At 71.6% G+C, this 41,046-nt stretch carries 27 protein-coding genes and 1 pseudogene (1 of these 28 running past the window's edge); 16 read left to right on the top strand and 12 right to left on the bottom strand.

The window, feature by feature from the left end:
• Positions 1–202: 202 nt before the first annotated feature.
• Positions 203–832, bottom strand: coding sequence for a TetR/AcrR family transcriptional regulator (locus ACZ5WC_RS19860; protein WP_468542014.1), 630 nt, complete (start codon positions 830–832; stop codon positions 203–205).
• Between the two features lie 160 nt (positions 833–992).
• Here ACZ5WC_RS19860 and ACZ5WC_RS19855 point away from each other — a divergent pair, with 160 nt between their 5' ends.
• Together ACZ5WC_RS19855 and ACZ5WC_RS19850 are read left to right on the top strand one after the other, a co-directional pair.
• Positions 993–1,997: a phosphatase PAP2 family protein gene (locus ACZ5WC_RS19855; RefSeq protein ID WP_468542013.1), complete on the top strand. Its 1,005-nt coding sequence runs from the start codon at positions 993–995 to the stop codon at positions 1,995–1,997.
• Complete coding sequence (locus ACZ5WC_RS19850) at positions 1,994–2,983, top strand: DMT family protein (protein WP_468542012.1); 990 nt, start codon at positions 1,994–1,996, stop codon at positions 2,981–2,983. Before ACZ5WC_RS19855 ends, ACZ5WC_RS19850 begins: the two co-directional genes overlap by 4 nt.
• A 12-nt stretch (positions 2,984–2,995) precedes the next feature.
• On the opposite strand, the gene ACZ5WC_RS19845 is transcribed toward ACZ5WC_RS19850, so the two are convergent.
• Both ACZ5WC_RS19845 and ACZ5WC_RS19840 read right to left on the bottom strand, forming a co-directional pair.
• Positions 2,996–3,526 (bottom strand): PadR family transcriptional regulator, encoded by a 531-nt coding sequence (locus ACZ5WC_RS19845; protein ID WP_468542011.1) that lies wholly within the window; start codon positions 3,524–3,526, stop codon positions 2,996–2,998.
• A gap of 198 nt (positions 3,527–3,724) precedes the next feature.
• On the bottom strand, positions 3,725–5,740 hold the full coding sequence (locus ACZ5WC_RS19840) for an oxidoreductase (protein WP_468542010.1): 2,016 nt from the start codon (positions 5,738–5,740) through the stop codon (positions 3,725–3,727).
• A 204-nt stretch (positions 5,741–5,944) separates the two neighbouring features.
• Between ACZ5WC_RS19840 and ACZ5WC_RS19835 the strand changes: the two genes are divergently transcribed.
• Together ACZ5WC_RS19835 and ACZ5WC_RS19830 are read left to right on the top strand one after the other, a co-directional pair.
• Positions 5,945–6,472, top strand: a complete 528-nt coding sequence (locus tag ACZ5WC_RS19835; RefSeq protein WP_468542009.1) for a DoxX family protein — start codon at positions 5,945–5,947, stop codon at positions 6,470–6,472.
• 280 nt (positions 6,473–6,752) lie between these two features.
• Positions 6,753–6,818, top strand: a pseudogene (locus tag ACZ5WC_RS19830) (DUF7144 family membrane protein); the annotation flags it as partial.
• Positions 6,819–6,874: 56 nt separating this feature from the next.
• On the opposite strand, the gene ACZ5WC_RS19825 reads toward ACZ5WC_RS19830, so the two are convergent.
• The 4 genes from ACZ5WC_RS19825 to ACZ5WC_RS19810 form a co-directional block, all read right to left on the bottom strand.
• Entirely contained in the window at positions 6,875–9,007 is a 2,133-nt protein-coding gene (locus ACZ5WC_RS19825) for an MMPL family transporter (RefSeq protein ID WP_468542008.1), read from the bottom strand.
• Positions 9,008–9,109: 102 nt separating this feature from the next.
• A complete protein-coding gene (locus tag ACZ5WC_RS19820; RefSeq protein WP_468542007.1) occupies positions 9,110–9,610 on the bottom strand; it encodes a MarR family winged helix-turn-helix transcriptional regulator in 501 nt (166 codons plus the stop codon).
• 122 nt (positions 9,611–9,732) lie between these two features.
• On the bottom strand, positions 9,733–10,314 hold the full coding sequence (locus tag ACZ5WC_RS19815) for a fasciclin domain-containing protein (protein ID WP_468542006.1): 582 nt from the start codon (positions 10,312–10,314) through the stop codon (positions 9,733–9,735).
• Positions 10,315–10,649: 335 nt separating this feature from the next.
• Positions 10,650–11,183 carry a DUF4383 domain-containing protein gene (locus tag ACZ5WC_RS19810; RefSeq protein WP_468542005.1) on the bottom strand — a complete coding sequence of 178 codons (534 nt, stop codon included), beginning with the start codon at positions 11,181–11,183 and terminating at the stop codon, positions 10,650–10,652.
• Between the two features lie 116 nt (positions 11,184–11,299).
• On the opposite strand from ACZ5WC_RS19810, the gene ACZ5WC_RS19805 reads away from it, so the two are divergent.
• Complete coding sequence (locus tag ACZ5WC_RS19805; protein ID WP_468542004.1) at positions 11,300–12,274, top strand: MerR family transcriptional regulator; 975 nt, start codon at positions 11,300–11,302, stop codon at positions 12,272–12,274.
• A gap of 34 nt (positions 12,275–12,308) precedes the next feature.
• Here the strand turns inward: ACZ5WC_RS19805 and ACZ5WC_RS19800 are convergent, their stop codons facing one another.
• Positions 12,309–13,523, bottom strand: a complete 1,215-nt coding sequence (locus ACZ5WC_RS19800; RefSeq protein ID WP_468542003.1) for a cysteine desulfurase-like protein — start codon at positions 13,521–13,523, stop codon at positions 12,309–12,311.
• Positions 13,524–14,108: 585 nt separating this feature from the next.
• Here ACZ5WC_RS19800 and ACZ5WC_RS19795 point away from each other — a divergent pair.
• From ACZ5WC_RS19795 to ACZ5WC_RS19760, 8 genes are all read left to right on the top strand, one after another.
• Positions 14,109–15,053: a sterol desaturase family protein gene (locus ACZ5WC_RS19795; protein ID WP_468542002.1), complete on the top strand. Its 945-nt coding sequence runs from the start codon at positions 14,109–14,111 to the stop codon at positions 15,051–15,053.
• Positions 15,054–15,096: 43 nt separating this feature from the next.
• Positions 15,097–24,492, top strand: a complete 9,396-nt coding sequence (locus tag ACZ5WC_RS19790; protein WP_468542001.1) for a non-ribosomal peptide synthetase/type I polyketide synthase — start codon at positions 15,097–15,099, stop codon at positions 24,490–24,492.
• Positions 24,482–26,161 carry a phytoene desaturase family protein gene (locus ACZ5WC_RS19785; RefSeq protein WP_468542000.1) on the top strand — a complete coding sequence of 560 codons (1,680 nt, stop codon included), beginning with the start codon at positions 24,482–24,484 and terminating at the stop codon, positions 26,159–26,161. The genes ACZ5WC_RS19790 and ACZ5WC_RS19785 overlap by 11 nt, the downstream gene beginning before the upstream one ends.
• Positions 26,161–27,870 (top strand): phytoene desaturase family protein, encoded by a 1,710-nt coding sequence (locus tag ACZ5WC_RS19780; RefSeq protein WP_468541999.1) that lies wholly within the window; start codon positions 26,161–26,163, stop codon positions 27,868–27,870. Before ACZ5WC_RS19785 ends, ACZ5WC_RS19780 begins: the two co-directional genes overlap by 1 nt.
• Entirely contained in the window at positions 27,867–28,922 is a 1,056-nt protein-coding gene (locus tag ACZ5WC_RS19775) for an MDR family NADP-dependent oxidoreductase (RefSeq protein WP_468541998.1), read from the top strand. The genes ACZ5WC_RS19780 and ACZ5WC_RS19775 overlap by 4 nt, the downstream gene beginning before the upstream one ends.
• A 33-nt stretch (positions 28,923–28,955) precedes the next feature.
• The gene (locus tag ACZ5WC_RS19770; RefSeq protein ID WP_468541997.1) at positions 28,956–30,146 is read left to right on the top strand and encodes a cytochrome P450; all 1,191 of its coding nucleotides are present in this window, start codon (positions 28,956–28,958) and stop codon (positions 30,144–30,146) included.
• An 85-nt stretch (positions 30,147–30,231) separates the two neighbouring features.
• Positions 30,232–32,757 (top strand): penicillin acylase family protein, encoded by a 2,526-nt coding sequence (locus ACZ5WC_RS19765; RefSeq protein ID WP_468541996.1) that lies wholly within the window; start codon positions 30,232–30,234, stop codon positions 32,755–32,757.
• A 91-nt stretch (positions 32,758–32,848) separates the two neighbouring features.
• A complete protein-coding gene (locus tag ACZ5WC_RS19760; protein ID WP_468542033.1) occupies positions 32,849–33,901 on the top strand; it encodes an alpha/beta hydrolase in 1,053 nt (350 codons plus the stop codon).
• A 9-nt stretch (positions 33,902–33,910) separates the two neighbouring features.
• Here ACZ5WC_RS19760 and ACZ5WC_RS19755 read toward each other — a convergent pair whose 3' ends face one another.
• Positions 33,911–34,954, bottom strand: coding sequence for an AfsR/SARP family transcriptional regulator (locus tag ACZ5WC_RS19755; RefSeq protein WP_468541995.1), 1,044 nt, complete (start codon positions 34,952–34,954; stop codon positions 33,911–33,913).
• A 263-nt stretch (positions 34,955–35,217) separates the two neighbouring features.
• Between ACZ5WC_RS19755 and ACZ5WC_RS19750 the strand changes: the two genes are divergently transcribed.
• The 3 genes from ACZ5WC_RS19750 to ACZ5WC_RS19740 all read left to right on the top strand — a co-directional run bounded on the left by ACZ5WC_RS19750 (position 35,218) and on the right by ACZ5WC_RS19740 (position 38,607).
• Entirely contained in the window at positions 35,218–36,201 is a 984-nt protein-coding gene (locus tag ACZ5WC_RS19750) for an alpha/beta hydrolase (RefSeq protein ID WP_468541994.1), read from the top strand.
• 112 nt (positions 36,202–36,313) lie between these two features.
• Entirely contained in the window at positions 36,314–37,105 is a 792-nt protein-coding gene (locus ACZ5WC_RS19745) for a serine/threonine protein kinase (RefSeq protein ID WP_468541993.1), read from the top strand.
• A 5-nt stretch (positions 37,106–37,110) separates the two neighbouring features.
• Positions 37,111–38,607 (top strand): serine/threonine-protein kinase, encoded by a 1,497-nt coding sequence (locus ACZ5WC_RS19740; RefSeq protein WP_468541992.1) that lies wholly within the window; start codon positions 37,111–37,113, stop codon positions 38,605–38,607.
• Positions 38,608–38,700: 93 nt separating this feature from the next.
• Here ACZ5WC_RS19740 and ACZ5WC_RS19735 read toward each other — a convergent pair whose 3' ends face one another.
• From ACZ5WC_RS19735 to ACZ5WC_RS19725, 3 genes are all read right to left on the bottom strand, one after another.
• Positions 38,701–39,771, bottom strand: a complete 1,071-nt coding sequence (locus ACZ5WC_RS19735; protein WP_468541991.1) for an endonuclease/exonuclease/phosphatase family protein — start codon at positions 39,769–39,771, stop codon at positions 38,701–38,703.
• Between the two features lie 264 nt (positions 39,772–40,035).
• Complete coding sequence (locus tag ACZ5WC_RS19730; RefSeq protein WP_468541990.1) at positions 40,036–41,037, bottom strand: ATP-grasp domain-containing protein; 1,002 nt, start codon at positions 41,035–41,037, stop codon at positions 40,036–40,038.
• Positions 41,034–41,046: the final stretch of an MFS transporter gene (locus ACZ5WC_RS19725; RefSeq protein WP_468541989.1), read on the bottom strand. Its footprint extends 1,277 nt past the window's final position; the window shows 13 of its 1,290 coding nt (coding positions 1,278–1,290); its start codon lies off the right edge, out of view; its stop codon occupies positions 41,034–41,036. The genes ACZ5WC_RS19730 and ACZ5WC_RS19725 overlap by 4 nt, the downstream gene beginning before the upstream one ends.

The raw sequence follows: 41,046 nt of genomic DNA, 5'->3' as shown, positions 1-41,046 counted from the left end.
GGTCACGGAGCTCCAGGAGCCGGTGGAGCCGGTGAGCAAGGCCTGACCCGGCCCGGGGGGGGGGGGGGGGGGGACCCCCCCCCCCCCCCCGTCCCCCCCCCCCCCCCCCCCCCCCCCCCCCGGGCGGTGCGCCGCCCCCGTCCCCACGGTGCGGCGCAGGGTGGACCGGCCCCCATCCGCTGGGACGGGCGGTCCACGTCTGTCAGGACTCCGGCACCTGTGCCGTGAGTCCGAGGCTCGGGAAGATCGCGCTCTCCACGAACCGGGTCAGATACGCCGCGTCGGCGTAGCGCCCCTCCAGTAGCGGCCGGGCGCGCAGCACGCCGAGCAGCTGGGCCGGTACGAACGCGGCGGCCGGCAGGTCCGCGGGGATCTCGCCGCGATCCTGGCCCCGCCGGACCATCGCGTCGATCGCCGCGACCTCCGGCACGATCAGCGCCTCGCGCAGCGCGGACAGCAGCTCCGGGCTCTGGAGTGCGGCATGGCTGAGGGCGTGCATCAGCGGAGTGTCGCTCTCCGAGGCCTTCCCGATCGCCTGCGCGGCCTCCAGCAGGTCCCCGGCCAGCGTCCCGGTGTCGATGTGCGGCAGCCGCATCCGCCGGGTGCCGTGCAGTGCGGCGACGACCAGTTCCGGCTTGGACCCCCACTGCCGGTACAGCGTCGACTTCCCGCACCGGGTGCGGGCGGCGACCCCCTCCATGGTCAGCGACTCGTAACCGCTCTCCCGCAACAGGTCCAGCACCGCTTCGTACAGCTCCTGCGCCCGCTCCGGTGTGATCTTCGAGCGGCGGGAGGCGAGGGCTGACTCCGGTGCGGAATCGGGCGAGGGCATGGGCTGTACCTCCTGCGGCGGTGCGGCGAGGTTCTCGATACGCCAGTGTACCGATACGCAGGTGTACCGATACGCCAACGTATCGGTACACTGGCGTATCGATTCGGCATGGACTGGACCATGCCGTCCTGACACCGCTTCGCATCCAAGGGGGCACCGGGTGACGCACGCCCGCACCGAGCCCGTGGACCAGGAGCCGGACATACGTGCCCGACCGCCCCTCGTCCGCGAGTTCCTTCTCGTGGCCGGACTCTTCCTGGCCTACAAACTCGGCCGCCGGGCGGCCAACGGCCATGTCGAGGAAGCGTTCCGCAACGCGCGGAACGTCTGGGACCTTGAACGGACCCTGCGCCTGCCCGGCGAGGGCGCCGTCCAGGACCTGCTGCTGCACAGCCAGACCCTGATCCACGCGGCGAACACGTACTACGCCGCCGTGCACTTCCCGGCCACAGCCCTCTTTCTGGTCTGGCTCTACTGGCGTCGCCCCCGCCATTACCTCTGGTCACGCCGGGTCCTCGCCGCGCTCACCGCCGCCGCCCTGGTGCTGCACCTGCTGTTCCCGCTGGCTCCGCCCCGGATGTTCCCGGCCGCCGGAATGGTCGACACCGGGCAGGTCTACGGGCCGACGGTGTACGGGCAGACGCCCGCGACCGACACGATGGCGAACCAGTTCGCCGCGATGCCCTCGCTGCACGTCGGCTGGGCGGTCATGGTCGCCATCGGTCTGATCGCCGCGACCCGCTCCCGGTGGCGCTGGCTGTGGCTGTTGCACCCGGCGCTGACGCTGCTCGTCGTGGTGGGCACGGCGAACCACTACTGGCTCGACGCGATCGTGGCCGTCGCGCTGCTCGCCGTCGCGTTCGCCGTTTTCCGGCTGCCGATGCCGGGTGGGGCTGTGGTGTCTGGTGAGGTCCTGGTGTCGGGTGGGGCTGTGGCGTCTGGTGGGGGCACGGTGTCGGATGGATCGGTGGTTTCCGGTGGGGGCACGGTGCCGGGTGGGTCGGTGATGTCCGGTGGGGGTGCCGACGCGCCGCCGCCCCTCGTGAGCTCCGCCGGGGCGTCCGCCGCGGAGGCTGCCGCGGTGCGCATCCCCGATCCTGAGCCCGTCCCTGAGCCCACCCCTCGGCCCGTCCCTGAGCCTGCTCCGACCGGGGCCGCCCGATGAGCGGCACCCTGATCGCCGTCGCCCTGTCCCTCGTCTCGGCCGGCGCCTACGCGGCCGCCGCCGTGGCGCAGTCCCGGCTCGCCGGACGCACCGAGTCCTCCGCCGGCGTCCTGCGGCTGCTGGGCCGGGGCGCGTGGTGGTCGGCGGTCGGCCTCAACGCGGCGGGCGCGCTGCTGCACGTCGCCGCACTCAACTACGGGCCGCTCACCCTGGTCCAGCCGCTCGGCGCGCTCACCCTCGTCGTCGCCGTCCCGCTCGGCGCGCACGCCGCCGGACGCAGGGTCGGCCGGATCGAGTGGCAGGGCACGGTCCTCACCCTGCTCGGCCTCGGCGCGCTGCTCCTGACCGCGGGCGGCTCCGCCCCGCACGACACCCTCACCCTGCCCGAGGCCCTGGGCGTGGGAGCGGCCACCATGGCGGTCGTCGCCGGGCTCAGCCGCCCGGGAGCCCGCCCGGGCCTGCGGCACGCGGCGGCCTCCGGGATCACCTCGGGTGTCGCCTCCGCCCTCACCCAGACCCTCACGGTCGCCGTCACCGACCACTCCGGCGGCCCGCTGTTCAGCTGGCGGCTGCTGACCGTGGCGCTGCTCGTCTCGGCCTTCGCGATGGGAGGCCTGCTGCTGTCCCAGACCGCCTACCGGGGCGGGCTCGGCGCCCCGTTCGCCGTCGTCACCCTCGCCAACCCGGTCGCCGCCGCCGCGATCGGCCTGGCCCTGCTCGGCGAACGGCTCCAGGGCGGCCCGGTCAGCCTGGTCCTGGCGCTGCTCGGTACGGCCGCCGCCGTACGCGGCGTGATCCTCCTGAGCCGGGCCCAGGCTCGCGCCACGGACGGCGTGGCCGAGGTGCGCGGCACGGAGCCGGAGCGCGTGGCCGACGGGGCTTCCCCGGAAGGGCCGGTCCCCTCGCGGGTGGTCATCGGCAGCCCCCGCCCCGTGGTCGTCGCGGAACCCCTGGCCGTAAAGGCGGGCGGCGGCCCCCACCCGTGACGGGCGCTACGGTCAGCTGTCCAGGTCCGCGATGGCCCGGGTGAGCCAGCCGATCCAGAACGTCTCCAGGTCGATGCCGCCCCGCAGCACCAGATACCGCAGCCGGCTCTCGTCCGTGGTCGGCGCGGGGGTGAAGTCCCGCTCCTCGATCTCCCGGTACTCCGCCAACTGCCGCTCGTGGAGCGCGAGATGGCGGCGCAGCTCCGTGCCCATCCCGTTCGTCCCGACGACTGCCGCCGCCCGCATCCGCAGCAGCAGCGGATCACGGACCGGGCGCGGGTCCTCGGGCAGCGCCACCCAGGCCGCCAACTCCTCGCGGCCCGCGGGCAGTACCTCGTACTCCTTCTTCTGCCCCCGGGCCGGAACCGCAGACGGCAGCGCCCTGATCCGCCCGGCCTGCTCCAGTTTCCCCAGCTCGCGATAGATCTGCTGGTGGGTCGAGGACCAGAAGTAGCCGAACGACCGGTCGAACCTGCGGGTCAGCTCCAGACCCGAGGAAGGCTTCTCCAGCAGAGCGGTGAGAATCGCGTGCGGCAGTGACATGACGTGCATCCTAAGTAGGGGGCTCACAGAGGTGCTGGGCTCCCGGTAGGACGAGGGGGCGCGGAGTCACGCGGCTGTCGGCAATGCGCGGGCTCACAGAAGTACGCGGCTGTCGGCAATGCGCGGGCTCACAGAAGTACGCGGCTGTCGGCAGGACGCGCGTTCACAGAAGTACGCGGCTGCCGGCAGGGAGCTGGCTCACAGTGCCGCGGCCAGCTCCGTGCCCTGGCGGATCGCCCGCTTCGCGTCCAGCTCGGCCGCCACGTCCGCGCCGCCGATCAGATGGACCGGGCCGCCCGCCGCGCGCAGTTCCTCGTACAGCTCCCGGCGCGGTTCCTGGCCCGCGCAGAGGACGACCGTGTCCACGGGCAGCACCCGCCGCTCGCCGTCGACGGTGAGGTGGAGGCCCTCGTCGTCGATCAGGTCGTAAGAGGCGCCCGCGATCATCTCGACACCCCGGTGGCGCAGTTCGGTGCGGTGGATCCAGCCCGTCGTCTTGCCGAGCCCGGCGCCGACCTTGGTGGTCTTGCGCTGGATCAGGTGGACGGTGCGCGGCGGCTTGGGGCGCTCGGGGGCGCGCAGGCCCCCGCGCTCCGCGTAGGCCGTGTCCACGCCCCACTGCCGGAAGAACGTGTCCGCGTCCAGGCTCGCCGCCTCGCCGCCGTCGGTGAGGAACTCCGCGACGTCGAAGCCGATGCCGCCCGCGCCCACGATCGCGACCCGGTCACCTACCGGCGCCCCGTCGCGCAGCACGTCCAGATAGCTGACCACGCTCGGGTGGTCCGTGCCGGGGATCGCGGGGGTACGGGGCTCGACGCCGGTGGCGAGCACGATCTCGTCGAAGCCGTCCAGCGTTCCGGTGTCCGCCCGGGTGGACAGGCGCACCTCGACGTCCAGCTCGGCCAGTCGCGTACGGAAGTAGCGCAGCGTCTCGTCGAACTCCTCCTTGCCCGGCACCCGGCGGGCCACGTTCAGCTGGCCGCCGATCTCGTCGGCGGTGTCGAACAGCGTGACCGCGTGGCCCCGCTCGGCCGCGGTCACCGAGCACGCGAGGCCCGCCGGACCGGCGCCGACGACAGCGACGCGCTTACGGGTCCGGGTCGGGCTCAGGACCAGCTCGGTCTCGTGGCAGGCACGCGGATTGACCAGGCAGGAGGTGATCTGGAGGCTGAAGATGTGGTCCAGGCACGCCTGGTTGCACCCGATGCAGGTGTTGATCGCGTCCGCCCGGCCCGCCGCCGCCTTGGCGACGAACTCCGGGTCCGCGAGGAAGGGCCGGGCCATGGAGACCATGTCCGCCCGGCCGGAGGCGAGGATCTCCTCGGCGACCTCGGGCGTGTTGATGCGGTTGCTCGTCACCAGCGGTACGGAGACCGCGCCGCGCACCTTCTCGGTCACCCAGCTGAACGCGCCGCGCGGGACGGAGGTGGCGATGGTGGGGATGCGCGCCTCGTGCCAGCCGATGCCGGTGTTGATGATCGTCGCGCCCGCCGCCTCGATCTCCTTCGCCAGCGTCACGACCTCTTCCAGCGTCGAGCCGCCCGGCACCAGGTCCAGCATGGAGAGCCGGTAGATCAGGATGAAGTCGTTGCCGACCCGCTCGCGGACCCGGCGGACGATCTCCACGGGGAACCGGATGCGGTTCTCGTACGAGCCGCCCCAGCGGTCGGTGCGGAGGTTGGTCGCGGAGACGATGAACTCGTTGATCAGATAGCCCTCGGAGCCCATGATCTCGACGCCGTCGTACCCCGCGTGCCGCGCCAGCTCCGCCGCCCGGACGAACTCCTCGACGGTCTCCTCGACCTGGTCGTCGGTCAGGGCGTTCGGGGTGAACCCGCTGATGGGGGCCTTGAGCGCGCTCGGCGCCACCAGGTCGGGGTGGTGCGCGTACCGGCCGAAGTGCAGGATCTGCATGGCGATCCGGCCGCCCGCCGCGTGCACCGCCGAGGTGATCTCCCGGTGCTGCTCCGCCTCCGCCTCGGTCGTCATCTTCGCCCCGCCGGGGAAGGAGCAGGCCCGCTCGCTGGGGGCGATGCCGCCGGTGACCATGAGGCCGACGCCGCCCCGGGCGCGCTCGGCGTAGAAGGCCGCCATTCGCTCGAAGCCGCGTTCGGCCTCCTCAAGGCCGACGTGCATCGAGCCCATGAGCACCCGGTTGGGGAGCGTGGTGAACCCGAGGTCCAGCGGGCTCAGCAGGTTCGGGTACAGGCTCATCCGGGGTCTCCTCCGCACGGGGTCGTCGCGTCAGTTGTAGACCACCACGAGACCCTTATGCAACAAGTTGCACAATGATCTGCGTCGCATCGGGGCCTTGGGGCGACCGGCCCGTGTCCCGTACGGCGTAATCGGCCGGGCCCGCCCGCCCCCGTCCGGCGAGAGTGGGAGCCGTACCGCAAGCCCCTCACCCCGGGAGTCCCCATGGTCCGCGTCAACCGGCGTGATCTCGGTCTGCTCGCCCTGCGCGTCGGTACCGGCGCGGTGCTCGCTGCCCACGGCAGCCAGAAACTGGCCGGATGGTTCGGCGGCGGAGGAATCCAGGGCACTGCGGCCGCGATGGAGGCGATGGGTTTCCACCCGCCCAAGCACAGCGCTGTGGCCGCAGGTCTCGGCGAGGCGGGCGGCGGCGCGCTGCTGGCGCTGGGTCTCGCCACCCCGGCGGCGGGCGCCGCGGCCGCCGGGGCCATGGCCGGTGCGGTCGCCGTGCACGCCCCGGCGGGCTTCTTCGCCCAGGGCGGCGGCTACGAATACCCGGCGTTCCTCGGCTTCACCGCCGCGGCCATCGGTCTGACCGGCCCCGGACGCTACTCGGTGGACCACGCCACCTGCCATGTCTTCGACCGTCCCTGGATGGTCGCACTGGCCTTCGCGGGCAGTGCGGCCGCCGCCGCCGCGGTGGTCGGCAAGCGTGCGAAGGGGCAGTCCGGCCGGTCTCAGGAGGAGTCCTGATGCGCACGGACCCCGCCCGGCCTCCCGGCCCCACGACGCCTTCCGGCCCCATGCCCCCGGCTCCATGACGTCTTCCGGCTCCATGCCTTCCGGCCCCTCGGCTCCCGCTCCACGCCTCCTCCCGGCACTTTGCCGTCCGGCCAGGCGGACGCGCCCTGGCAGCGCTCCGACGGCCCGGCCGTCCCGGCCCCCGCGCCCGACCCGGACAGCGCATGGGTCACCGGCGGGGTGCTCTTCGCCGGAGTGCTGATGGGTGCTCAAGGGGGCGGGCTGGGCGCGGATGGCCGGCATCCTCTTCGCCTCCCTGAGCCTGTTCGCGCACTTCCTCTGCCCGCCGTACGCGCCCGTCCGGTCGGGGATCGTCATCGCCCTGGACCTCTTCGTGATCCGCGCCCGGACCGCCTACCGGGACCCGGGCCGGGCTCCGGGGGACGCGCTGCGTCGACCCTGGGACGTCTCGCGGCTCAGTGTGCCCGGCCACCACGCCTTCGGGCCGATGTCCCGCACCAGCGCCGGGACGAGGAGCGAGCGGACGACCAGGGTGTCCAGCAGGACGCCGAAGGCCACGATGAACGCGATCTGGAGCAGGAACGCCAGCGGGATCACACCGAGTGCGGCGAAGGTGGCCGCCAGGACGACGCCCGCCGACGTGATGACCCCGCCGGTCGTGGTCAGCCCGCGCAGGATGCCCTCCCTGGTGCCGTGCCGCAGCGACTCCTCCCGGACCCGGGACATCAGGAAGATGTTGTAGTCGACGCCCAGGGCGACCAGGAACACGAATCCGTACAGCGGCACCGACGAATCCGTGCCGCTGAAGCCGAACACATGGGTGAAGACCAACGAGGAGATACCGAGCGTGGCCAGGAAGTTCAGCGCCACGGTCGCCACGAGCAGCACCGGCATCAGCAGTGACCGCAGCAGGAAGACCAGGATCACCAGGATGATCGCCAGCACCACCGGAACGATCACCTTGCGGTCGTTCTCCGCCGTGCGCTGTGTGTCGTACTGCTGAGCGGTGTAGCCGCCGACCAGGGCGTCCGATCCGGGTACCGCGTGGACCTCGGTGCGCAGCGCGGCCACGGTCTCCTTGGCGTTGTCGCTGTCGGCCGCGTCCTTCAGGGTCGCGTCGATGCGGACCCTGCCGTCGACGACGAGGGGTTCGCCGCCCGGCCGTCCGCTCGCACTCGCCGGCGCGACCGAGGCCACCCCGTCGGTACGGGTGGCGGCCTCGGTCACCTCGGTCAGCCGGTCGGCCGCCGCGACGATCACCACCGGATTGCCCGAGCCGCCGGGAAAGTGCTCGCTCAGCGTCTCCTGAGCGGCCACGGACGGGGCGTCGTTGACGAAGATCTCGTCCAGCGGAACGCCCTTGGAGGTGAGCGTGGGGGCGAACGTGGCACAGGCGATCAGGGCCGCCAGGGTGATCGCCCAGACCTTGCGGGGCGCGCGGTCGACGAGGGCCGCGACCTTGTGCCAGATACCGCGGCCGCCGGACGCCTTGTCGTCCGCGGGCCTGGGCTTCGCCGGCCAGTAGGCGGCCCGGCCCAGCAGCACCAGGACGGCGGGCAGGAAGGTGAGGGCGCTCAGGACCGAGCAGACGATGCCGATCGCTCCCACGGGACCGAGGGCCCGGTTGTTGGTGAGGTCGCTGAGCAGCAGCGCGAGCAGACCGGCCGCCACCGTGGCGGCGCTCGCCGTGATCGGGCCGAAGGACTCGCGCAGCGCGATACGCATCGCGGTGAACCGGTCGTCGTGTACGGCGAGTTCCTCCCGGAACCGGGCGGTGAGCAGCAGCGCGTAGTCCGTCGCCGCGCCGATCACCAGGATCGACAGAATGCCCTGCACCTGACCGTCCACGCGCACGATGTCGTGGTCCGCGAGGACGTAGACGATCGCACAGGACAGGGCGAGGGCGAACACCGCGCCGATGATGATGACGAAGGGCAGCAGCACACTGCGGTAGACCAGCAGCAGGATGACGAGCACCGTGATCAGGGCGACCCCGAGCAGCAGCCCGTCGATGCCCGCGAAGGCGTCGGAAAGGTCGGCCTGGCTCGCGGCCGGACCCGCCAGCCGGACCGTCGTGCCGGACACGGACGCGCCCGCCTCCTCGATCCTCTCCAGTACGGTCGGCAACTCGTCCCCGAGGCCGGGGCTCAGCTGCACGATGCCCTGGAGCGCGCGGCCGTCCTCGGAAGGCAGCGCGGGGGAGGGGGTTCCGACGACGCCCTCGCTTCCGGCGAGCGAGGCGAGGGCGCCGGTGGCGGCCTCCCGCTGCCCGCCGTCCACCGGGGCGTCCTTCTCCGTCGAGGTCCAGACGAGGATGGCCGGCAGCGTCTCGTTCTGCTGGAACGCCTTCTGGGCGTCGATGACTTGGGTGGACTCGGCGTTCTGCGGCAGAAAAGCCGCCTGGTCGTTGGTGGCGACCTCGCCGAGCTTCCCGGCGTACGGGCCGAGCCCGCCGCCGATGCAGAGCCAGGCGATCAGCAGAACGACGGGGATCAGCCGGCGGACCGACCGTGCAGGGGTGGACATGCCTCTCCCGGGGGTGGAGGTATCTCATCGACAAACAATCTCAATCGTTGAAATACATTACGCGAGTGCTCGCGAAGACAACCGCAAGGGGGGGTGAAGATCTCAGCGACGCGCCGGGGGGACCTCGGCCAGCTCCTCGTTCATGGCGGCGAGGAAGCGCAGGACGGTCGTCAGCTCCGCCTCGCTGAAGCGTGCCCTGGCCCGTGCCGTGGCCTCGGCGAGCGGCATGAAGTAGTCGCGCGCGGCCGTCCGGGCGCTCGCCTCGTAGTACACGTGCACCACCCGGCGGTCGGCGCTCTCCCGGGCCCGCCGGATGTGCCCGGCCCGTTCCAGCCGGTCCAGACATGCCGTCACCGCGCCGGAGGTGAGGCCCAGATGCTCGCGCAGCGCCCCCGGCGTCAGGGGCGACGGGGCGTCGAGGATGGCGGCGAGCGCGCTCACGTCCGTGGGGTGCAGCTGCTGGCTCGCCGCGAAACCGTGGGTCATCCGGTTGATCTCACCGTTCATCCGGCGCAGCTCGACCGCGAACGCTTGAAGGTCCGCGAGCGGCGCCTCGGATTCCGAGGCGCCGCTCCGGGTCGGTCGGTCGTCGGCGCTGGTCACGCCCTCAGCGTATAGAACCCCGACCCAGCGGCCGTGCCCGGACCGGCACGCGAACCGTCAGGCGATTCGGGCACGGGGGTCGGCGGGGGATCCGCCGTGGGCGGTCGGCGGCGCCCCGGCCGTCACGACGACGGCGGCATGAGCACCGTGTCGACCAGGTTGACCGTGGCGTTGGCCGTCGGCACATCGCCGCAGACGATCTTCGAGGTGTCGTTCACCGTGAATTCGGTGCCGGAGCCCTTCGTGGTGAGGTCGCTCCCCTCCAGTGTCTCGAAGGTGCCGTCCTCCATCTGCTGGGTCGTGACCTTCTCGCCCACCACGTGGTACGTCAGCACCTTGGTGAGCTCGGCCTTGTCGTTGAGGAGCGCCTCCAGATCCGCCTGCGGGATCTTGTCGAAGGCGGCGTTGGTCGGCGCGAACACCGTGATGTCCTTCGCGTTGTTGAGGGTGTCGACCAGACCCGCCTTCTCCACCGCGCTGACGAGGGTGGAGAGTTCGGGGTTGTTGGACGCGGCGGTTGCGACCGGGTCCTTCGCCATGCCCTCCAGGCTGCCCGCGCCCTCGGCGGGCACGGACGAGCAGGCGGGGCCGTACGGCTCGGCGGGAGTCACGGCCTGGGCCTGCGGAGCGAAGAACGCCAGAGAGGCGGGAAGGGCGAGTGCCGCGGCGGCCGCCGCAGTGCGCTGCAGACGGTTGATCGTCATGATGTCTCCTCCGGCGAGTGGGGATGGTCTTCTCCGTCACCACCACGCTGCCGCGCAACGGTTCGCTTCGCCCGTCGCGTCGTTTCTGCGTCGATCCGCCTCGCCGGGGCCAGCGGAATGACATGCCTGCCCGTTCAGTGGCAGCGTAGGGAGGCGGCCGGGCCGAGCGGGCCGCGAACAGCACAGGGATGGAGGCGGGGACCCGCGCCGGGTTCGGGGCCCGTGGGCTGGTCCGCGTCCTCGGACTGGTCGCCTTCGGCGTGTTCTCCTGGGTGAACGCCCGCTGTCGCAAGGCCTGGACTCGCACGGCCCGGGGCTCGCCCCGCCCGGCACGTTCACCGACCGAGAGGCCCGCGCACCGCCGCACTCCTGCGGGCGGCGGCGGCGGCCTCAGCCTCGCGGTCCGCCTGCTCCGGGTGGCGGTGACGCCAGTACGGGTTGTCGTGCGGCAGGCCGCCGGTCACCCTCCCGTACATCCCGAACGTGAGGATCAGCAGCCCCATAACGAAACTGAAGACCACATTCGGCATGCCGAAGTCCAGGATGTTCGCGGACCGGTCCAGGACGAAGAGGTGCGCGAAGCCGCTCAGCAGGAAGAGCGAGCCGATCGTCATGTTCAGCGTGGACGCGGCGTTGCCCCCCACCGCGGCCCCGCCGATCAGCAGCACGCCGACGACCACCGAGATCATGCTCAGCAGGCCGTTGGTCGACAGTCCGGCGATGCGGTCGCCACTGGTGTCGAAGAAGCTCAGCCGCTGCGCGAAGCCGAGGACGCCGAAGACGAGAAGGATGGTGCCGCAGAGGCCCGCACCGATCCGGTACACGGTCGCCAGCCGGTGATCGACGGGGAGTTCGTCGCTCAGTTTCATGGCCGTCTCCTTTCACTCCTGCTGCTCTCGGCCGGTCGTCCTCAGCGAACAGCGCGGCGCGGCACCGGGCAACACGCGTCGCTTTTGCGTCGTATGGTGGATTTATGGACCCAGTGATGAGCCCCGTGACGGGCCCGGCGCGCGAGTCGGCGCCGGAAGTCCCGGCCGACGGAGGGCTGACCACCGGCGCGGTGGCCCGTCTCCTGGGCGTCGCGCCGACCACACTGCGCTCGTGGGACCGTCGCTACGGCATCGGCCCGGCGGCCCGGGAGGACGGCAGGCACCGGCGCTGGACCGGGGCGGACATCGCCGCTCTGCGGACCATGTGCCGTCTGACGAGCGCGGGCCTGCCACCGGCCGAGGCCGCCCGCACCGTCCTGGCCGGAACCTCCCGCGACGCGCCCGTGCCACCGTCCGGGCGCGCCTCCCGGGCCTCCGGACCGCTTGCGCTCGGCCGGGCCCGCCGGGAGTGCCGCGGGCTGGCCCGGGCGGCGGTCCGACTGGACGCGCCGGCCATGGACGAGCTGCTCATGGCGGTGCTGGACCGCTACGGACTGCCGGCCGCGTGGGACGAGGTGATGATGCCGGTGCTGCACGCGGTGGGCCGCAAGTGGGAGACCGCGGGGGAGCGGTACATCGAAGTCGAGCACCTGCTGTCATGGCATGTCTCCGGCGCGCTGCGCGCGTTCTCGGCCGCGCGGCCCCCCGCACCCGGCGCGGGCGTCTCCCTACTGGCCTGCCTGCCCGGCGAGACCCATACGCTGGCCCTGGAGGCACTCGCCGCCACCCTCGCCCGCCAGGCCGTGCCGGTTCGTATGTTCGGCGCCTCCCTGCCCGCCGGGGCGCTGGAAGAGGCGGTACGGCGCACCGGCCCCGTGGCGGTGGTGCTCTGGGCGCAGTCCCGCGGTACGGCGAACCGCTCGCTCGTGGCACGGGTGGGGGCGATCGAGTGGGGCGTACGGGGAGCGCGCAGGCGGCCCGTCGTCGTGGTGGCCGGACCCGGCTGGACCGGGGAGCCGCCGCCGGGGGTGCGCTGTCCGGCCAGGCTGGCCGACGCGGTGGACGTACTGGCCACGCTCCGCGCGCGGTGACCGGGTCCGTCGTATCTGCCGTATACGCCCGCCGTCACCGCAGGAAGTCCGACAGCCCCGTCAGAAGTCGCTCCACGTCGTCCGTGTCGTTGTACGCGCACAGCCCGACGCGCAGGCCGCCGCTGTCACCGAGCCCCAGGTGGCGGGAGGCCTCCAGGGCGTAGAAGGATCCGGCGGGTGCGTGCACTCCGGAGCGGGCGAGGGTGCGGTAGGCGTCCGCCGCGTCCCGGCCCTCGAAGGTGAGCAGCAGGGTGGGGGTGCGGTCCACGGCCCGGGAGTGCAGCGTCACCCCGTCCAGTTCGCGCACCGCCTTCTCGATGCTCATCCGCAGAGCCGTCTCGTGGGCGTCGATCGCCGCGTACGCCGACCGCAGCCGCTCGCGGCGGCCGACGCCGACACCGGCGTCCGCGTCGGTGCCCAGGCCTGCGAGGAAGTCCACCGCCGCCCGGGTGCCCGCCATCGACTCGTAGGGCAGAGTGCCGAGTTCGAAGCGCTCCGGTACGGCGTCGGTGGACGGTGCAAGCTTGTCCGGGCGCAGGGTGTCGAGCAGTTCGGGCCGGGCGGCGAGCACCCCGTGATGGGGGCCGAAGAACTTGTACGGGGAGCAGACGAAGAAGTCCGCGCCCAGCCGCTCCACATCGACCGTGTGGTGCGCGGCGAGATGGACCCCGTCCACGTACAGCAGCGCGCCGGCCCGGTGGACGAGTCCGGCGATGGCCGGGACGTCGGGCCGGGTGCCGATGAGGTTGGACGCGCCGGTCACCGCGACCAGCCGGGTCCGTTCGGTGATCTGCGCGCCGACGGACTCCGGGGACAGCTCGCCGGTCGCCGGGTCGAAATCGGCCCACCGCACCACGGCCCCCGCCCGTTCGGCCGCCCGCACCCACGGGCGGATGTTGGCATCGTGATCCAGCCGGCTGACCACCACCTCGTCCCCCGGGCGCCAGGACCCGGCCAGGGTGCGCGAGAAGTCGTAGGTGAGCTGGGTGGCGCTGCGGCCGAACACGACCCCGCCCGGGTCCGTGCCCAGCAGATCCGCCATCGCCTGCCGGAACCCGAGGACGATCTCCTCCGCGTTCACCTCCCCGGGCAGGGCCGTGCCCCGGATCGACAGGGGGCGGCTCATGGCCTCGCCGATCGCGGCGATGACGGAGGCGGGAGTCTGGGTGCCGCCCGGTCCGTCGAAGTGCGCCGTACCGGACCGCAGGGCGGGGAACTGCGCGCGCACCGCGCCGACGTCGTACGACAAGGAGACTCCTCGTTTCGCTGAGGTGCTGCCGGTTGTACTGCCGGGCTGCGCTACCGGTTTCGCTGTCGGATTCCGCTGCCGGGTCCGCCGTGATCATCGCAGGAGGTGTCCCCGAGCGGAAGGAGTGGGGTCGCTTGAGGCGCTTTCGGGTGCGGCTTCCGCGCGGGCGCACCGCCCCCCACCCGAACGCACGCCAGAGCGTGGGGCATCGGGTACCGGCGCATCGGAATACGCCGTCTTTCGGTGTGGCGATGATCCTATGAAAAAATTGCTCGCACAAATGCACTCGCCTCGGTTGTGCGATTCTCCCCGCATTCTTGCCGCGGATAAAAGTGCCGCGCAATTTCTGCGAGCCGGTCGTGATTAAAGCCGTGGAAACGGGAAATAGATGATCTGGGCTGATGGGATCGGGGGCATCGGTTCACGCCGCGGCCGAATGTGATCGGGGCCGGGTGTCCGGAAGTCGCCGGCGCGGGGGCCATGGCCGCCACCCGGGTTTCCTGTTCTCGTCAGGCTGCTCTGGCCTGCGCTGATGCGATGCGATGAGTCTCTCTCCCCGGCACTGTCACTTGTGGAGGGTCACGGATGGACGAGCGCGAACGCTCCGCCGATGGCGAAATCTGTTCGGCCGGCTTTTCGGTCGGGCGGAAGGGGAGGGTCGGTAATTCACCTATGCGGTTCCTTCGCGCCGTCGCCTACCCGATTCTCCTCCTCTCGGTCGTGTCCGTGAGTGCAGCCGCATTGTGGCTGAAATGGGACCCCGCGTGGGTCGGTTCGCTTTTCCTGATCGGGGTCATCGCCTATCTGGCCCTCCTGGAGCGGCTGATTCCTTATGACCGGAACTGGCACCCAGGAAAGGACGAATGGCGCTGGTACGGCATCTACTTCCTGCTCACCATGGCCGGAAGCGGTCTGGCGCAACTGCTGGTGGCGCTGGCCGTCGGCCTGATCGCGCCGGAGGAGCCGGCCCGTCACCTCTGGGTCGAGATCCCGGGCGCGCTCCTGGCCGGATCGCTCGTCAGCTACGCGGTGCACCGGCTGGGCCACCGCAGCGCACTGCTCTGGCGGCTGCACGGGGTGCATCACGTGCCGGAGAAGGTCAATGTCGCCAACAACGGCGTCAACCACGTGCTGGACATCGTCCTGGCCCAGAGCCTCGTCCAGCTGACCCTGGCCCTCGTCGGATTCTCCCGCCCCGCGGTGCTGGTGGTCGGTCTCTTCGTCGTCGCACAGGGCTACTTCGTCCACGCCAACATCGAGGTCCGCATCGGACCGCTCAACCATCTGCTGGCCAGCCCCGAGCAGCACCGACTGCACCACAGCACCGATCTGTCCGAAGCCGGCCACTACGGCTCCGACCTGTCGTGCTGGGACCACCTCTTCGGCAGCTTCACCTGGCATGCCGGCCGCGAACCCGCCGCTGTCGGTCTCCACGACCCCACGGCCTTCCCCGGCACCGGCGAGATCCTGGCCGCTCTCCTGCACCCCTGGCGGCACCGCCGACCCGAACCGGGCCCCCGGCCGAAGTGACCGCCAACCCTCGACGTTCCACCGCGACTTGAGGAGTCAACACATGGCCGACGCGAACAACCGGGCGTTACGCGACAAGGTGGCGATCATCGGAATGGGCTGCCGACTGCCCGGCAGCGCCTCGGACCACCGCACGTTCTGGCAGAACCTGACGGCGGGCAAGGACTGCATCACGCCCACCCCGCCCGACCGGTACGACGTCGCCACGCTCGGCAGCCGGTTCCGCGACAAGCCCGGACGCCTCGTCGGCGGCCGCGGCGGATACATCGACGGATTCGACGAGTTCGACCCCGCGTTCTTCGGTATCAGCCCGCGCGAGGCCGACCATATGGACCCCCAGCAGCGCAAGCTGCTCGAAGTGGCCTGGGACGCCCTGGAGGACGGCGGCCAGCGGCCCGCCGACCTCGCGGGCGGCAACGTCGCCGTCTACGTCGGCGCGTTCACCCTGGACTACAAGATCCTCCAGTTCGCCGACCTGGGCTTCACCTCGCTGGCCGCCCACACCGCGACCGGCACCATGATGACGATGGTGTCGAACCGCATCTCGTACTGCTTCGACTTCCGCGGCCCCAGCCTGTCCATCGACACCGCGTGCAGCTCCTCCCTGGTGGCCGTGCACCTGGCGTGCCAGGCGCTGAAGAGTGGTGAGAGCGACCTCGCGCTGGCCGGCGGCGCCCTGCTTCACATGGCCCCGCAGTACACCGTCGCCGAGACCAAGGGGGGCTTCCTGTCGCCCGCAGGCCGCTCTCGTACGTTCGACGCGGCTGCCGACGGCTATGTGCGGGCCGAGGGTGTCGGACTGGTCGCGCTGAAGCGGCTGGAGGACGCCGTACGGGACGGGGACCGGATCCACGCGGTGATCCTCGGCAGCGGCGTCAACCAGGACGGCCACACCAACGGCATCACCGTGCCCAACGCCGACGCCCAGGTGGACCTCATCCGCCGGGTCTGCGCCGAGGCGGGCATCACCCCCGGAGACCTCCAGTACATGGAGGCGCACGGCACCTCGACCCCCGTCGGCGACCCGATCGAGGCGAACGCCCTGGCCCGCGCGCTGGCCATCGGACGGGCCCCGGGCGCCCGCGCCTACGTCGGCTCGGTCAAGACGAACATCGGCCACACCGAATCCGCCGCCGGGATCGCCGGACTGATCAAGACCGCCCTGTGCCTCGAACACCGGCAGATCCCGGCCCACATCAACCTGGAGAACCTCAACCCCGCCATCGACCCGGCCACCCTGCCGTACGAGATCCCCACCCGGCCCGTCCCCTGGCCGGCGCACGAGGGCCCCGCCCGCGCCGGGGTGAACTCCTTCGGGTTCGGCGGCACCAACGCCCATGTGGTGCTGGAGGAGGCCCCGCCGCCCCCGCCGGACACCCGCCGGGCCGATCCCGCCGGACGCGGCTGGAGCATCCTGCCGCTGAGCGCCCGGCAGCCGGACGCCCTCACCGCGATGGCGACCGGCATCCGCGGCGAACTGGCCGGGGAGAACGGCCCGGAGGTGGCCCTCCCCGACCTCGGCCACACCCTCGCCCACCGCCGCCAGCACCTTCCCGAGCGGCTCTGTGTCGTCTACTCCTCCCGCGCCTCCCTCGACGAGGCGCTGGCCGCCCACGAGCGGGGCGAGCCCCACCCCCGGGTCGTCCGGGGGCGGGCACGCGAGTCGGGCGAGCGGCGGACGGTCTGGGTCTTCACCGGAATGGGTCCGCAGTGGTGGGGCATGGGACGCCAACTACTGCGCGAGGAACCGGTCTTCCGTGACGCGCTCCTCCAGTGCGACTGTGCGGTCGCCGAGTTCGCCGACTGGTCACTGATCGGGGAGCTGACCGCCGACGAATCCGCCTCCCGGATGGACGAGACCTGGCTCGCGCAGCCCGCGAACTTCGCCGTGCAGGTCGCGCTGGCCGCCCTGTGGCGGTCCTACGGGGTGCGCCCGGACGCCGTCGTCGGCCACAGCACCGGCGAGATCGCCGCGTTCCACGAAGCGGGTGTCTACTCCCTGCGGGACGCGGCCAGGATCGCCGTGCACCGCAGCAGGCTCCAGCAGACCCTGTCGGGCACGGGCACCATGCTCGCCGTGAGCCTGTCCGAGGACGAGGCGGAGCGCCGGGTGCGCCCGTACAGCGACCGGGTCTCCATCGCCGCCGTCAACAGCCCCACCTCGATCACCCTGGCCGGGGACGAGGCGACGCTCACCCTGCTGGCCGGGGAACTGCGAGCCGAGCAGCAGTTCGCCAAGTTCCTCACCGTGCAAGTGCCCTACCACAGCGTCGGCATGGAGCTCATCAAGGACGAACTGCTCACGGAGCTCGCCGCCCTGGAGCCACGCCCCGCACAGGTGCCGCTCTACCTGACGGGAGTTGAAGGCACGGCCCGCGGCGATGAGCTGGACGCCGCCTACTGGTGGAAGAACGTCCGCGACCGGGTGCGCTTCCGGGCCGCCGTGGACCGCGTCGCCGCCGACGGCCACCAGGTCTTCCTGGAGATCGGACCGCACCCCGTGCTCGGCCACGCGATCCGGGAATGCCTGGACGCCACCGGTGCGACCGGAGTCACCCTGCCTTCGATCCGCCGCCGGGAGAACGAGCCCGAACGCTTCGCCGCCTCCCTCGCCGCGCTCCACAACCTGGGCGCCGCCATCGACTGGGACGCGCTCCAGCCCACCGGACGCCCGGTCACCCTGCCCCGCCACCCCTTCCGGCGCGACCGCCACTGGACCGAGCCCCGGCCGGTCGCCCAGGTCCGCCTCGGCCACCAGGACCACCCGCTCCTCGGCCGCCGTACCGACCGCACCGAACCGACCTGGCAGGCCCGCCTCGACACCGAGGCCCTGCCCTACCTCGCCGACCACCGTATCCAGGACACCGTCGTCTTCCCCGCCGCGGGCTACCTGGAGATGGCGGCCCAGGCCGTCCGACGGCTCACCGGAGGCGCCACCGCCGTCCTCACCGGCATCGACCTCCGCAAGGCGCTCTTCCTGCCCGACGGAGAGGACCGGACCGTGGAGGTCTCCCTCTCCCTGGAGAACGCCGCATTCACCGTCGCCTCGGCCGCCGGTGACGACGGAGAGCGGGCGGTCCACGCGAGCGGCGTCGTCCGCACCGGGCAGCGCCGCAGGACCGGACCGCCCCTCGACGCCGCCGCGGTCCGCTCCCGTACCGTCCGGCGACTCGAAGGCCCCGACTGCTACACCGCACTGGCCGCCCTCGGCTACCACTACGGCCCCGCCTTCCGGGCCGTCGAGGAGGTCTGGATCGGCAGGGGCGAAGTCCTGGCCCGCATCCGTCCGCCCCGGGCCATCGGCGACGCCGCCGCGGACCACCACCTCCATCCCGTGCTGCTCGACGCCTGCTTCCAGACGCTGCTCACCCCGCAGATCCTGGAAGGGCCCGCACCGGGCAAGGGCATCAGGCTGCCGCTCTCCCTCGACGAGGTAGCCATCGACCCCGTCGGCGACCAGCCGTTCTGGGCGCACGCCACCCTGCTGACCGGCGACGCGGACACCACCCTCGGGGACATCGCCCTCTACGCCGACGACGGCACGCCGCTCGGCCGCGTCCACGGCTTCCGCGCCGGTGACGTCGAGAAGGCCGCGACCGCGGTCGCCCGCACCACGATCGACTCCTGGCTCGCGGAACCGGCCTGGACCGACTGCCCGCCGCTGCCCGAGGACGACGACGTACGGAGTGAACCCTCCGGGCCCGCCGCGGCCGCCCGCGACCACGGCTGGCTGGTCCTCGCCGACAACGGGGGAGTGGCGGACGCCTTCGCCGAGCTCGCCGCCGCCCGGGGCGAACGCTGCCTGCTGGTGCGCCGGGGCGCCGCGTACACCGGCTCCGGCGACGGCGACACCTATACCGTCGACCCCGCATCCGACAGCGGCCTGGAGCGCCTCCTCGCCGATGTGGAGCGCGAGGGCCGACCCTTTCGCGGGGCGGTCCTGCACCTGTGGAACCTCGACCGGCCCGCCCTCGCGGACTGCGACCGGAAAGCCCTCGTGGACCACACCGGCGCGGGCGCCTACTCCTTGGTCGCCCTGGCCCGGACCCTGCTCGCCCGGGGCTCCGGCAGCCGCCTGCACATCGTCACCCGGGGCGCCCAGCCCGCCCTGCCCGGCGAGGCCGTCGAACCCCTCGGGGCACCCGCCTGGGGCGTCGGCCGCGTCCTACGGCACCAGGAACTCACCGACCGGCCGGGCAAGTTGATCGACCTCGACCCCCGGCGGGAACCGGGCCCGGACGGCGACCGCGCCGAGGCCGAAGCGCTCCTGAGCGAGGCGCTGGCCGAGGACGAGGAGGAGATCGCCCTGCGCGACGGCCGCCGCCGCACCAGCCGCCTGCGCCCTGCCGACGGCCTGACCCGGCCCCTGCCGCCGCGCCTGCGGGAGTACGGCAGCTACCTGGTGACCGGCGCGTACGGCGCGCTCGGACGGCTGCTGTGCCGCACGCTGGTGCGGCGGGGGGCCCGCAGGCTGATCCTGGTCGGCCGCACCCCCGTACCGCCCCGGGAGAAGTGGGCCGCCACCGACCCCGCCACCGCCGAGGGCCGGGTCGTGGCCCTGCTGCGCGAACTGGAGGCCCTCGGCGCGCAGACCGTCCCGGCCCGCCTCGACATCACCGACGAGGACGCCCTGACCGGCTGGCTCGACGCCCACCGAGCCAGTGGCGCGCCACCCGTGCGCGGGGTGTTCCACCTCGCGGGCCAGGTCCGCGACACCCTCGTCACCGAACTCGACCGGCCCGCCTTCGACGCCGTCCACGACCCCAAGACCGTCGGCGCCTACCTCCTGCACCGGCACCTGCGGCACGAACCCCTCGAACACTTCGTGCTCTTCGCCTCGGTCGCCTCCCTGCTGACCACGGCGGGCCAGACCAACTACGCCGCCGGAAACGCCTTCCTGGACGCCCTGGCTCACCACCGCCGCGCGCTGGGCCTGCCCGCGCTCAGCCTGGACTGGGGCCCCTGGGCCACCGGCATGATCGAGGAACTCGGCCTCGTCGACCATTACTTGCACAGCCGCGGCATGAGCTCGCTCTCCCCGGAAGCGGGCATGGCCGTCCTCGAACGCGTCATCGGCCAGGACCACGCCCAACTGGTCGTCGCCACCGTCGTCGACTGGCCCGCCTTCCTCGCCTGGTACCCTTCCCCGCCCCCGCTCGTCGCCGACCTCGCCGCGGCCGCCGCCCCGCCGCCGGACCCGGCGTCCGGCAACGGATTCCTCGACGCCTTCCGCCAAGCCGACGAGAAGACCCGCCGCACGCTGGTGACCGAGAGGTTCGCCGCGCTCTGCGCCACCGTGCTCCGCACCGGTACGGACCGCGTCGACCCCGCCACCGGCCTCGGTGAACTCGGGCTCGACTCGCTGCTCGCCATGGAGCTACGGGCCCGGATCCACGCCGAACTCGGCGTCTCCCTGCCCGTGGTCGCCCTCCTCAGCGGCACCCCGGCGGGCGAGCTCGCCGCCCGGCTCCACGACGGCCTCACCGCCCTGGCCGCCACCGACACCCCCGACAAAACGGCCCGTGCCGTCGAACTCCACCAGGACGAACGGCAGTACCCGCTGACGCAGAACCAGAAAGCGCTCTGGTTCCTCAAGCACCTCAACCCCGAAGGGTACGCCTACAACATCGGCGGAGCCGTCGAGGTGAACGTGGCCCTCGAACCGGACCTGATGTTCGAGGCCGTCCGCCGCCTCATCGTCCGGCACCCCGCGCTGCGCACCAACTTCCTGCTGGAGGACGGGCACGCCGTGCAGCGGGTCTCCCCGGACGTCGTACCGGACCTCGGTCTCTTCGACGTCCAGGGGCAGGACTGGGAGACCATCCACGCGACGATCGTCGCCGAATACCGCAAGCCCTACGACCTCGCACGCGACCCGCTGGTCCGCTTCCGCCTCTTCAAGCGGGCACCCGACCGCTGGGTCATCATGAAGGCCGTCCACCACATCGTCTCCGACGCCATCTCCACGTTCACCTTCATCGAGGAACTCTTCGCCGTGTACGAGGCGCTGCGCGAGGGCAGGCAGCCCGAACTGCCCCCGGTGCAGGCCCGCTACCTCGACTTCCTCAACCAGCAGAACGCGTTCCTGGCCGGGCCGGAAGCCGCGGGCATGCTCGACTACTGGCGCTCCCACCTGCCGGCCGAGGTCCCGCTCCTGGACCTTCCCGTCGACAAGCCGCGCCCCGCCGTCCAGACCCACAACGGGGCCTCGGAGTTCTTCGTCCTCGACGCCCAGCTCAGCACCCGCGTCCACGCCCTGGCCCGGGCGCACGGCGTCACCCCGTTCATGGTGCTGCTGAGCGCCTACTACCTCCTCCTGCACCGCTACTCCGGGCAGGACCACATCGTCGTCGGCAGCCCCGTGACAGGCCGCACCCGGCAGGACTTCTCCTCCGTCTACGGGTACTTCGTCAACCCGCTGCCACTGCACGCCGACCTGTCGGACGACCCCACCATCGCCGAACTGCTGCAACAGGTCCGCAGGACCGTACTGGGCGGGCTGGACAACCAGGAGTACCCTTTCGTCCTCCTCGTCGAGGAGCTGGGACTCCAGCACGATCCCAGCCGCTCGGCCGTGTTCCAGGCGATGTTCATCCTCCTCACCCACAAGGTGGCCACCGAGCAGTACGGCTACCGCCTGGAGTACATCGAACTTCCGGAGGAAGAGGGGCAGTTCGACATAACGCTGTCCGCCTACGAGGACGAGGCGGAGGGACGCTTCCACTGCGTCTTCAAGTACAACACCGACCTCTTCCTCCCGGCGACGATGCGCCGCATGGCCGCCCACTACACCCGCCTCCTGGACCGGATGACCCGTGCCCCCGGCGAACAGCCCGCATCCCGGCTGGAGATGCTCGGCGAACGCGAGCGGCACCGGCTCGTCACCGAATGGAGCCGCCCGGCCCTGCCGCCCGCCGAGGACCGGGGAGAGCGGTTCACCCCGGTTCACGAGCTGATCGGGCGCGCCGCCGCCGAGCACCCCACCGCCGTCGCCCTGGTCACGCCCTCCCCGTACGGCGACGCCCACCGGCTCAGCTACGCGGAGCTGGAGCGGCGGGCCACCGGGACCGCCGCCCGGCTGCGCACCCTCGGCGTCGGGCACGGCTCCGTCGTCGTGCTGTGCCTGGACAAGTCGCCGGACCTGATCGTCACCCTGCTCGCCGTGCTCAGGACCGGAGCCGCCTACCTCCCGCTCCGGCCCGGTCTGCCCGCCGGTCGGCTCGCGTCCCTCGTCCACGACAGCGGCGCCGCCCTCGTCGTCGTCGCCGACGAGGACGGGCGGGAGGGCACCGCGGCGCTGCCGGTCATCACGGTGACCCTCGACGCCCTGCACGCGACCGAGCCGCACCCGGACGGCCCCCGGCGGACCATCGCCCCGGACTCGACGGCGTACGTCATCACCACCTCCGGGTCCACCGGCCGCCCCAAGGCCGTCCGCGTCAGCCACCGCAACCTCGCCTCCGCCCAAGCCGCCTGGCGCGCGGAGTACCGGCTGGAGAGGGACGTCCGCGTGCACCTCCAGATGGCCGACCCCTCGTTCGACGTCTTCACCGGCGACCTGGTCCGCGCCCTGTGCTCGGGCGGCACTCTCGTACTGGTCGACCGCGACCTGCTCTTCGACACGACACGCCTCTACCGGACGATGCGTCAGGAACGAGTCGACTGCGCGGAGTTCGTGCCCGCCGTGGTGCGCGGGCTGATGGACCACTGCGACCGGGAAGGGCTGCGGCTGGACTTCCTGCGGCTGCTGGTGGTCGGCTCGGACGCCTGGAACGTGGCGGAGTACCGGCGCCTCGGGGAGCTGTGCGGCCCCGGCACCCGCCTCGTCAACTCCTACGGGCTCACCGAAGCCACCATCGACAGCGCGTACTTCGAAGGACCCGTGGACGACCTGGAGCCCGGCGCGATGGTCCCGATCGGCCGGCCCATGCCCCACAGCACCCTCCACGTCCTCGACGCCCACGGCGAACCCGTCCCGCCCGGCGTTCCCGGGGAGCTCTGGATCGGCGGCGAAGGCGTCGCGCTCGGCTACGCCGGAGACCCCGAGCAGACCGAGGAGCGCTTCGTCACCCGCACCCTCGGCCGGGCCGCGGACGCCCGTCCCCAACGGCTCTACCGGACCGGCGACACCGCCCGCTGGGACGCACAGGGCCGGGTGCACCTGCTCGGCCGGACCGACGGGCAGGTCAAGCTGCGCGGCCACCGCGTCGAGATCGGCGAGATCGAGGCCCACCTCGCGCAGTGGCCCCCACTCGCCCGCGCCGTCGTCACCGTCACCACGGACGCCGGGGGAGAGGCAGCCCTCTGCGCCTACTGCGTACCGGCCGCCGGAGCGGCGCTGGACACCCGGGCCCTGCGCCGCCACCTGGCGCGCTCCCTGCCCTCGTACATGATCCCCTCGCACTACGTCGAGCTGCCCGAGCTGCCGCTCACGCCCAGCGGCAAGGTCGACACCGCCGCCCTGCCCGCCCCCCGTCCCCATGGAGGGGAACGGCCCCACGAGGAGCCCGCCACGCTGTACGAGGTCAGCCTCGCCCGGCACTGGAGGAATCTCCTCGGGATCGAACAGATCGGCCTGGAGGACGACTTCTTCGAGCTCGGCGGCAGCTCCGTCAAGCTCATCGAGCTGCTCCACCATCTGCGCACGGAGTTCGGCGTCGGTGTCCCCGTCAGCAGGCTGTACCAGGTCACCACCCTGCACGGCATGGCCGCCACGGTGGCCGACGTCCTGCACAGCACCACCGCCGAGGAACTGCCCAGCCTGACCTTCAACGCCGGAGGGGCCCGCGAGCTCTTCTGCTTCCCGCCCGCCGGCGGCCACGGACTGGTCTACCGGGGCCTGGCGGGACAGCTCCCCGAGTACACCCTCATCGGCTTCAACTACCTTCCGGGCGACGACAAGGTGGCCCGCTACGCCGACCTGATCGAGGCCGCCCGGCCCGACGGCCCCTGCCTGCTCCTCGGCTACTCCCTCGGCGGCAACCTGGCCTTCGAGACGGCCCGGGAACTGGAGCGGCGCGGCCGCGAGGTCGCCCATGTGGTCATCATCGACTCCCGCCGCATCCTGGAGGCCTACGAACCGGACGAGGACGGCATCGCTGTCTTCGAGGCGGAGCTGGCCGGTCATCTGCGCAAGCACACCGGTTCCGACGCCGTCGCCGCCGAGACGCTCGCCCACGCCGCCGACTACCTCGCCTTCTGCGGGCGCACCCCCAACACCGGCACGGTCGACGCCGCCGTCAGTGTCATCACCGACCAGGAGAAGGCCGCCCTCTACGCCGCGGGCGAGCACGGCACCTGGCACGGCAGCTCCACCGGAGTCACCGCCGTACTGCGCGGCTCCGGCGTCCACGCCGACATGCTCGACCCCAAACACCTGCCCCGCAACGCCGCGTTGGTGCGCTCGGTCCTGACGGGGGGCGCCGCGCATGGTGGATGACGACGGCACCGACTGGACCACCCGGGAGCGCGCCCCCGGCACCCCGCCCCGCGTCATCGTGATCGGCGCCGGCGTGGCCGGACTCTCCACCGGCTGCTACGGCCAGATGAGCGGAGCCAGGACCCGCGTGTTCGAGAAGCACGTGCTGCCCGGCGGCTGCTGCACCGCCTGGTCGCGCGAGGGCTATCTCTTCGACTACTGCATCGAATGGCTCATCGGTACCGCCCCGGGCAACGACGCCCACCGGGTGTGGAGCGAACTCGGCGCCCTCGACGGCAAGACCGTCACCAACTTCGACCTGTTCAACAAGGTCGAGGACGAGCACGGCCGGTCGGTGACGTTCTACAACGACCCCGACCGCCTGGAGGCCCACCTCCTGGAGATCTCGCCCGCCGACGCCCCCCTGATCCGGGCCTTCACCCGCGATCTGCGGCGGTTCATCGGCATCGAGCTGTACCCGTTCCTCACCGCGCCCGCCCTGCGGACCGTACGGGAGCGGGCGCAGACCCTGCGGACCGTCCTCCCCGCCTTCCGGCTGTTCTGGCGGACCGCCGCCACCCCGATGCACGTCTTCGCCGACCGGTTTCAGGACCCGCTGCTGCGACGGGCCTTCCGCAACATCTTCTTCCAGGACCCGGAGGGCTTCCCGCTGCTGCCCTACCTCTTCAACATGGCCGCCGCCCACCACGGCAACGCGGGCTTCCCGCAAGGAGGTTCGCTCGGCCTCGCCCGCTCCATCGAGGAGCGCTACCGAAGCCTGGGCGGGAACATCGCCTACCGGGCCCGCACGGAACGCGTCCTGGTCGAGAACGACCGCGCGATCGGCATCGAACTCCGGGGCGGCAGAAGGTATTTCGCCGAGCACGTGGTCTCCGCCTGCGACGGCCACACCACCGTCTACGGGCTGCTCGGCGGGCGCTACACCGGCCCCCGCATCGACCGGCTCTACACCGACCTCCTGCACCGCCCCGGCACGCTCTTCCCCGCCGTCGTCTCCGCCTTCGTCGGTCTGCGCGGCGATCTGGCGCCCGACGAGGCCCACAGCACCACGCACCTCCTCACCGACGAGGACGCGGACCGCCTCCCCGGCGCCCTCCAGAGCAGCCTGGTCCTCCAGGCCCGCTCCCGCTACTCCGGCGGATTCGCGCCCCCCGGCCACTCCGTCCTGCACTGCACCTACTTCAGCGACTTCGCCCACTGGAAGGACCTGCGTACGAGGAACCGCAAGGAGTACCGGCGGCGGAAACGCGAAGTCGCCGACTTCGTCGGGGACTTCCTGGAGCGCCGCACCCCCGGCATCGCGGACCGGATCGACGTCGTCGAGGTGGCGACCCCCGCCACGACCCACCGCTACACCGGCAATCTCAAAGGCTCCATCCTCGCCTGGAAGGCGTTCTCCGAGGCCGACGACGTCTCGTCCCGGCTGGTCGGCAAGGACCGCATGCGGCTGCCCGGCCTCAGCGGCTTCTCCATGGCCGGACAGTGGGCGGGCATGGGCGGACTGATCCGCGCGGCAGCCACCGGCCGCTTCGCCGTCCAGTACCTGTGTCGCGAACTGGGCCTGGAATTCAGGGCCTGGGAGAGCAAGGGAGCCGAACCCTGGCACCCGGCGAAGCTGGGCCACCTGCCCCAGCTCGACCGCTGGTCCGCACGGGAGGACCGCACCTGATGACCACCGAGCACAGCGGCCCCCGACGCCCACGGGAGACGATGATCATCATCGGTGCGGGCCTCGGCGGTCTGTCCACCGGCGTCTACGCGCAGCTGAACGGCTACCGCAGCCACATCCTGGAGATGCACGAGATCCCCGGCGGCTGCTGCACCGCCTGGGAACGCGGCGGCTTCACCCTGGACGCCTGCGTCAGCTGGCTCCTCGGCAGCGGCCCCGGCAACGAGATGCACCAGATCTGGCTGGAGCTGGGAGCCCTCCAGGGCAAGGAGATCCGCCACTTCGACGTGTTCAACATCGTGCGCGGGCGGGACGGCAGGGCCGTCCACTTCTACTCCGACCCGGACCGCCTCGAAGCCCACCTCATCGCACTGTCACCCGCCGACGCCCGGCTCGTACGGAAGTTCTGCGCCCGACTGCGCAGCTTCCGCCGAGCCCTGGCGGTCTACCCGTTCCTCAAACCCGTCGGTCTCATGGGCCGTGCGGAGCGCTGGCGGATGCTCGCCTCGTTCGCCCCTTACTTCAACGCCGTCCGCACCACGATCACCGTCCTGATGAGCGACTTCTCGGCGAGGTTCAAGGACCCGCTCCTGCGCGAGGCGTTCAACTTCATCCTGTACGAGCAGCACCCGGCCTTCCCCGTCCTGCCGTTCCACTTCCAGCTCGCCTCGCACGCCAACCTCTCCGCGGGCGTACCCGAAGGCGGCTCCCTCGGCCTGGCCCGGTCGATCGAGGCCCGCTACCGCCGGCTCGGCGGCGAGGTCTCGTACAACGCGAAAGTCGACACGGTCATCGTGGAGGACGACCGCGCGGTGGGCGTCCGGCTCAGCGACGGCAGCGAACTGCGCGCAGACATCGTCGTATCGGCCTGCGACGGCTACACCACGACGATGAAGTTCCTGAAGGGCGCATACCTCGGAGAGGACTACCGCAAGCTCTACACGCGCACCATCCACGAACCCGGCATGATCTTCCCCGGCTACTTCACCCTCTTCCTCGGCCTCTCCCGGCCCTTCCCCGAAGGGGACCCCTGCACCACCTACCTCCTCGACGAGGAGACCGCCGCCGAGCTCACCGGAATCCGCCACCCCAGCATCAACGTCCAGTTCCGCAGCCGCCATTACCCCGAGCTGTCCCCGGACGGCACCACCGTCGTCTACGCCACCTACTTCTGCGACATCGCCCCCTGGCGGGCCCTGGACGAGGGCCCGGAGCAGGTCACCCGCAGCCGCGGCGGCCAGGAGCTGCACACCCTTCCCGTACGGCACGGGCGCGGCTACTACGCGGCGAAACGACAGGCCCGCGAAGCCCTCGTCGGCTTCCTGGAAGAGCGTTTCCCCGGCCTGCGGGACGCCATCGTCGTCCGCGACGTCTCCAGCCCCCTCACCCAGGTCCGCTACACCGGCAACCACGACGGGACCGTCCTCGGCTGGCAGCCGTTCGTCGAGAGCGGCGAGACCCTCGAAGAGCTGGTCAAGAAGCACGGCCCCGGCCTCCCCGGCCTGCGCGACTTCTACCAGTCCGGCGTCTGGGCCACCACCGGCGGGCTCATCCGGGCCGCGGCCGCCGGACGCCACGTCATGCAGTTCGTCTGCCGCGACGACGGAAAACCCTTCACCGCGTCGGTCGACCGCACCGCTCCGCCGCCGACCCACCGCGTCATCCCCGTGCCCGTACGCTCCGCCGCGCAGCCGGAAAGGACGCCATGAAGATCGCGAAATGGGTGGTCCGCGAGCACGTCGAGGGCGTGCCCGACGTGGACCGCGTCTACGAGAAGGTCGTCGAGGACGTCGAAGTGACCCTGGCCCCCGAGGAGATGCTCCTGCGCACGCTGTACGTCTCGGTCGACCCCTACCTCCAGGGCATCGCCCTCGACACCCCGATCGGCCACCACATGGGCGCCGACTCGATCATGGAGGTGGTGGCGGCCGGGCCGCGCGCCGCCCACCGCGTCGGCGACCTCGTCCAGGGCTTCGGCGGCTGGCGCACCCACGTGGTCGGCACCGGAGCGCCCGAGCCCTGGCAGACCGGGACGTTCCCCATGGTCTTCCCGGCGTACCGCAGGCTCGACCCCGGGTGGTACGACGACGCCCTGCCGCTGCCGACCGCCCTCGGCGCGATGGGCGGGCCCGGCATGACCGCCTGGGGGACCCTCTCCAAGTACATGACGGTCAACCCCGGCGACACGTTCGTCGTCAGCGGCGCCTCCGGGGCGGTCGGGGCCCTCGCGGGCCAGCTGGCGGTGCTCGCGGGCGCCCGGGTCATCGGCACCACCTCGTCCCCGCGGAAGGCGGACTACCTCACCGGGCTCGGATTCGACGCGGTCGTCGTCTACCGCCACGGAGACCGGGCCGGCACCGTCCGCGAAGCGCTCGCCAGGGCCGCCCCCGACGGTGTCGACCGCTACTTCGACAACCTCGGCGGCACGGTCACCGACGCGGTGTTCCCCATGCTCAACGTCGGCGCCCAGGTGGCGGTCTGCTGGCAGTGGGCCACCCAGGTCGGTCAGGACGACACCGGCCCCCGGCTGCTGCCGTACCTGATGTTCCCGCGCGCCACCGTCCGCGGGATCTTCTCCCCGGAGTGGTTCACCGAACAGAACTGGAAGGACCTCCACGCCGAGCTGGGCGGCCGGGTCCGACGCGGCGAGGTCGTCTGCGACCACACCCTGCACCACGGATTCGACAACATCCCCGCCGCCTACGGAAGCCTCTACGGCGACCGGGAGGCCAACCGCGGCAAGGTCCTCGTCGCACTCTGACCGCACGCCCTTCCGTCTTCCGCAGGAGGCACGTTGACCACCCCCGAACACCCGCAGCCCTCCCCTGTACCGCTGCACCGCCTGCCCTTCGACGCACCCGGGCCGCCCCGCCCCGCCGAGCTGCCGGGCGGCGCCCCCGCCTGGCTGGTCAGCCGGTACGCCGACGTCCGCCAGGTGCTCTGTGACCCGCGCTTCGGCCGGGCCCGGCTCTACGCCCTCGACGCACCCGCCCTCTCCGGCGTACCCGACCTGGTGAACGACCCCGACCTGATGTTCAACCAGGACGGCCCCGACCACCTGCGGCTGCGCCGGACACTGCGCCGCGCCTTCACACCGCGGGCCGTCGCCCGCTGGCGGCCCTGGATCGCCGCCATCGTCGACGAACTCCTCGACCGGCTGGCGGAGCAGCGCCAACCGGCCGACCTGGTCGCGGAGTTCACACTTCCGCTGCCGGTCGCGGTCATCAGCAGGCTGATGGGCCTCGACGCCTCCGCCCGGAGCCGGATGCGGCACTGGAGCGAACACGCCTTCTCCGACGGCACGCACGCCGGTGAACAAGTGGAGAGCGTCCTCAAGGAGTTCGCCGCGTTCGGTGCGGACCTTCTCGCCGAACGCCGCGGGACGCCCGGAGACGACCTGATCAGCAGCGTCGTCCGCGCCGCCGACGAGGAAGGGGGCGTCCCCGAGGGGCAGTTGACCAGCCTGGTGTGCGGCCTGGTCGTCGGGGGACACGACAGCACGATGACCATGCTCGGCAACGCGCTGCTCTGCCTCCTGGGCGAACACCCGGATGCCTGGCCCCGCCTGGCCGCCGACGAGGAGGCCGCCGGACACGCGGCCGACCGCATCGTCCACCTGATCCCGCTGGGCGACGACCGGGGCAGCGCCCGCCACGCCTCGGCCGACGTGGAGGTCGGCGGGGTGACCATCCCGGCGGGCGCGATCGTCCTCGCCGACTGCGGCATGGCCAACCGCGACCCGGCCGTCTTCCCGCGCACCACCCTCCACGATCTGTTCGCCCCGCTGGAGGCCCCCACCCTTTCCTTCGGCGCGGGCCCCCACTACTGCCTCGGCGCCTGGCTGGCCCGTACGGAGCTCCAGCTCGCCCTGCACCGCCTGGCCGTCCGCTTCCCGGCGCTGCGCCTGGCGGAACCCCCGGACGCGGTCACCTGGCGGACCGGGACGACGTCCCGCAGCCCGCAGCTGCTCCGGGTGGAGTGGTAGAGGCGGCTTCACCGGTATTTCATCGCCCCTCCCTAACGTGGCCCCGTTCGGACGAGGCCCCGCATCACCCGGGAGGAACAGCTCGATGGCGCGCAGGAGTTGGAGAGCGAGGCTGCCGATCGCGGTCATGGCCGCACTGGCGGTGATGAGCACATCGGCGGCCGCCGGGGCGCCGGGCACCGGAGCACCCGCCGGCGCACAGGATCCGGACACGGCGACGATCCGCTACACCGAGTACGGAATCCCGCACATCACCGCCTCCGACTGGGAGGGGCTGGGCACGGGCTACGGATACGCCTCGGCCAAGGACAACGTCTGCACCCTGGCCGACACCTATCTGATGGTGAACGCCCAGAGGTCCCGCTATCTGGGGCCCGACGGGAAGACCAGCCCCGGGGAGCGCCAGAACACCACGACCAACCTCAACAGCGACCTGTACTTCCAGCGGATCAAGGACGACCGGGTGGTCGAGCGGCTGCTCGACAAGCCCGCCCCCGACGGGCCGGAGCCGGAGGTCAAGGAGGCCATCCGCGGCTATGTCCAGGGCTACAACCGGTACCTGTCCGAGACCGGCGTGGACAACATCTCCGACCCCGCCTGCCGCGGGGCGGACTGGGTCCGGCCGATCACTGAACTGGACGTCTACCGGCACGCCCACGCCGAGATCATCATGGGCAGCGCCGACCCCCTGCTGGACGGCCAGGTCAACGCAGCACCTCCGGGAGCATCCGCCGCCGCGTCGGCCACGTCCTCGGCCGAGAAGGCAGCTAAGGCCGCCAAGGCAGTGAAGCCCGAGGAGACCGCGCGGAAGATCCGGGAGGCGATGGCGGAGAGCCGTCAGCACAGCATGGGCAGCAACGCGCTGGCGGTCGGCTCGCAGGGCGTGTCCGGCGGCACCAGCATGCTCCTGGCCAACCCGCACTTCCCGTGGCAGGGCAAGAACCGGATGTGGCAGAGCCAGCTGACGATCCCGGGGAAGATCAACGTCTCCGGGGCCAGCCTGCTCGGCTTCCCCGCCGTGAACATCGGCCACAACAACGACGTGGCCTGGAGCCACACGGTCGCCACCGTCGCTCCCTTCGGTCTCTTCGACGTGCAGGTCGATCCGCTGAACCCGACCAAGTACCTGGTGGACGGCGCCTGGGAGCAGATGGCCTCGCAGCAGGTCGCCGTCGACGTACGGAAACCGGACGGCTCCCTCACCAAGGTCACCCGCACGCTGTGGTCCACCCGCTACGGCCCGATCACCACGTCGATACAGACCATCCCGCTGCCCTGGGTGGTCAGCGCGCACGCGGTACGCGATGTGAACATGCACAACCTGCGGGCGCTGAACACCTGGTTCCGCCTCGACCAGGCCAAGGACGTCCACGACGTGGTGTCGATCCTGGAGACCACGCAAGGGGTCCCCTTCTTCAACACCGTGGCCTCCGACCGCGAGGGCAACGCCCTGTACGCGGACATCCAGGCCACCCCGAACATCACCGACGCCCACGCCGAGTCGTGTCTCACCCTGACCGGCCGACTGCTCTTCCACCAGCAGGTCCCGCAGTCGAACGCGCCGCCGATCTCCATCCTCGACGGCAAACGCAGCGCGTGCGACTGGCCCGACGACCCGAACGCGGCCGCGCCCGGGCTGCTGGACCCGAAGGCGCAGCCCCGCCTGATCCGCTCGGACTACGTGGGCAACGCCAACGACAGCCCCTGGCTGGCCAACCCCGAACAACCGCTGACCTTCCCCCGGATCATGGGTGACTCCGCGGCTCCCCGCTCGCTGCGCACCCAGGAGCTGATCCTCACCGCCCGGCACCGGATCGACGGCACCGACGGCCTGCCGGGCAAGGGCTTCACCCCGCAGACCATGGGGCAGTTGCTGTTCGCCGACAACAGTCGCGCCGCCGACCTGGCCCTCAATGCCACGGTGAAGGCCTGCCGGGACGTCCCCTTCGGGCTGGTCCTGGTGGACGGCAACCTGGTCGACGTCAGAGAGGCGTGCCCGGTCCTGGCCGCCTGGAAGGACCACGCCTACACGAACGACAGCCGGGGATCGTGGCTGTTCGCGAACTACTGGGCCTTCCTGCTCAACGGACAGGGGGTCGAGAAGCTGCCCTGGCGGGTGGCCTTCGACCCCAAGGACCCGGTGCACACGCCCAATTCGCTGGACTCCGGAGACTCCCGCGTCCGCGACGCGCTCGCCCGGGCGATTCTCGCCCTGCGCAAGGCGAACATTCCACTGAACGCACCGCTTTCGGACATCCAGAAGGTCACCCGGGGCGCCGAGCAGATCCCGATCCACGGCTCGCTCCACGAACTGGGCGTACTGAACGTGATGACACCCGGCCAGGTCGACGGAAAGTTCGACATCACCTTCGGGTCCAGCTTCATCCAGCAGGTGCGGTTCACCGCCGACGGACCCCCGGAGGCGTACTCCGTCATGGCCTACTCGCAGTCGGCCGACCCGAGCTCACCGCACTACGCCGACCAGACGAGGCTGTTCTCGGCAGGCCAGTGGGTGACCGGGCGGTTCACCGAGGAACAGATCGCGGCCTCACCGGAACTGAAGGTCGAGGTCCTGGACCTCGGCGTTTCTGGGCAGCGGGCCTCCCACTGACGCGCGAACGCACCGCGCACCGACGAAGTTCACGCAACGACCGAGCTCACGATGGGGGCATGCAGTGAAGAGAACATCCAACGGGTGGCGCATGGCGCTGGCCTGGCTGGTAGCGGCCGTCGCCGTGATCACACCGGCCGGGACGGCACAGGCCGCCGACGGCGGCTCGCCGCCGCCCATGGCGGACGGCTTCGGCCTGACCCAGGTCGGTACGGCGACCGGCAGCCCCACCAACTTCCACCTCACGGTGACCACGCCCGAGGTCTCGGGCGAACACCCGATCAAGATCATTCTGCCGAAGGGGTACTACGACAACCCCGACCGGCGCTACCCGGTGATGTACTTCCTGCACGGGTCACCCGACAACCCGACCCAGCAGAACTACCCGGCGCTGACCACATCGGACTCCATGATCACCGTGATTCCGAACGGCGGCGCCCGGGGCTGGTACGCCAACTGGCTCAACCAGAAGACGGTGCTCGGGGCCCAGAACTGGATGAACTTCCACCTCAAGCAGGTCATTCCGTTCATCGACGCGAACCTGCGGACCGTCGCCACCAAGAAGGGCAGGGCCGTCGCGGGCGTCTCCATGGGCGGGTTCGGCGCCTTCCACTACGCCCAGGTCCGCCCGGACCTGTTCAGCGAGACCGCGTCCCTGTCGGGCGACATCGACTTCTCGGTCAAGTCCATGGACCTCCGGCTGGCCGTCGTCGCCTCCCTCATCGACGCCGAAAGCGTGCGATGCGGCGCGGTGGCGGGCTGCGACCCCAGTAAGAGCCCCTACCGGCCCGCCGTGGACAGCGATGCGGCCTTCGGCTCCCCGTACCCGGTGTTCAACGCCGACTGGCGGTGGAACGAGGTCGACCCGTCACAGAACATGAAGAAGCTGGTCAACGCCGACGTCGGGGTCTCCATCTACGTCGGCAACGGCGGCGGCAATCCCCTCGATCTCGAATTCTGGCTCGAAGGCGCGGCCAAGCACGTCAAGAACAGCATGGACGCCCTGGGCATGGACTACTACTACGTCAACTACGGTGACGGCTCCGCCTGGGGCGATCACTGCAACGGCGGGCACAACGCCGGTTGCTGGGAGCAGGACCTCCGCGACCTGATCCCCAGGCTGGAGAGGTCCTTCGCCTCCTGACCCGGCGGGTCACCCCGCGGCGCCGGTGAGCCCGAGCCCCGCCTCGTCACCGCGCAGAATCATCTGGTGCGTCCGCCGCAGCATCAGGCTCGGCGGAACACCCAGATCGTCGGCCAGTCGGCGGCGGGCACGGTCGAACACGGTCAGTGCCTCGGCCTGCCTGCCGCTGCGGCACAGCGCACGCATCAGCATCGCGGCCACCGGCTCGTCCAGGGGATGCGCCGCGGACAGCGCGAACAGCTCGGCGATGGCCTCGGAGTGACGGCCCAGCCGCAGCTGGCACTCCACCTTCCGCCGCACGAGGGCGATCCTGCGCTCCGTGAGCCGTATCCGCTCCCGCTCGGCGAGCGGCCCGGGCAGGCCCGCCAGGACCTCGCCCCGGAACAGCTTCAGAGCCCGGGAACACAGGCGCACCGTCCGCTCCGCGTCGCCCGCCCGCTCCGCCGCGCGGATGTCGGTGAGCAGCCGCTCCATCCGTACGACGTCGACGTCGACCGCTCCGGAGGCCAGCCGGTAGCCGCGCCGGCCGTGCTCGATGACGGAATCCGGGCTGTCGCCGAAGCGCAGCGCCTTGCGCAGCCGGTAGATGTACACGGGCACCACGTTCGCGACCGGCGGTTCCGTGCCCCACACGCCGTCGAGCAGTTCCGGCCGGCTGAGGGTCCGCCCGGCGCACAGCGCCAGCGCCGCCAGGACGGCCTGCTGGCGGAGCGGGCCCAGGCTCAGGGGCAGCCCGTCCTGCGAGGCCAGCAGCGGTCCGAGCACGGAGATCTCCACCACCGGCGGGGCCGGGTGCGTCGACCGCGTACGGGGGCCGCTCCCCGGAACGACCAGGCCGCGGTCGAAGGCGTGGACGATGGCGGCGGCCCGGTCGCGCAGACCGAGTTTCCCGAGAATCCGCGCGAGGTGCTCGGCCACGGAGTCCTCGGGCAGGTCGAGCGCGGCGGCGATCTCCTCGTCCCGCAGTCCGCAGCCGACCGCGCGAAGGACCCTGCGCTCCAGGTGCCCGAGCGCGGTGTCCGTCGGTCGGTCGGTGATCGCGGTCGTAGGCATCGCTGCTCCCCGGGCTGCGGACTGGTCGGTCTGGCGGGCGCCGTCGACAAGGTAGGGGCGGGAGCGCCGGACCGGGCATCCGGAACGATCCGGAGTGACACGCGCACGACGAACCCCGCCGGTGCGACCGGGACTCGCGCGGCCGGTCCCCGGGCTCTACGGGAGGCCGGTGCGCCTGTCCCTCCGTAACCTTCCGGATACTCCGGCCGGCCGACCCGGCGATACCTTCCGAACCGCCCGTCGCTCCCGACCAGGAGGTCGCGTTGACCGCGCATCACCCCACCCGCAGAACCATCCTCAAGTCCGCCGGCGGAGTCTCGGCCGCCATGGCCCTGGGCGCCGGAGGCGTCCTCGCGGCGGCCTCACCCGCCGCGGCCGTCGGCGACGGCCACGGCCTGCGCATCGTGGACCGCGGCGAGTCGGACCCCCGGATGCGCTACTACCGGTTCGCGACCGACGCGATCGGCTGGGAACCCGCCGTGAACGTCCTGCTGCCCGACGACTACCACCACAGCGGCCGCAGGTACCCGGTGCTCTACCTCCTCCACGGCGGCATGGAGGACTTCATCAGCTTCGACCACAAGCACATCCGCGCCCTGACGGCCGGAAAGCGGCTCATCGTCGTCATGCCCGACGGCGGACGCACCGGCTGGTACTCCAACCCCGTCCACTCCAACGTCGGCCCCCGCAACTGGGAAACGTTCCACATGCACCAGCTGCTCCCGTGGATCGACGCGAACTTCAGGACGTACGCCGAGTACGACGGCCGCGCCGTCTCCGGGTTCTCCATGGGCGGCTTCGGCGCGCTGAAGTACGCGGCCAAGTACTGGGGCCACTTCGCCTCGGTCAGCTCCCACTCCGGCCCGGCCAGCCTCCGCCGCGACCACGGCGCGGTCGTGCACTGGGCGAACGCGACATCCGCGGCCGTGGACCTGAACGGCGGTTCGATCTACGGCGTGCCGCTGTGGGACGAGCGCAGGGTCACCGACGACAACCCGATCGAGCGCGTCGAGAGCTACCGGAACAAGCGGGTGTTCCTGATCGCCGGAACGAGCCCCAACCCGATCGACTGGTTCCAGACCCTCAATGAGACCCAGGTCCTCGCCGGACAGCGGGAGTTCAAGGCCCTGCTCGACTCCCGCGGCATCGGGCACGAGTCGTACGAGGACCCGGGCGGCCACTTCGTACGTCACTGGGCCCTCGAACGCGACATCAACGGCGTGATCGCGAGGCTCCGCAAGGCGTGACGCGCCCTTCCCCCCGGACCCCGGAAGTGACCGATAACATAGGGTGAACCCCTGGCTCCGACCGGTAGCGTTTGCCGTGCAACAGCGGTCAACGCTCAGAACGGGGGGAGCCGTGAGTGGCATAGTCGTGCATCTGCCGCAGGGGAGCGGGGGGAGTGGGGAGCCGTACGGCGAGGCGGTGACGCTCCGGCTCGGCCCGGGTGAACGCGCGCGCTTCGGGCGCGGATCATCCGGGACGCCGGTCGAGTTGCGCCTCGCCGACGCGGCGATCTCCCGACTGGCCGGGGAGATCCGGGTGACCGACGACCACTGGCAGCTGAGCAACTACAGCAGGACCCACAGCTACCTGGTGGAGAATCCGGAAGGAGCGGGGGAGTACCTGCGCGTACCGCCGTGCCGGGCCGGTGCGCCCATTCCGTTCGAGTTCTCCCGGGTGGTGCTGCCCACACGCCGCGACACCACGGTCTCCTTCCAGGTGTTCGCGCCCGACCACGTCTACCTGGACCCGCAGGGCGTGGGCGGCCCCTGGGAGAGCCGCACGGTCATGGCGTATTCGCTGGACGAGACGGCCACCTACTTCCTGGTGCTCGTGGCGCTCTGCGAACCCTGGCTGCGCGACCAGTCACCCGTGGCCGTGCCGACCACCCCGCAGGTGGTGGAGCGGCTCAGGGCCCATGAGGCCTGCGCCAGACTGACGCCCCGAGCGGTGACGTCGCACATCGACTACCTCGCGGAGGAGAAGCTGCGGATCGGCCTGCCTCACGCGGCCGAGACCGGCAAGGGGGACCGCCGGAACGGGAAGCGCGAGGCCGTGGTCGCCATCGCGCTGAGATTCGGCATAGTCCAGGAGGAGCATCTCGCGCTGCTGCCGCCCCGGGCCGAGTCGGCCGCGCGGGGACGGTAGAGGGCGTGGCACCCGTGCAGCGTCGACAGGCCACCTGGGAGAGCGGCCGTACGGAACTGCTGCCCCAGGGCTACCGGGTGGGGTCCTGGGAGATCGGCGAGCCGATCGGAGCCGGGGGCTGGGCCACGGTCTACGCCGGTCGACCGGCCCGCGGCCGTACGGGCTCAGCGGACCGGACACCCCTGTCGCCGGGGCAGGACGGCGGCGGCGTACCTGGTGGGGGCGAGGTCGCCCTCAAGGTCATGCCGACCGCCGGACTCGCGCCCCGCCAGGCGCGCGGTGTGGCGGAGGCCGCCCGGCGCGAGGTCGGACTCGCCCGCCGGACCGGGCACCCCAGGCTTGTCCGGCTGCTGGACTCCCTCGCCCTCCACGCACCCGAACACCCCTTCCTGGACGGTGCGATCGTGCTGGTCATGGAGCGGGCCAGCGGCAGTCTGCGGGATCTCCTCGACGGCGGGGTGGCCGAGGCCGAGGGCGCCCGGCACATCGCCGGAATCTGCGAGGGCCTGGCGCATCTGCACGGGGCCGGCTGGGTGCACATGGACCTCAAGCCCGAGAACGTCCTCATCGGCGTCGACGGATCGGTCAAGCTCTCGGACTTCGGCCTCGCCACCGAGCTGACCGGAACGCACGGGCACGCGCCCCCGATGGGCACCCTGGACTACCTCCCGCCCGAGCGGTGGCGGGCCCCGCTCGGAGACCTCGGCGTGCAGGTCCGGCCCAGCGCCGACATCTGGGCCCTGGGCATCGTGATCCACGAGGTGTTCGCCTCCGGCGCCTCACCGTTCCCGGGCGCCACACCCGTCGCCCGTGGTGCCGCGGTGCAGGAGTACGCCGAGGGCCGCGTCCCGCTCCGCATGGACGCGGCCGTTCCGGAGTTCTGGCGCGCACTGGCCGCCGACTGCTTGGCCCCCACCCACACAGCCCGCTCCGCACACACCGCCGCGAGCCTGCTCGAACGCATCACCGCCCACGAGGCCGAGCGGGCGGAGCCCGCCCCCCGGAGCCGTGTGAGACGCGTGTGGCAACGGACCCGCGCCGCCGTCCTCGCCGTCACGGTGTGCGGTGCGGCAGGCGCGGCGGTCGGGGCGTACTCCGGACAGGAACGGCCGTCCGAAGCCCCGCAGGCGTCCGGCGAACTCCGCTCGGAGGTAAGGGTGTTCAACGCCGAGCGGGGCTGCCAGGACCGCGCGGACCGGGACCCGCAGTGCAGCCTCGGCCTGGCGGTCGACCCCACACGCCCCTACGTCGCCGAGAACGTCGTACCGACCCGGGTATGGGACGGCGACGTCCTGCGTGCCGAGTGCCGGCTGCCGCAGGGCGAGCCGATCATCGACGAGGCGGGCCTGAAGTCCACCCTCTGGTACCGCGTCCGCGTCCCCCGGGCGGGCGCGCGTACCGAGGCGGGCGCGGACGCGGAGGTCACGGCGTGGCTGCCCGCCGTCCGGACGAAGGACCGCCCGGCGCTCGCGCGGTGTCCGCGGCCCTCTGCCGCCCGATGAGCCGGCAGCGGACGGTCTGACACCGGCAGGGCACGACCCCGCCGGGGCGACGGACCAGGACCGCTGTCCGCCCCCCCCGGCAGCTGTCAGCTGTCAGCTGTGACGACGGCGACTACCGGACACCCGGAAGGTGCTGAGCACGGCCTTGTGATCGGTCGGCCAGGTCCAGCTCGGTTCCCAGAACCTGTCCCGTCCGGTCTCCCGGACACGTTCGTTGCGCACGATCGTGGTGGAGGGCCCCACGATCACGCTGTCCAGAAGACGGAGCCGCCGGTCGGGGTGGTAGAAGACGAAGTCGATCCGGTCCCGCTCGTCCGCCTTCGGGGCCCAGGTGAGCTGCCCGGGCTCCACTCCGGCGTTGTCACTCGGCCAGGTGAAGCCCGGCGAGCGCGCGGGGTCGGGGTGGATCTCGCGGTAGCTGTCGCGGAATCCGGCTTTCTCGATGGCCTTGGTCGTCGACCACTTGACGACGGTGCCGTTGTGGTCGAACAGATTCCGCGTCCGACGGGTCCAGTCCAGGTGCGACGGCTCGTTGAAGTCACCGGCCAGCAGGGTGAGCCTTCCCCGGCGCCGTTCCTCGGCGGCGTCCGCCAGGACCGTCTTCGTCACCGCCGTGCGACCGGAGGCCTCGTTGAGCCGCATGATGAGGTCGACATCGGTGATCGGGCCGGTCGGGATCTCGTTCCACCCGTACTCGGAGGTCTCCAGGGGAGGCGGCGTGCCACCGCCGTAGCCGCGCGGCAGGTAGTTGACGTAGTAGCGGTACTCCAGGTGGCCGGAGTAGGCCGCGATCTCGGTGCCGTCGACCGAGATGACCGCCTTCGACCAGGACGGGAAGGAGCTGTGCTCGATGATCGGGTAGCGGGAGATCACTCCGGGGTCACCCGGGTTCGCGTTGTCGAAGTAGGTCAGACCGCGGTCGGCGAGGTCCGACAGCAGGGCGGCGACCCGCTCCTCGTTCGATTCGCTGAGCATGACCACATCGGGTTCGACCGCGGCGATGGTGTCGGCGATACCGGCCCGGCCGCCCGCCACCTGGCTGCCGCCCATCCAGATGTTGAACTGGAGGACCTTCAGCTTCCGGCGCGCAGGCCGGTGCCTTCCCGCCAGGCCGCTCGGGGTGCCGGCCTCGGCGGTGCCCGCGCCCAGCATCCCCGATCCCACGGCCGCTCCTGCCATTCCGAGGAGCGCTCGGCGCTTTACCATCTTCTACCTCAACCTCTGATCGGTGGCTTCTGTCCGGGTGCTGTTCGACCCCGGTGCGACGAAGTGTCGATATGTGTCGCGTCCGAGGGGTGAACCCGAACTGGAATTCGCATGTCGGTCGAACGCTGCATGGTGGCACCCGCCCCCGGCGCTGGGCCAGTCCCGTGCCGCCGTCGACTGTCAAGACCGGTCACGAGAGCAGGTCCGCGTCCGCGGGGTGGATCAGCATCGCTCCCCGTGTGTCCGTCGCCGAGGTGCGCCGCCTTCGTCCAGTCGGCGGTTGATGTACTGGACAAGGGCCTGCGCGACCAGCTTCCTGGTCGAAGGGGGCAGGTCCTCGTAGGCAGCGGAGACGGTCATCCATTCGTTGAATGTGTAACTCTCCCCACTGATAAGCCAGTCCACGCACAGATAGTCGGAGTGCAGGCTCCGTGCCAGGCGTTCGCTGAGGTCCGCGATCTCGGCAGGGGGCTCGTAGCCCGATCCGCTGCCGCCTTGGCTGACGTTGGCAAGGTACGTCTGGCCTGCGGGCTCGCGCAGCAGCGCGGCGATCATCTTGCCTTCGTGTACGTAGACACGGGCGTCGCCGCTGTCAGGCAGGTAAGGCTGTACCAGGCAGCCCAGCCCGCCGGGTGCCATCAGATCGATCGAGGCTCCGAGGTGCTGGACCGTGTCGGCCTTCAGTACCCCGTAACCCATGGCCATGGAACGCGGCTTGACCACGTAGGGCCCGGGCGGCAGCTGGGTTCGTACGGCGTCGAGAGCTCGTCGGGCGTACCGGCCGAAGGGCACTGAGACGGTCGGCAGGACTGGCGCTCCCAGCGCTGCCGCATGGTGGTACATGGCGAGTTTGTCGAGGCCGAAGGCGTCGGGATCCAGGGTCCCGTCCGTCAGCAGGACGCAGTCGGACGCGCGGACGGTCCGGGTGATGGCCTCGATGTGCCGTGCGATGGCCGGGTCCCAGGTCCAGGAGGTGACCAGGAACCCCGCGTACCGGGCGAGCAGGTCCTCCTCGCCGTGCAGGAGGCGCGGACGGCCGTTCCAGACGGGGACTATGTCGCAGGAGTGGACGACACGCACGTCGAAGCCCGCGGCTGTCAGCATGTCGAGGCGCTCGGACCCTCCGCGCTTCAGCTGCTCCTGCACATGGGGGTCGTAGTTGTCCGGCGTGGTGATCCACACGAGTCTCGGCCGTGCGGAGGCTCCGGTTTCGGTGTTCTTCACAGCACTTCC

The organism is Streptomyces sp. NPDC033165, from assembly GCF_055577965.1.
The sequence above is the reverse complement of the archived record's forward strand: the minus strand, read 5'-3'. Positions and strand labels throughout refer to the sequence as shown.

What these genes read in the sequence shown, in the direction of transcription:
- ACZ5WC_RS19860 (WP_468542014.1), bottom strand. Translation starts at nt 832, where the DNA reads ATGCCCTCGCCCGATTCCGCACCGGAGTCAGCCCTCGCCTCCCGCCGC.
- ACZ5WC_RS19850 (WP_468542012.1), top strand. Translation starts at nt 1,994, where the DNA reads ATGAGCGGCACCCTGATCGCCGTCGCCCTGTCCCTCGTCTCGGCCGGC.
- ACZ5WC_RS19845 (WP_468542011.1), bottom strand. Translation starts at nt 3,526, where the DNA reads ATGTCACTGCCGCACGCGATTCTCACCGCTCTGCTGGAGAAGCCTTCC.
- ACZ5WC_RS19840 (WP_468542010.1), bottom strand. Translation starts at nt 5,740, where the DNA reads ATGAGCCTGTACCCGAACCTGCTGAGCCCGCTGGACCTCGGGTTCACC.
- ACZ5WC_RS19835 (WP_468542009.1), top strand. Translation starts at nt 5,945, where the DNA reads ATGGTCCGCGTCAACCGGCGTGATCTCGGTCTGCTCGCCCTGCGCGTC.
- ACZ5WC_RS19825 (WP_468542008.1), bottom strand. Translation starts at nt 9,007, where the DNA reads ATGTCCACCCCTGCACGGTCGGTCCGCCGGCTGATCCCCGTCGTTCTG.
- ACZ5WC_RS19815 (WP_468542006.1), bottom strand. Translation starts at nt 10,314, where the DNA reads ATGACGATCAACCGTCTGCAGCGCACTGCGGCGGCCGCCGCGGCACTC.
- ACZ5WC_RS19810 (WP_468542005.1), bottom strand. Translation starts at nt 11,183, where the DNA reads ATGAAACTGAGCGACGAACTCCCCGTCGATCACCGGCTGGCGACCGTG.
- ACZ5WC_RS19805 (WP_468542004.1), top strand. Translation starts at nt 11,300, where the DNA reads ATGAGCCCCGTGACGGGCCCGGCGCGCGAGTCGGCGCCGGAAGTCCCG.
- ACZ5WC_RS19795 (WP_468542002.1), top strand. Translation starts at nt 14,109, where the DNA reads ATGGACGAGCGCGAACGCTCCGCCGATGGCGAAATCTGTTCGGCCGGC.
- ACZ5WC_RS19790 (WP_468542001.1), top strand. Translation starts at nt 15,097, where the DNA reads ATGGCCGACGCGAACAACCGGGCGTTACGCGACAAGGTGGCGATCATC.
- ACZ5WC_RS19785 (WP_468542000.1), top strand. Translation starts at nt 24,482, where the DNA reads ATGGTGGATGACGACGGCACCGACTGGACCACCCGGGAGCGCGCCCCC.
- ACZ5WC_RS19780 (WP_468541999.1), top strand. Translation starts at nt 26,161, where the DNA reads ATGACCACCGAGCACAGCGGCCCCCGACGCCCACGGGAGACGATGATC.
- ACZ5WC_RS19775 (WP_468541998.1), top strand. Translation starts at nt 27,867, where the DNA reads ATGAAGATCGCGAAATGGGTGGTCCGCGAGCACGTCGAGGGCGTGCCC.
- ACZ5WC_RS19765 (WP_468541996.1), top strand. Translation starts at nt 30,232, where the DNA reads ATGGCGCGCAGGAGTTGGAGAGCGAGGCTGCCGATCGCGGTCATGGCC.
- ACZ5WC_RS19760 (WP_468542033.1), top strand. Translation starts at nt 32,849, where the DNA reads ATGGCGCTGGCCTGGCTGGTAGCGGCCGTCGCCGTGATCACACCGGCC.
- ACZ5WC_RS19755 (WP_468541995.1), bottom strand. Translation starts at nt 34,954, where the DNA reads ATGCCTACGACCGCGATCACCGACCGACCGACGGACACCGCGCTCGGG.